The 44,736-nt window shown below is 72.4% G+C and carries 38 protein-coding genes, 1 tRNA gene and 1 pseudogene; 27 read left to right on the forward strand and 13 right to left on the reverse strand.

What is annotated here, in order from left to right; all coding sequences use genetic code 11:
- The 5 genes from ACI379_RS05935 to ACI379_RS05955 form a co-directional block, all read left to right on the forward strand.
- Window positions 1–3,365: ATP-binding cassette domain-containing protein (locus ACI379_RS05935; RefSeq protein ID WP_439791154.1), on the forward strand; the 3,365-nt coding region annotated here is incomplete at its 5' end.
- 99 nt (window positions 3,366–3,464) lie between these two features.
- A complete protein-coding gene (locus ACI379_RS05940) occupies window positions 3,465–3,962 on the forward strand; it encodes a putative immunity protein (protein WP_439791155.1) in 498 nt (165 codons plus the stop codon).
- Between the two features lie 41 nt (window positions 3,963–4,003).
- Window positions 4,004–4,636, forward strand: a complete 633-nt coding sequence (locus ACI379_RS05945; protein ID WP_439791156.1) for a hypothetical protein — start codon at window positions 4,004–4,006, stop codon at window positions 4,634–4,636.
- 135 nt (window positions 4,637–4,771) lie between these two features.
- Window positions 4,772–5,311, forward strand: a complete 540-nt coding sequence (locus ACI379_RS05950) for a type II toxin-antitoxin system PemK/MazF family toxin (RefSeq protein WP_439791157.1) — start codon at window positions 4,772–4,774, stop codon at window positions 5,309–5,311.
- A gap of 34 nt (window positions 5,312–5,345) precedes the next feature.
- On the forward strand, window positions 5,346–6,728 hold the full coding sequence (locus ACI379_RS05955) for an ABC transporter substrate-binding protein (protein WP_439791158.1): 1,383 nt from the start codon (window positions 5,346–5,348) through the stop codon (window positions 6,726–6,728).
- Window positions 6,729–6,785: 57 nt separating this feature from the next.
- Here ACI379_RS05955 and ACI379_RS05960 read toward each other — a convergent pair whose 3' ends face one another.
- Both ACI379_RS05960 and ACI379_RS05965 read right to left on the reverse strand, forming a co-directional pair.
- Window positions 6,786–8,036, reverse strand: coding sequence for an HRDC domain-containing protein (locus ACI379_RS05960; protein WP_439791159.1), 1,251 nt, complete (start codon window positions 8,034–8,036; stop codon window positions 6,786–6,788).
- A 2-nt stretch (window positions 8,037–8,038) separates the two neighbouring features.
- Window positions 8,039–8,653 (reverse strand): DUF3000 domain-containing protein, encoded by a 615-nt coding sequence (locus ACI379_RS05965; protein ID WP_439791160.1) that lies wholly within the window; start codon window positions 8,651–8,653, stop codon window positions 8,039–8,041.
- Window positions 8,654–8,724: 71 nt separating this feature from the next.
- On the opposite strand from ACI379_RS05965, the gene hemE reads away from it, so the two are divergent.
- Window positions 8,725–9,765, forward strand: coding sequence for a uroporphyrinogen decarboxylase (hemE, locus tag ACI379_RS05970; protein WP_439791161.1), 1,041 nt, complete (start codon window positions 8,725–8,727; stop codon window positions 9,763–9,765).
- Between the two features lie 12 nt (window positions 9,766–9,777).
- On the opposite strand, the gene ACI379_RS05975 is transcribed toward hemE, so the two are convergent.
- On the reverse strand, window positions 9,778–10,743 hold the full coding sequence (locus ACI379_RS05975; RefSeq protein ID WP_439791162.1) for a LysR family transcriptional regulator: 966 nt from the start codon (window positions 10,741–10,743) through the stop codon (window positions 9,778–9,780).
- A 259-nt stretch (window positions 10,744–11,002) separates the two neighbouring features.
- On the opposite strand from ACI379_RS05975, the gene ACI379_RS05980 reads away from it, so the two are divergent.
- Genes ACI379_RS05980 through hemG form a run of 5 tightly spaced genes read left to right on the forward strand, consistent with a single transcriptional unit; the run spans window position 11,003 to window position 15,975 of the window.
- Entirely contained in the window at window positions 11,003–12,277 is a 1,275-nt protein-coding gene (locus ACI379_RS05980) for an SfnB family sulfur acquisition oxidoreductase (RefSeq protein ID WP_439791163.1), read from the forward strand.
- A gap of 14 nt (window positions 12,278–12,291) precedes the next feature.
- The gene (locus ACI379_RS05985) at window positions 12,292–13,455 is read left to right on the forward strand and encodes an LLM class flavin-dependent oxidoreductase (protein ID WP_439791164.1); all 1,164 of its coding nucleotides are present in this window, start codon (window positions 12,292–12,294) and stop codon (window positions 13,453–13,455) included.
- A complete protein-coding gene (locus tag ACI379_RS05990; RefSeq protein ID WP_439791165.1) occupies window positions 13,452–14,042 on the forward strand; it encodes an NADPH-dependent FMN reductase in 591 nt (196 codons plus the stop codon). The genes ACI379_RS05985 and ACI379_RS05990 overlap by 4 nt, the downstream gene beginning before the upstream one ends.
- The gene (locus tag ACI379_RS05995; RefSeq protein ID WP_439791166.1) at window positions 13,996–14,595 is read left to right on the forward strand and encodes a flavin reductase family protein; all 600 of its coding nucleotides are present in this window, start codon (window positions 13,996–13,998) and stop codon (window positions 14,593–14,595) included. Before ACI379_RS05990 ends, ACI379_RS05995 begins: the two co-directional genes overlap by 47 nt.
- Before the next feature lie 33 nt (window positions 14,596–14,628).
- Window positions 14,629–15,975 (forward strand): protoporphyrinogen oxidase, encoded by a 1,347-nt coding sequence (gene hemG, locus ACI379_RS06000; RefSeq protein ID WP_439791167.1) that lies wholly within the window; start codon window positions 14,629–14,631, stop codon window positions 15,973–15,975.
- Window positions 15,976–15,984: 9 nt separating this feature from the next.
- Here the strand turns inward: hemG and ACI379_RS06005 are convergent, their stop codons facing one another.
- The gene (locus ACI379_RS06005; protein ID WP_439791168.1) at window positions 15,985–16,845 is read right to left on the reverse strand and encodes an AraC family transcriptional regulator; all 861 of its coding nucleotides are present in this window, start codon (window positions 16,843–16,845) and stop codon (window positions 15,985–15,987) included.
- A 119-nt stretch (window positions 16,846–16,964) separates the two neighbouring features.
- Between ACI379_RS06005 and hemQ the strand changes: the two genes are divergently transcribed.
- Window positions 16,965–17,663, forward strand: coding sequence for a hydrogen peroxide-dependent heme synthase (gene hemQ / locus ACI379_RS06010; protein ID WP_439791169.1), 699 nt, complete (start codon window positions 16,965–16,967; stop codon window positions 17,661–17,663).
- Window positions 17,664–17,788: 125 nt separating this feature from the next.
- Window positions 17,789–20,305, forward strand: a complete 2,517-nt coding sequence (locus ACI379_RS06015) for a M4 family metallopeptidase (protein ID WP_439791170.1) — start codon at window positions 17,789–17,791, stop codon at window positions 20,303–20,305.
- Window positions 20,306–20,428: 123 nt separating this feature from the next.
- Here ACI379_RS06015 and ACI379_RS06020 read toward each other — a convergent pair whose 3' ends face one another.
- The 4 genes from ACI379_RS06020 to ACI379_RS06035 all read right to left on the reverse strand — a co-directional run bounded on the left by ACI379_RS06020 (window position 20,429) and on the right by ACI379_RS06035 (window position 24,026).
- On the reverse strand, window positions 20,429–20,965 hold the full coding sequence (locus tag ACI379_RS06020) for a TetR/AcrR family transcriptional regulator (RefSeq protein WP_439791171.1): 537 nt from the start codon (window positions 20,963–20,965) through the stop codon (window positions 20,429–20,431).
- Window positions 20,962–22,134: a cytochrome P450 gene (locus ACI379_RS06025; RefSeq protein ID WP_439791172.1), complete on the reverse strand. Its 1,173-nt coding sequence runs from the start codon at window positions 22,132–22,134 to the stop codon at window positions 20,962–20,964. Before ACI379_RS06025 ends, ACI379_RS06020 begins: the two co-directional genes overlap by 4 nt.
- 64 nt (window positions 22,135–22,198) lie before the next feature.
- The gene (msrB, locus tag ACI379_RS06030; protein ID WP_439791173.1) at window positions 22,199–22,594 is read right to left on the reverse strand and encodes a peptide-methionine (R)-S-oxide reductase MsrB; all 396 of its coding nucleotides are present in this window, start codon (window positions 22,592–22,594) and stop codon (window positions 22,199–22,201) included.
- Between the two features lie 121 nt (window positions 22,595–22,715).
- Window positions 22,716–24,026: a hypothetical protein gene (locus ACI379_RS06035; protein WP_439791174.1), complete on the reverse strand. Its 1,311-nt coding sequence runs from the start codon at window positions 24,024–24,026 to the stop codon at window positions 22,716–22,718.
- 64 nt (window positions 24,027–24,090) lie between these two features.
- Here ACI379_RS06035 and ACI379_RS06040 point away from each other — a divergent pair, with 64 nt between their 5' ends.
- From ACI379_RS06040 to ACI379_RS06060, 5 genes are all read left to right on the forward strand, one after another.
- Window positions 24,091–25,173: a DNA polymerase domain-containing protein gene (locus ACI379_RS06040; protein WP_439791175.1), complete on the forward strand. Its 1,083-nt coding sequence runs from the start codon at window positions 24,091–24,093 to the stop codon at window positions 25,171–25,173.
- A gap of 14 nt (window positions 25,174–25,187) precedes the next feature.
- Window positions 25,188–25,328 (forward strand): hypothetical protein, encoded by a 141-nt coding sequence (locus ACI379_RS06045; RefSeq protein ID WP_439791176.1) that lies wholly within the window; start codon window positions 25,188–25,190, stop codon window positions 25,326–25,328.
- A gap of 292 nt (window positions 25,329–25,620) precedes the next feature.
- Window positions 25,621–26,052 (forward strand): adenylyltransferase/cytidyltransferase family protein, encoded by a 432-nt coding sequence (locus tag ACI379_RS06050; RefSeq protein ID WP_439791177.1) that lies wholly within the window; start codon window positions 25,621–25,623, stop codon window positions 26,050–26,052.
- Window positions 26,049–27,638 (forward strand): class I SAM-dependent methyltransferase, encoded by a 1,590-nt coding sequence (locus ACI379_RS06055; protein WP_439791178.1) that lies wholly within the window; start codon window positions 26,049–26,051, stop codon window positions 27,636–27,638. The genes ACI379_RS06050 and ACI379_RS06055 overlap by 4 nt, the downstream gene beginning before the upstream one ends.
- Complete coding sequence (locus tag ACI379_RS06060) at window positions 27,635–27,883, forward strand: DUF6752 domain-containing protein (protein WP_439791179.1); 249 nt, start codon at window positions 27,635–27,637, stop codon at window positions 27,881–27,883. The genes ACI379_RS06055 and ACI379_RS06060 overlap by 4 nt, the downstream gene beginning before the upstream one ends.
- 51 nt (window positions 27,884–27,934) lie before the next feature.
- On the opposite strand, the gene ACI379_RS06065 is transcribed toward ACI379_RS06060, so the two are convergent.
- The 3 genes from ACI379_RS06065 to ACI379_RS06075 all read right to left on the reverse strand — a co-directional run bounded on the left by ACI379_RS06065 (window position 27,935) and on the right by ACI379_RS06075 (window position 32,314).
- Window positions 27,935–30,478 carry a stealth conserved region 3 domain-containing protein gene (locus tag ACI379_RS06065; RefSeq protein WP_439791180.1) on the reverse strand — a complete coding sequence of 848 codons (2,544 nt, stop codon included), beginning with the start codon at window positions 30,476–30,478 and terminating at the stop codon, window positions 27,935–27,937.
- 104 nt (window positions 30,479–30,582) lie between these two features.
- Complete coding sequence (locus tag ACI379_RS06070) at window positions 30,583–31,170, reverse strand: hypothetical protein (RefSeq protein ID WP_439791181.1); 588 nt, start codon at window positions 31,168–31,170, stop codon at window positions 30,583–30,585.
- Window positions 31,163–32,314, reverse strand: coding sequence for an ATP-dependent DNA ligase (locus ACI379_RS06075; protein WP_439791182.1), 1,152 nt, complete (start codon window positions 32,312–32,314; stop codon window positions 31,163–31,165). The genes ACI379_RS06070 and ACI379_RS06075 overlap by 8 nt, the downstream gene beginning before the upstream one ends.
- Window positions 32,315–32,367: 53 nt before the next feature.
- Here ACI379_RS06075 and ACI379_RS06080 point away from each other — a divergent pair.
- The 4 genes from ACI379_RS06080 (at window position 32,368) to ACI379_RS06095 (ending at window position 36,123) form a co-directional block, all read left to right on the forward strand.
- A tRNA-Gln gene (locus tag ACI379_RS06080) sits at window positions 32,368–32,449 on the forward strand.
- A gap of 222 nt (window positions 32,450–32,671) precedes the next feature.
- Window positions 32,672–33,325, forward strand: a complete 654-nt coding sequence (locus ACI379_RS06085; RefSeq protein ID WP_439791183.1) for a hypothetical protein — start codon at window positions 32,672–32,674, stop codon at window positions 33,323–33,325.
- A gap of 245 nt (window positions 33,326–33,570) precedes the next feature.
- A complete protein-coding gene (glmU, locus tag ACI379_RS06090; protein WP_439791184.1) occupies window positions 33,571–35,028 on the forward strand; it encodes a bifunctional UDP-N-acetylglucosamine diphosphorylase/glucosamine-1-phosphate N-acetyltransferase GlmU in 1,458 nt (485 codons plus the stop codon).
- Window positions 35,029–35,142: 114 nt separating this feature from the next.
- On the forward strand, window positions 35,143–36,123 hold the full coding sequence (locus ACI379_RS06095; protein WP_439791185.1) for a ribose-phosphate diphosphokinase: 981 nt from the start codon (window positions 35,143–35,145) through the stop codon (window positions 36,121–36,123).
- A 289-nt stretch (window positions 36,124–36,412) separates the two neighbouring features.
- On the opposite strand, the gene ACI379_RS06100 is transcribed toward ACI379_RS06095, so the two are convergent.
- Together ACI379_RS06100 and pepN are read right to left on the reverse strand one after the other, a co-directional pair.
- Window positions 36,413–37,084: a hypothetical protein gene (locus ACI379_RS06100; protein WP_439791186.1), complete on the reverse strand. Its 672-nt coding sequence runs from the start codon at window positions 37,082–37,084 to the stop codon at window positions 36,413–36,415.
- An 81-nt stretch (window positions 37,085–37,165) separates the two neighbouring features.
- A complete protein-coding gene (gene pepN / locus ACI379_RS06105) occupies window positions 37,166–39,595 on the reverse strand; it encodes an aminopeptidase N (protein ID WP_439791187.1) in 2,430 nt (809 codons plus the stop codon).
- A 277-nt stretch (window positions 39,596–39,872) separates the two neighbouring features.
- Between pepN and ACI379_RS06110 the strand changes: the two genes are divergently transcribed.
- The 5 genes and pseudogenes from ACI379_RS06110 to ACI379_RS06130 form a co-directional block, all read left to right on the forward strand.
- Window positions 39,873–40,517 (forward strand): 50S ribosomal protein L25/general stress protein Ctc, encoded by a 645-nt coding sequence (locus ACI379_RS06110; RefSeq protein ID WP_439791188.1) that lies wholly within the window; start codon window positions 39,873–39,875, stop codon window positions 40,515–40,517.
- A 113-nt stretch (window positions 40,518–40,630) separates the two neighbouring features.
- Window positions 40,631–41,221, forward strand: coding sequence for an aminoacyl-tRNA hydrolase (pth, locus tag ACI379_RS06115; protein WP_439791189.1), 591 nt, complete (start codon window positions 40,631–40,633; stop codon window positions 41,219–41,221).
- 467 nt (window positions 41,222–41,688) lie between these two features.
- Entirely contained in the window at window positions 41,689–42,555 is an 867-nt protein-coding gene (locus tag ACI379_RS06120) for a glycosyltransferase (protein ID WP_439791190.1), read from the forward strand.
- Entirely contained in the window at window positions 42,552–43,523 is a 972-nt protein-coding gene (locus tag ACI379_RS06125) for a glycosyltransferase (protein WP_439791191.1), read from the forward strand. The genes ACI379_RS06120 and ACI379_RS06125 overlap by 4 nt, the downstream gene beginning before the upstream one ends.
- A gap of 516 nt (window positions 43,524–44,039) precedes the next feature.
- Window positions 44,040–44,736: pseudogene (locus ACI379_RS06130) on the forward strand (hypothetical protein); the annotation flags it as partial.

Consider the following 44,736-nt stretch of genomic DNA (forward strand, 5'->3'; position numbering starts at 1 on the left):
TGGTGTGGCTGCTGGCCCTGTGCGTGGTCGGGGCGTCCTTGATCGACACCGCCGGCAAAGTGGTGTGGGTGGGCGTCTCCGACGTCGCAGAGGGGCGCCTGCGTGAGGACCTGCTCGACGCCGCCCTGTCACAGCCGCTCGGGGCCCTCAACGAGCTCGCGGTCGGCGAGATCCTGGACCGGGTCGACGACGACACGCACGAGGTCGGCAACCTGGTGCGGTGGCAGCTGTGGATGCTCGCCCGCACGGTCTTCGGCGTCGTGCCGATGTGGATCGTGGCCGGTCTGACCTGGTCGCCGGCGTGGGTGCTGTTCCCGGCGCTGGGTGGGCTCACCTACCTCGCCGTACGCCGGCTGCTGGGGGAGATCTCCCGGCGCAAGGTGGTCGAGGAGATGGCCTGGACCGACCACGCCGCCGCCCTCGAGGAGGGCATCGCCGGTCGTGACGACCTGCGTACGAGTCTGGGCCAGGCTCACGTCGTGGCTCGTCTGACCCGGCTGTCGGCCGCCGTCCACGCGAAGTTCCGCGACGTCGTGGTGGTCGAGGCCCGCCTGGGCCGACGTGCTGGCGTCCTGCTGCACGCCCTGCTGGCCGGGATCGGCGTCGCCGGCGTGGCGCTGGCGGTCTCCGACGACCTGTCGGTGGCCAGCCTCGTCACCCTGTTCCTGGTCTCCTCCACGTTCGTCGGCCAGGTGTCGATGCTCGCCAACCACCTGCCTGACCTGCAGGCCGGGCTGGGGGCCGTCATCCGCCTGCGCCAGATGCTGGCGGTGGCTCCCGAGCCCGTGGGCGGCGAGACCCTGCCCGCGGACGGGGCCGTCGACCTGGACGTGCGCCACCTGGACTTCTCGTACGCCGAGGGGACCTTCGCGCTCAGCGACGTCTCCCTCCACGTGCCCGCCGGGGAGACCATCGCCCTCGTCGGGCGGACCGGGTCGGGCAAGTCCACGCTCGCCTCGCTGCTCTCCCGGGCGGTCGAGCCGCCGCGCGGCTCCGTGCTCATCGGTGGCCAGGACGTCCGTGACCTCGACCTGCAGGCCCTGCGTGCCGCGGTGGGCGTGGTCACCCAGCGCACCGAGATCGTGGCCGGCACGCTCGCCGAGAACATCACCCTGTTCGGGGAGCAGGGGGTGGAGGAGGTCAGCGCCGCCCTGGACCAGCTCGGCCTGGGCGGCTGGGTCTCCGGCCTGCCTGACGGCGTCGAGACGCTCCTGGGCCCCGGCGGCACCACCCTGTCGGCCGGCGAGGAGCAGCTCGTGGCGTTCGCCCGGCTGCTGATCCGCGACGTCAAGGTCGTCGTGCTCGACGAGGCGACCGCCCGCATGGACCCCCTCACCGAGCGACGCGTGGTGGCCGCCGCCGACCGGCTGCTGGTCGGCCGTACGGGCGTCCTCATCGCGCACCGCCTCTCCACGATCGAGCGGGCCCCGCTGGTCGCGGTGCTCGACCACGGGCACGTCGTCCAGTTCGGTCGCCGTACGGAGCTGGCCGCGGCCGCCGGGCCGTTCCGCGACCTCCTGGTGGCCAGCCGGATCGACGCCCGCGAGCCGGACGCCGTCGTGGACGGGGAGGCCGCGGCCGAGCCCGAGGCTGCGCACTCCACCCTCGACGCCGTCGTCGACGGGGCCGGTGTCGGCGGTCGCCGCCGCTCCGGTCCGCCCCCCGAGCAGGTCGAGGTGGGCTCCGGCCCGTCCCTGGCCGCCGGGATCCGGCACGTGCTGTCCGTGCGACCGGCGTGGGGCCTGCTCGGCGCCGCGCTCTTCCTGGGCGCCTCCCTGACCGGCGCCCAGGGTGCGGTCACCGGTCTGGTCTGGGGTCACATCGTGGAGGACCTCGCCGGTGGCGGCGTGCCTCGCTGGCTGGTGGTGGCCCTGGTGCTCTCGCTGCTGTCGGCGCCGCTGATGCTGGCCGACGCGTTCTACCGCTACCCGCGGTGGTGGGTGGAGATCCTGCTGCGTACGCGCATGTCGGTGCTCCACGGCCAGACCGCCCAGCACCGTCTGCCGCGCACCCCGCCCGGCGAGGTGGTGGCGCGCGCGATGGACGCCGACCGGTACGTCCGTTACGCCGACCGGTGGGTCGACTTCCTCAACGGCATCGTGATCGCCGCGGTGACGGCGCTGCTGGCCGGGACCTGGCTGGCCGGGGCCGTCCTGGTGGCCGTCCTGGTCACCTCCGCCCTGGCCTCCGCGGTGGGTCGCCCCATCGCCGGGCGCTCGGCGGCCGCCGCCTCGGCGGCCCGTGCCCGGTTCGGCCGCGCGCTCGTCTCGGTCCTCGAGTCCGCCCGTACGGTCAAGCTGGCCGCCGCGACCTCGCAGGTCCGCGCGCACCTGCACCACGTCGACTCCGGCCGGGTCGCCGCCGCGGTGCGCGAGCACCGCGTCCAGGGCGTCCTCGACGGCGTGCCGATGATCATGGTGCAGCTCGGCGTCGTGGCCGCCTGGGGCGTCCACGTCGGTGGCGGCTGGGGCCTGGGCACGACGCTGCTGGTCGCCAACGCCGTGAGCGGCTTCGACTGGTTCGGGCGGGTCGCCGGCATGGTCGTCACCGAGGCGCCCGGCACCCGTGCCTGGCAGGCCGAGACCAGCCGCTTCGCCGGCGGCGCCGACCTGATGGACCTTCCCGAGGGCGTCGACCTCATCGCCGGTACGGCTCCCGAGCCCCCCGCCGTCGACCGGGTCCCGCTGGTGGACGTCACCCTGCGCGACTTCTCGGCCGTCCACGACGACGGCACGATCGGCGTGCAGGGCGTCGACCTGACCGTGCACGCCGGCGAGCAGGTGCTCCTCGTCGGGCAGGTCGGTTCGGGCAAGTCCAGCCTGCTCGCCGCGATGGCGGGTCTGGTCGCGCACCGCGGCTCCATCTCCTGGAACGGATCGGAGGTCGACGACGAGCAGGTCTTCCTGCGCCCTGGGCAGGTCGCCCACGTCGCGCAGGTGCCGCGCGTGCTGTCCGGCTCCTTCAACGACAACGTGCGGCTGGGCCACGACCGGCGCTTCGACGACCCGGTGGCCGCGGCCCGGCTCGGTGCCGACGTGGCGGACGCCGGCGGACGCGACGCGCTCGTCGGGCACCGCGGCGTACGGCTCTCGGGCGGGCAGGTGCAGCGTCTGGCGCTGGCACGGGCCCTGGCCACCGACGCCGAGCTGCTGCTGGCCGACGACGTGTCGAGCGCGCTGGACGCGACGACCGAGGCGGAGCTGTGGAAGGCGCTGCGGGAGCGGGGGACCACCGTGATCGGGTCCACCGCCAAGCGGTCGGCGCTGGCCGCGGCAGACCGGGTGGTCGTGCTGGTCAACGGCAGGGTCGCCGAGGTGGGGCCGTGGGCCGAGCTGTCCGCCCGGTGGGGCCACCTGGCGGGCTGAGGCTGCGCCTCGCGCTGTGACGTGAGGCTCGCCACCTTTCGCGACGCGCCCGCGGACCCGACCCCGCACCGGGGCGGGTCCGCGAGGCACACTGGAGGGGTGGGTGCTGTGGATTTCGACCTGAGTCTCGACGAGATCAGGGAGGTCACCGCCTGGGCAGCCGACCGGGCCGCCGACGTGCTGGCCACCTACGAGCGCGCCGTACCGGGTGACCGCCGGCCCGCCACCGCCATCGCGGCCGCCCGCGCCTTCGCCGATGGCGGTCCGCGCCTGCACGTGCTGCGCAAGATCGCGATGGACGCGCACCGCGCCGGCATGGCCGCGGTCGTGCCCGAGGCCGGGCACGCCGCGCTGTCGGCGAGCCAGGCGGCCGCCGCCGCGTTCCTGCACCCGCTGCCCAAGGCGCACCAGGTCAAGCACCTGCTCGGCTCCGCCGCGTACGCCGTCCTGGCCCGTGGCGAGGCCGAGCGTGACCTCGTGCTGCACGGCACCCCGGCGGTGGTCCGGCACGTGCTGGCCCGCTACCCGCTGGCTCCCGAGGGTGGCGGTGCCGTCGGTGCCGTGATCCGGGACCTCGACGCTGCGCTGCGGCGCTGACGTACGCCGGGCTGCGCCCGGGCCGGCCGTAGGCTGGAGCCATGTCGGACCGCCCCCACCACCGTCCGCTGCGCCGCAGCAACGAGTTCTTCGCCGACCTCGACACCGGGGGTGACCCGGCCCTGCTGCGCGAGGCGGGGGACCTGGCCGCGACCCTGCTGGTGCGCGGAGCCCACGAGGGCCACGACGCCGCCACGGCCGAGCGCGTGCTGCACCTGGCCGACACCGAGGGTCTGGAGGTCCTGGCCGAGGTCTGGGCCGGGGCGCCTGCCGACACGCTGGCCGGCTGCCTGTGGCGGCTGTACGCGCTGCGGGCGTGGGTGCACGCCGACCCCGACCGGGCCGCGGCCGAGTTCGAGGCCGGGCGCGCCGGTGCCAACGTGGCCACGGTGCTCGCCGGCGTCGCCGACCCGCCGGGTCCCGACGAGCTGCGGGCGATGATCGACGAGGTGCTGCGCGGCATCGGGGGCGACTTCGCGGTGACCCTGTTCCGGGCCTCGGCGTTCGCCCGGATCGTGGCGACCGGCCGCGCCCGTACGGGCGGGAGCGATCACCTCGACGACCGGTTGGACGAGTGGGGCCACGGTGACGCCCGCCTGAGCGTGAGGATGCTCTCACTCGCCGAGCAGCTCGAGGCGGCGGGCCACCAGGAACTCCGCGGATCGTTGGCCTGAGGCGTACGCTGTCCCACGGAGCACGCCGGGCCGCGGCAGCCCCGGGTCCCACAATTAGCCGCTACGAGCGGCCACGCGCCGTGAGGCGCTCCCGGTCCGGTGTGCTCCTCCGACCGGGATGGCTAGGCTCGGCCCATGAGCGCCGGACCTTCCCGCCTGAACCGTCTGCTGCGTCGCCTCGTGCCGGGTCGCCCCGCACCGGGCGGACAGCCGCGTGGCTTCGCCGGTACGGGGACCGTGCCCGTCCCGACGCCGCCGCCCAGCGCCCCGGCCCCGAGCGCCCCGGCCGCGAGCGGCCCGACGGTGGCGTACGCCCCGGACATCGACGGCGAGCCCGACCCCGGCGAGGTGGTCTGGGCGTGGGTGCCGTACGAGGACGACCCGAGCCAGGGCAAGGACCGGCCGGTGCTGGTGCTGGCCGAGCACGGCGACGGGTGGGTCGGGTTGATGTTGTCCAGCAAGGACCACGACCTCGACGCCGCCGACGAGGCGCGTCACGGGCGCTACTGGATGGACGTCGGCACGGGCGGCTGGGACTCCCAGGGGCGTCCCAGCGAGGTGCGCCTCGACCGGCTGGTCCCGCTGACCCGGGACGCGGTGCGCCGCGAGGGCGCGGCTCTCGAGCAGGGACTCTTCGAGGCGGTCGTCAAGGCCGCGCGTGGAGTGCCCCGATAGTCTGGGGCCGCCGCTGACCACGACAGGTCGCGGGGTGGACGACACGCTGGACAGCAGGAGGACGCAGTCGATGCTGCGACGTACGGGGATGGTCGCGGGCGCGCTCGCGTTGGCGCTGATGGTGGCCGGGTGCACCGACGGTGGCACCGCCGCACCGGAGCCGAGCCCGACCCACACGCCCGTCGAGACCGTCGAGATCACCTTCGGCGCGTACGGGAGCAAGGCGGAGCTGAAGGCGATGCAGGAGGTCGTCGACAGCTTCAACGCCGAGGCTGAGAACCGTCGTGTCGACCTGGTGACGTGGAAGAACCACGACGAGGCGCTCGCCGCCGTGCTGGCGGGCGAGGGCCCCGACGTCTTCATGAGCTCGCGCAGCGACGTGGGCCGCCTGGCCGGGGACGACCTGATCCGGCCGATGTCGCTGCTGCTCGACGAGCGCGGCGTCGACTTCGGTGACCGCTACTCGCGTGACGCCCTGGACGCCTTCGCGCTCGACGACGAGCTGCAGTGCATGGCGTACTCGATCTCGCCGATGGTCATCTACTACAACACCGACCTGATCGACTTCGACGCGATGAAGGCCGAGGGCATGTCGGTGCCCGGCGGCTCCCGCGAGCGCTGGACCCTGACCCACTTCGCCCAGGCCGCCGAGTACGCCTCGCGCCAGCCCGGCGTGAAGGGCGTGTGGATCGAGCCAACCCTCGAGGGCCTGACGCCCTTCATCGCCTCCGGCGGCGGTTCGGTCTTCGACTCCGACGAGCCGACCTCGCTCAACTTCTCCGACGACGCGACCCTGTCCGCGCTCGACCGGAGCCTCGCAGTGCTGCGCGACCCGCTGATCACGCCCAGCGCGAAGGCGATCAACCGGATGTCCGCCCTGGACCGTTTCAAGGCCGGCAAGCTCGGCATGGTCGCCGGCTACCGCGACCTCGTCCCGGAGCTGCGCAAGACGCCCGGACTGTCGTTCGACGTGATCGCGATGCCGATCCTCGACGACGCGCACACGGTCGGCGACATCCACGGCCTGTGCATCTCCGAGCAGACCGAGTCGGTCAACACGGCGGCCGACTTCGTCGCGTACGCCGTCTCCGACGAGGCGCTCGAGACGGTCACCAACTCCGGCTACATCGTGCCGGCCAACACCTACGTCGCGGGCTCGGACCTGTTCCTGGCGCCCGACCAGGAGCCGTACCGCGCCCGCGTGTTCACCGGGGCGATCCGCGGCATGGTCGTGCCGCCGTTCATCGAGAACCGTGCCGAGCTCAACGAGGCCATCGCTCCGCTGCTCGCCAAGATGCTCACCGGCCCCGGCGTGCTCGACCTCGAGGAGGTGGCCGCCAAGATCGACGAGGCGTCCCGCAAGGTCCTCGACCCGGAGTGGGAGCCGCCGACCGAGGACGACACCTCCAGCAACTGAGGACGGGGGGCCCGGGGAGGTTCCCCGAGGCCCTGCCGCCCGGACCGGTGGTCCGGCTCAGCTGTCCGAGATCAGGATGGCGCCGGTCAGCGCGCCGGTGACCAGCCCGATCTGCCACGGCCGGGCGCCGTACCCGCGCAGCTGCTCGCGCACGGCGTCGGCCAGTGCGGCCGGCTCGCGGGTCGCGGGCGGCTCCCACGCGAGGCGGCGTACGTGCTCGGGCGTGAGGAGGTTCTCCACCGGGAGGTCGTGCGCCTCGGCGAGGGTGAGCATCGACTCGCGGGCGGCCTTGAAGCGGCGGTCGGCCTCGGGGTACCGGTCGGCCCAGGTGCGCGGGTGGGGCGGGCCGTCACCGCGCGCCGGCTTGCCGGGCAGCAGCTGCTCGTCCATGGTCCGGGCCTCGTCGATGGCCTCCATCCACGTGCTGGAGTAGCGGTCGGCGCCGCGCCCGTGGAAGCCGGGCGTCCGCAGCAGGGCACGCCGGTCGGTGGGCATCGCACCCGCGGCGGCGACGAGGGCCGCGTCGGGGATGATCCGCCCGGGCGTGACGTCGCGCTCGCGGGCGATCTGGTCCCGGGCCTCCCAGAGGAGCTTGGCCGCGGCCACGTGCCGCCGGCCGCGGAGCTTGTGCACGCCCGACGTACGGCGCCAGGCGTCGACGCGTACGGCGGGCTCGAAGCCCAGCAGGTGCTGGAACTCCTCGCGCGCCCACTCCTGCTTGCCGGCCTCGCGGAGCTCGTCGATCATCAGTCGGCGCAGCTCCACGAGCGGCTCGACGTCGAGGGCGGCGTACTCCAGCCAGGGGGCGGGGAGCGGACGGGTGGACCAGTCGGCGGCGCTGTGCTCCTTGCGCATGCGCTGCCCGAGCTCGGTCTCCACCAGGCTGGCCAGCCCCACGCGGGGGTGGTTGAGCAGACGTCCGGCCAGCTCGGTGTCGAACAGGGACGTGGGCAGCAGTCCGACCTCACGCAGGCACGGCAGGTCCTGGGTCGCGGCGTGCAGGATCCACTCGGCGTCGCCCAGGGCCTCCTGCACGGGGCGCAGGTCCTCGAACCCGGTGGGGTCGATCAGCCAGGTGCCGGAACCCTCGCGGCGCAGCTGGATCAGGTAGGCGCGCTGGGAGTACCGGTAACCCGACGCACGCTCGGCGTCGATCGCGACGGGGCCGGACGCCGAGCCGAGGGCATCGACCGCGCGTGACAGGCCCGCCACGTCGTCGATCACCGGGGGCAGGCCCTCGCTGAGCTCGAGCAGGGGCGCCACCGGGGCCGGGGGACCGGCGGGGGAGTCGGGGGTGGTGTCGCTCATCGTCAGAGGCCGCGCTGCCCTCGGCGGCTCGGCATCGCCGTGACCCCTTCGGGGACGGGCGGCAGTCCGACCGCGGTGCACAGCAGCTCTCCCCACGCCTCCACGTGCGGGGCCATGGCGGGGCCGGCGCCCACCTCGTGCGCGGGAGTCCACGAGGCGCGGATCTCGACCTGCGCGGTGCTGGGTTCCTCGCTCATGTGTCCGAAGCTCTCGGTCGTCACCTTGGTGACGGTACCGGAGGCGGAGTGGTGCTCGGCACCGTGTGCGGTCAGGGCCTCGGTCAGCCACGACCACCCGACCTCGCCGAGCATGGGGTCGGCGCCCAGCTCGGGGTCGATGTCGGCCCGGGCGTACGCGACGCAGCGGAAGGTGCCGCCCCAGGCGTCGTTGCCGTCCGGGTCGTGCAGCAGGATCAGGCGGCCGGTGCCCGGCTCGTCGTCGTCGATGATGACGTCCGCGCTGAGCGCGGCGGACCACGGCGCGATGCGCTGGGGTGCCGGCATCTCCTCGCAGTGGATCTCGGGGCGCAGCGCAGCACCACGCATCGACGCGACCGCCGACCGGAACTCCTCCGGACCTTCGTTCGTGCGCTCGGGGGTGCGCTGATGGGCGACCATGGGCTCACAGTAGGCCAGCGGGCTGGCTCGGCGATGTGTCGCCACGCCGCCTGACCTGCGAAGATCGCGGGGTGACTCTCGCGCATCCGGGCCTGGCAGACAGTTCGTTCCTCCGTGCGGCACGGGGCGAGGAGCCGGACCACACGCCGGTGTGGTTCATGCGGCAGGCGGGGCGCTCGCTGCCGGAGTACCTCGCCATCCGCGAGGGCGTCACCATGCTGGACTCCTGCATGGACCCCGCGATGGTCACCGAGATCACCCTCCAGCCCGTGCGCCGCTACGGCGTCGACGCAGCGATCTTCTTCTCCGACATCGTGCTGCCGCTCAAGGCGGTCGGCGTGGACCTCGACATCGTTCCCGGCGTGGGTCCCGTGGTGGCCAACCCGGTCCGTACGCTCGATGACGTCGCGGCGATCGAGGACCTGACCCCCGAGCACGTCGGTTTCGTCACCGAGGCCGTGAGTTCGTTGGTGGGGGAGCTGGGCGCGACGCCGCTGATCGGCTTCGCCGGGGCCCCGTTCACGGTCGCCTCGTACCTCGTCGAGGGCGGCCCGTCCAAGGAGCACGCCAAGACCAAGGCGATGATGTTCGGCGCCCCCGACGTCTGGGACGCGCTGATGCGCAAGATCGCCGACCAGGCGGCGACGTACCTCAAGGTGCAGGTCGACGCCGGCGCCTCCGCCGTCCAGCTCTTCGACTCGTGGGCGGGCGCGCTCACGCCCGACGACTACCGCACGCTGGTGATGCCGCACTCGGCCCGGGTCCTCGCGGCCGCCGGCGAGCTCGGCGTGCCCCGTATCCACTTCGGGGTCGGCACCTCCAACCTGCTCGACCTGATGGGCGAGGCGGGCGCCGACGTCGTGGGCGTCGACTGGAGGACGCCGCTGGACCGCGCGATCGCGACGGTGGGCGACCGGGCGGTGCAGGGCAACCTGGACCCGACGCTGGTGTTCGCCCCGACCGAGGTGATGACCGAGCGGGCCGCCCAGGTCATCGAGGCCGGCAAACGGGCCAAGGGGCACATCTTCAACCTCGGCCACGGCGTCATCCCGTCGACCGACCCCGACCAGCTGGCGCGGCTCACGGAGTTCGTGCAGTCGTACCCCCGCTGAACCGGGGGCCGCTCAGCCGGTGACGGGCAGCGGCTCGGTGTGGCGCGCCGCGGACATCTCGAGTCCCTCGCGGGCGCCCAGCCGGGCCCGTCGCGCCGCCTGGCTGAGCAGGTGGTTCTGCAGGTCGCGCACCCGCAGTGGCGGCTGCTGGCGGCGGTGCTGCAGCACCAGGGTCACCGTCGTGCGGTCGCCCGCGATCGGGCGCGCGGTGATCAGGCCGGCCGTGTGCAGCGGGTCGCCCACCACGCTGTAGTCGGGAAGCATCGTCACCCCGAGCCCGTCGGCCACCATCAGCTTGCCCAGCTCGGCGCCGTCGGTGCTGTGCACGTCGCCGGGGAGCACGTTCCCGAACAGGCGGTGGGCCAGCCGGTGCATCAGGAAGCCGGAGCGCATCAGGATGACCCGCTCGGCGCGCAGGTCGTCGAGGGTGACCTCGTCCTTGGCGGCCAGCGGGTGTCCGGCGGGCAGCACGGCCACGGGGCGGCCGTGCATGAGGTCGGTGGAGACCAGGTCCGGCGGGGCGTCGTCGCCGTCGAGCACGTTGACCAGGCCCAGGTCGAGGCTGCCCTCCAGGAGCGCCGACTGGATCTCGTCCTGCTGCATCGGCATCACCTCGACGCTGGCGCCCGGGTGCTGCTCGCCGAACGACTTGATCGCGGGGATCAGGACGGTCGAGGTGGCGCCCATGACGGTACCCAGGCGCAGCACGCGGGCGGTCACGGTCTGGTCGCCGGCGGAGACACGCAGCCGCTTCACCGACTCGAGCACCTCCACCATGTTGGGCAGGAGCTCGCGACCCTGGCGGCTGATCCGGCTGCCGGAGCGGCGGCGGTCCAGCAGGATCACGCCGAGCTCGCGCTCCAGCTTGCCCACGGCCTCGCTCAGGGCGGGCTGGGAGATGTGGAGGCGTTCGCTCGCCTTGCGCAGGGAGCCGTACTGGGTCACCGCGACCACGTACTCCAGCTGTTCGATCCGCACCCGGGTTCCTCTCGTACGGGCCGGCGCGTGCCGTCCCGGCGGGTCGGGCGCCACCCCTGGGGGGAGATTCGCTCCGACTGGTTAGTCGATCAAATTGCGTGACTAAAGTCAGAATGATACCCCAGTCCGTCGCCCGGGGTGGCGCTCCCGGGGGTGAGAGGCAGGGGCTGTCACCCCGGTGGATGGTCCTGCCGTCCGGAGGGTGGGATCTGCTTGCACCGATCTAAGTATAGTGTTTCGATATATAAACAGTTGATCGGTGAGTGAGGTGACCATGTCGGACCAGGCCCGCGGGAGCGGTGGCCGCGTGCTGGAGCCACAGGCTTCGGTGGTCGCCCTGTCGACCACGAGGGTGCCGGTGCTCGACGCCGGGACCGCCCTTGCCGAGGCCGAGCGGCTGCGCGACGAGTTCGCCCGCGGGGCCGCGCACCGTGACGCGGAGCGGGTGCTGCCGCACGCCGAGGTCGCCGAGCTGGCCGCCTCCGGGCTGCTGGCGATCACGGTGCCCGCCGAGCACGGCGGTGCCGACCTGTCGACCGAGGTGGTGGCCGAGGTGTTCCGCCTGCTGGCCGCCGGGGACCCGAACCTCGCCCAGATCCCGCAGAGCCACTTCGTCTACGTCAACGCGCTGCGCCTCATGGCGGACGCGGACCTGCAGGCGCTCCTCTTCGCCGAGGTGCTCGCCGGCAAGTTCTTCGGCAACGCCCAGTCCGAGCTGGGCACCAAGCACGTGCGCGACTTCCGCGCGACCCTGCGCCCCGACGGCCCCGGCAGCTGGCTGCTGAGCGGCGAGAAGGCCTACTGCACCGGCGCCCTCTTCGCGGACTGGGTGCTGGTCCTCGCGCACCTCGACGTGGACGGCCCGCTGCACGTGGCCTGGGTCGAGCGCGGTGCACCCGGCCTGACCGTCACCGACACCTGGGACGGGCTGGGCCAGCGGACCACCGCCAGCGGGCAGGTCAGCCTCGTCGACGTGGTCGTCGACGCCTCGCGCACGATGCCCTACCACGACGTGTTCGACGGGCGGCCGCAGACGTACGGCTCCTTCGCCCAGACCCTGCACGCGGCCATCGACACCGGCATCGCGCGGGCGGCCCTGGCCGAGGCGGCCGACTTCGTGACGACGAAGTCCCGCCCGTACCCCGACGCCGGGGTGGAGCGGCACGCCGACGACCCGCTGGTCGTGCAGACCTTCGGTCAGCTGGAGGTCGCCGTACGCGCCGCGGAGGCGCTGCTGGCCGAGGCGGCGCGCGCGGTCGACCGGGCCAACGCCGACCTCACCGCTCAGAGCGCCGGGGCGGCCAGCCTCGCCCTGGCGGCCGCCCGGGCCGCGAGCACGACCGCCAGCGTCGAGGCCGGCAGCCGGCTCTTCGAGGTCGCCGGCACCCGCTCCGCCCTGGCCAGCCTCAACCTCGACCGGCACTGGCGCAACGCCCTTACGCACACCCTGCACGACCCCGCGGCGTGGAAGGTCCAGCACCTGGGCCGCCACGCCCTGGACGGCACCCTTCCCCCCAGCCACGGACAGATCTGACGGAGATGACACCCATGAGCAAGCTGACGTTCCACTGGTTCCTGCCCACCAACGGCGGCGACAGCCGCGCCATCGTGGGCGGTGGCCACGGCGTCGAGGCGACCGCGGCCAGCCGGCCGGCCGACGTGCCGTACCTGGGCCAGATCGCCCGCTCGGCCGAGCAGCTCGGCTTCGAGGCGGCGCTGACCCCGACCGGGGCCTGGTGCGAGGACGCGTGGGTCACCACGGCGATGCTCTCCTCGGTCTCGGAGCGGCTGAAGTTCCTCGTCGCCTTCCGCCCCGGCCTGGTCGCGCCCTTCCTGGCCGCCCAGATGGCGGGCACCTTCTCCAACTTGTCCAACGGGCGCCTGCTGCTCAACGTCGTGGTCGGGGGAGAGGACCACGAGCAGCGCATGTTCGGGGACTTCTCCACCAAGGACGAGCGGTACGCCTCGGCCGGTGAGTTCCTGCACATCGTCCGCTCCCTGTGGGCCGGCGAGACCGTGACGTACGAGGGCGAGCACCACCGCGTCGAGAACGCCACGCTCGCGCAGGTCCCGCGCGAGACGCCCGAGATCTACTTCGGCGGCTCCTCCCCGGCCGCCGGCGACGTCGCGGCGAAGTACTGCGACGTCTACCTGACCTGGGGCGAGCCGCCGGCAGCGGTCAAGGAGAAGATCGAGTGGATCCGCGGCCTGGCCGCGGCCCAGGGGCGCGAGCTGCGCTACGGCATCCGGCTGCACTCGATCGCCCGCGACACCTCCGCGGAGGCGTGGGCGGTCGCCAACCGGATGCTCGACGGCATCTCGTCCGAGCAGATCGCCACCATCCAGGCGGGCCTGCGGCGCAGCGCCTCGGTGGGCCAGCAGCGCATGCTCGACCTCAACGCCGGCAGCAAGGACGGCCTCGAGGTGCACCCCAACCTGTGGGCGGGCGTGGGCCTGGTCCGCGGCGGTGCCGGCACCGCGATGGTCGGCTCGCACAGCGAGATCGCCGACCTGGTCGAGCAGTACGCCGAGGTCGGGATCAGCGAGTTCGTGATGAGCGGCTACCCGCACCTGGAGGAGTCGTACCACTTCGGCGAGGGCGTGCTGCCCGAGCTGGCCCGCCGCGGCCTGTGGAGCCACCCGGCCCCCGCGGCGCACCCCACGACCTCGGTGCCGTTCGGTGCCGCCCCGGTCAAGGCGGCCGCGTCGTGAGCACGACCGAGCCGCGGGGTGCGCGGGTGGTGGTCCTGGTGGGCAACCCCAAGCCCGCCTCACGTACCCTCGACGCCGCGGTCCACCTGGCGACCGAGCTGGCTGGCGCCGTCGACCTGGTCGTCGACCTCGCCGAGTACGGCCCCCGGCTGCTCGACTGGTCCGACGAGGAGCCCGCCGACCTCGTGCGTCAGGTCGGCGGGGCCCGCCTGCTGGTCGTGGCCAGCCCGACGTACAAGGCGTCGTTCACCGGCCTCCTCAAGCTCTTCCTCGACCGGATCCCCGGCGACGGGCTCGTCGGCACGGTCGCCGTCCCGCTCATGCTCGCGGCCGGACCGGGACACGCGATGGCGCCCGAGGTCTTCCTGCGCCCCGTGCTCACCGAGCTCGGTGCCACCGTCCCACCACCGGTCTCAGCGTCCTGGACCGCGACCACGACGACCCGGCCGCCTACAAGGCGTGGCTCGACGTGGCCGGCCCGGTCGTCCGCGCCCTCGTGGCCTGAGCCGCCTCCCCCGAACCCCGAACGGAGTCCTTCCCGTGTCTGCACCCACCACCGACGTCACCGACGAGCGCGCCCTGCGTGACGCCTTCGGCACCTTCCCCAGCGGCGTGGTCGCCGTGGCCGCCCGTGTTGGTGGCCAGCTGGTCGGCATCGCCGCCAGCTCGTTCACCTCGGTCAGCGTCGAGCCCGCCCTCGTCTCGTTCTCCGTGGCCCGGTCGTCCAGCACCTGGCCGCTGCTGCGCACGGCCGGCGAGATCGGCGTCAGCGTCCTCGCGGACTCCCACGACGTGCTGTGCCGCCAGCTCGCCGGTCCGGCCGAGCGTCGCTTCGAGGGGCTGAGCCTGCGCACCAGCGCCGAGGGAGCCGTCCTCCTGGAGGAGGGCGTCAGCACGTTCACCACCCGCGTGCACGCCGAGGTGGAGGCCGGCGACCACTGGATCGTCGTCCTGGAGGTGCTGGCGGTCAGCGCCGACCCGGAGCGTGAGCCGCTGGTCTTCCACCGCAGCGGGTTCCACCGCCTGCACCGTGACGACCTCGACCCCGCGCGCCTGGACGGGCGCATCAACGGCGGGCCGGTCGAGGGCGGGACCGAGACGGGCGCCACGGCGACGGACGGGTCCGAGCAGGCGGCCTGACCGCCCGCCCGGCGTGGGTGGCAGGCTGTGCCCATGCCTGACGTCGTTGTCGTGGGAGGCGGGATCGCCGGCCTCGCCGCTGCCCGGGACCTGGCCCTGACAGGCCGTGAGGTGCTGCTCCTGGAGGCGTCGCCCCGGCCGGGCGGCAAGTTGCTCACCGCGCAGGTCGCCGGCCTGGGCGTGGACGTGGGGGCGGAGGCGATGCTCAACCGCCGGCCCGAGGGCGTCGCGCTGGCGGGCGAGATGGGTCTCGACCTGGTGCACCCGACCGGGGCCTCCTCCCGGATCCTCAGCCGCGGGGTGCTCCGCCGGATGCCGCGGACCCTGATGGGCGTCCCGTTCGACGTGGACGACGTCGAGTCCAGCGCGATCCTCTCGGCCGAGGGGATGGCCAGGCTGCGCGCTGAGGTCGTCCCCGCGGACCCACCGGGGGAGGACGTCTCCATCGGGGACCTGCTGTCCGAACGGTTCGGTGAGGAGGTCGTGCAACGCCTCACCGAGCCTCTGCTCGGCGGGGTGTACGCCGGCCACGCCCACGACCTCTCCACCGCCGCGTCGGTGCCTGCGCTGGTGCCGATGCTGGCCCGCGGCGGCAGCCTGCTCGACCAGGTCGCGGCCCTGCCCACCAGCGCGGCCCCGGTCTTCGCGAGCCTGGTCGGCGGGATGGGATCGTGGCCCGAGCGGTTCGCCGCGGAGGGCCTCGTCGAGATCCGTACGTCCGCGACGGTGCGGGAGCTGCGCCGCGACGGTGCCCGCTGGGCGCTGACCGTCGGGCCGACGACCGCGGCGTACACGGTCCACGCCGACCAGGTCGTGCTCGCGGCGCCCGCGGCCCCGACCGCCCGGCTCCTGGCCGAGGTGGCCCCCGAGGCGTCAGCGGCGCTGGCGCGCACGGAGGTCGCGAGCGTCGGCGTGCTCACCTTCGCCTTCCGGGCCGCCGACCTGCCCGACTGGGCCGAGGACGTCTCGGGCTTCCTGGTCCCGCCCGTGGAGGGCCGCGCGATCAAGGCGTCGACCTTCTCCTTCGCCAAGTGGGCGTGGGTCAAGGCCCTCGACCCCGACCTGCGCGTGCTGCGCACCTCGGTGGGGCGGCACGGTGACGTCGGTGCCCTGCAGCGCACCGACGCCGACCTGCTGGCCGAGTCGCGGGCCGAGCTGGCCGACCTCGTCGGCATCACCGGCGCCCCCGTCGACACGCACGTGCAGCGGTGGGGCGGCGGACTTCCCCAGTACCCGGTCGGTCACCTGGAACGGGTCGCCGCCGCCCGCGCCGCGCTGCCGGCGGGTCTCGCGGTCTGCGGGGCGTCGTACGACGGGGTCGGCATCCCGGCGGTGATCGGTGCCGCCCGGCGCGCGGCCGCTGCCCTCGCCGGGCGCTGAGGGGAACGCTCAGTCCGGCTCGACGGGCAGCCAGAGCTCGCAGGTGGCGGTGGAGAAGTCCTCGGCACGCTCCAGCACGGCCACGATCTCGGGGCCGGGGCGCAGCCGCCACGGCTGCGCCGGGAACCACTCGGTCGCGGTGGCCGCCCACGTGGACTGCAGCGCGTCCGGGTACGCCCCGCTGCTGCGGAAGACGGCCCAGGTGCCCTGCGGCACGTCGATCGTGTCGAGGTCGTCGGCCTCGGCGCTGCTGACGACCCCGTGCAGGTACGTCAGCTCGCTGCCCTCGGTGCGGTCGGGGTCGAGGTCGGTCGAGACCTGCAGGAGGCCGGCGGGCTCTGCGTCGTTGAGCTCCTTGAGCCGCTGGTGGGCGCTGGCCGGCAGCGAGGCCACGAACGACTGGATGTGCGGGTTGGCGCCCTGGTGGACCAGGGGGACCCGGGTGGAGTGCCCCACCAGTCGCAGGGCGGGCAGGTCGACGATACGGGTGTGCATGGGGGTGGTTCCTTCCACGGTGAGTCGGAACCGCAGGGGAGCCTGCGGTCGTACGGGGCCGCCGTCGCGCCGCACGTCGGCCGGCGAGGCGCCGTGCACCGAGCGGAAGGCCCGGTTGAACGCCTCGGTCGAGCCGTACCCGTGGGCCACGGCGACGGTGAGCAGGTCGGCGTCGGTGGTGAGCAGCGCGGTGGCCGCCACCGTCATCCGGCGCCGACGGACGTACTCGGAGATCCCGGTCCCGGCGAGCGCGGCGAACATGCGGCGCAGGTGGTACTCGGTGGTGCCCCGACGGGCGGCGAACCCGGCCACGTCGAGCTCGGCGCCGGGGTCGGCCTCGATCTCGTCGAGGAGGTTGTTGAGATCTCCGATCATGTCTCCACGCTAGGGCGCGCCACGGGGCCCGGCCCGACCATCGGTGCCCGGTCCGGTCGGGTCGGCTGCGGCGTGGACCGGGTGTGCGCGGGCATGGGGCGGGTCGGCACAATGACGGCATGACCTCGAACGCTGCCCGCACCCGCGAACTCAACGACACGATCCGCTACGCGATGTGGTCGGTGTTCAAGCTGCGCGACGTCGTCGGTGCGGCCGACCGGGCAGCCGAGGCCGCGGAGGTCGAGGCGTTCCTCGCCGAGCTCGCCGAGCAGGACGTGGTGGTGCGCGGTCTGTACGACGTCTCGGGCCTGCGCGCGGACGCCGACGTGATGGTCTGGTGGCACGCCGCGGACTCGGTGGCCCTGCAGAAGGCGTACGGCCGGTTCCGCCGCACCGCGTTCGGCAGCCGGCTCGAGCCCGTGTGGTCGCAGATGGCCCTGCACCGCCCGGCCGAGTTCAACAAGTCGCACATCCCGGCGTTCCTGGCCGACGAGGAGCCGCGTGCGCACATCTGCGTCTACCCCTTCGTGCGCTCGTACGAGTGGTACCTGCTCGACGACGGCGAGCGCCGCCAGATGCTCGCCGAGCACGGCAAGATGGGCCGCGACTACGCCGACGTGCGCGCCAACACCGTCGCCTCCTTCGCGCTCGGCGACTACGAGTGGATCCTCGCCTTCGAGGCCGACGAGCTGCACCGCATCGTCGACCTGATGCGTCACCTGCGCGCCTCCGAGGCGCGGCGCCACGTCCGCGAGGAGATCCCGTTCTACACCGGCTCGCGGGTGACCGCGGCCGAGCTGCTCGACCGCCTGCCCTGAGGCAACCCCCGGTACCCCCGTCCGGGGAAAACGGCGGGGGTTCCTTGGCATGAACCGGGGTGGCTGTGGCAGGGTCGGGGAGCGGCGCGACTGGCGCGCCGCCATGTCTTCGGGGGAGATAGTCCATGACACGTGCCTCGTCCTCGGTCCTGCGACGTGCGGCGCTGCCGCTCGTCGCTGTGGGCCTCGCAGTGAGCGGCATGGCCGTGCTGGCGCCTGCTGGTGCCCAGCCGGCCGCGTCTGACAAGGGATTCGGCTCGGCCACGGTCGAGAAGAACGACGACACCGGCGTGGTCGGTTTCGTCGGGGCCAAGCCCGGCCAGGCGCTCGCCTCGGGTGCCGCCAAGGGAGCGTCGGCCAGGACGGCCGCCCGCACCTTCGTCACCGACCGTGCGACCCAGTTCGGGCTCCGCGCCGAGGGCACCACGGTCGAGGTGACCGGGTCCCAGGCCCAGGCCGGCGGCGGCGACGTCGTACGGCTCCAGCAGGAGATCGGTGGCCTGCCCGTCTTCGGTGGCCAGTTCGTGGTGAGCCTCGACGAGTCCGGCGACGTCCAGTCGGTGGCCGGTGAGGCCACCCCCGAGACCGACGTCGAGACCACCGCCGCCGTGAGCAAGGCCGACGCGAGCGCCACGGCCGTCGCGGCGGTCGCCAAGTACAACGGCGTGAAGAAGTCCGGACTGCGCGTCACCGGCGCCAGCCTCGAGGTCTTCGACCCGCGCCTGGTCGGTGCCACCGACCCCTTCGGCGTCCGCCCGGCCTGGGTGGTCGACGTGCGCGGCACCCTCGACGTGGGCCGCAAGGTCGTCGTCGACGCCCGCACAGGGACCGTGGCCCTGGCCTTCGACCTCGTGCACGCCGCCAAGAACCGGATCGTGTGCGACGCCAACAACGCCGACGCGCACTACCCGTGCACCTCGCCGGTCTGGACCGAGTCGAGCCAGCCGGCCAACGGTGACCTCGACGTCCAGCGCGCCTTCGCCTACGCGGGTCACACGTACGACTTCTTCAAGAACCGCTTCAACCGCGACAGCCTCAACGGCGCCGGCATGCAGCTGAAGTCCACCGTCGACTACTGCCCGGCCGGCGAGGCCTGCCCGTACCCCAACGCCTTCTGGGACGGCGCGCAGATGGTCTACGGCGACGGCTTCGCCACCGCTGACGACGTGGTCGGCCACGAGCTCGCGCACGGCTTCACGACCTTCAGCTCGAACCTCTTCTACTACGCCCAGTCGGGCGCGATCAACGAGTCGCTCTCCGACGTCTTCGGTGAGCTGATCGACCAGTCCAACGGCGCCGGCAACGACGCTGCCAGCCAGAAGTGGCTGCTCGGTGAGGACCTGCCGTCCTCGGTCGGCGTGATCCGCAACATGAAGAACCCCGGGCAGTTCGGCGACCCCGACCGGATGCACAGCCCGCGCTACTGGAAGCGCTACGAGGACGGCGAGGGCGTCCACATCAACAGCGGCGTCGGCAACAAGGCCGCCTTCCTCATCACCGACGGCGGTTCCTTCAACGGCCAGAGCGTCACGGGCCTGGGCCTGACCAAGACCGCGCGCCTCTACTACACGGTCAACACGACGATGCTGACCTCGGGCAGCAACTACTCCGACCTGGCCAAGGGCCTGCGCCAGGCGTGCGCCAACCTGGTCTCCGGCGGCGTCGACGGCTTCGTGGCCGGCGACTGCACGCAGGTCGACAAGGCCGTCAAGGCCACCGAGATGGACAAGGCGCCCCTCGGCGCCGCCGCCCCGCGCTCCGCGTCGGTGTGCCCCACGGGCCGCTCCGTCGCGGCGACCACCTGGTCGGACGACCTGGAGACCCAGGCCGGTCAGTTCACCAAGCAGAACATCTCGGGCTCCAACGGCTGGTACTGGCCGCAGAACAGCCACCCGTTCACCGGGCTGGACGTCTCCTGGGCCTCCTCGGGCAAGACCAACGCGTGGGGCTACAACCAGGCCACGATCACCGACTCGGCGCTGCGGATGACCAACCCGGTCACGGTGCCCGCCAACGCGTACATGCACTTCCGCCACGCGTACCTGTTCGAGTTCAACCCGGCCAACGGCGGCACCTTCGACGGTGGCGTCCTGGAGTACTCGACGGCCGGCGCGAGCGGGCCGTGGAAGGACGCCAAGGCGCTGATGGTCTCGCCCGGCGGTGGTGGCACCTACAACGGCACCGTCTACGACCGGTACGGCAACCCGCTCGGCGGCCGTTCGGCCTTCGTGGGCTCCAGCCACGGCTACGGCTCCACCCGGGTCGACCTGGGCAGCCTGGCCGGCAAGAGCGTGATGTTCCGTTGGCGCGTGGGCTCGGACAACGAGCTCGACGCGTACGGCTGGTTCGTCGACGACCCCAAGATCGTCGACTGCGGCAAGGACACCACCGCCTCGGACACCAAGCTGGTCAAGAAGCCCAAGAAGACCACCAAGCTCCGCACGGCCGTCTTCACCTACCGGGCCACCGAGATCGGCTCGACCTTCCAGTGCAAGATCGACAAGAAGGCCTGGAAGAAGTGTGGCTCCAAGACCACGCTGAAGAACCTCAAGAAGGGCAAGCACACCTTCCAGGTGCGCGCCGTGGACCGGGCGAAGAACAAGGACAAGACGCCCGCGAAGTGGACGTGGACCATCAAGTGACGCCTCGCTGAGACGTGACGCACGACGGGCGTCGGGGACCTCACGGTCCTCGGCGCCCGTCGTACGTCCGGGCTGGTCGCGCAGGCACGCGACCGAGCGCTGCGACGGACCGGGAGCGGCCGGTCAGGTCAGCAGTGGCGCCACGAAGCGACGCACCAGTCGCCGCTCGGCGTCGGCGTCCGGACCGGGGCAGGCCAGGATCCCCATGATCGAGCGCAGCACCCAGGTGATGACCTCGCGATCTGCTCCGGGAGCCACCAGCGCGGACGTCCACGGCGCCGACGACAGCAGGTCGAGCAGGTAGGGCTGCTGGTCGGGTGTGGTCCAGGCGTCGAGGGTGGAGCGGGACCGCACCTCCGCGAGGACCTGCACGACCGTCTCGCACGCACGCTCCGTGGGGTCGTCGATCTCACGAGCGCTGGCGGTGGCGGACCGGACGATCTCGTACGCCTCGCGTCCCGCGAACGCGACCTGGAGGGCGAGCCGGTTCTCGAAGTGGCGGTACAGGGTGGCGCGTGAGCAGCCGGCCGCGGTGGCCACCTGGGCCATCGACACCTTCGACGGCCCGTGCTGGGAGAAGAGCTCCCCGGCAGCGGTCAGGATGGTCTCGAGGGAGGCATCGCTGCGCTGGGCTGCCCAGGTCCGTCCGGCGTCGTTCATGGTGTGAGCAGGATACGGGTGGGTCGGCGCACGTAGCCGCCGTCCGCCCATGTCACCGAGGCGTGGTCGACGGTGAAGTCGGGCACCCGGGTGAGCAGCTCGGTGAGCGCGACGCGCGCGGTCATCCGGGTCACGGCGGCGCCCAGGCAGTGGTGGGCCCCGTGGCTGAACGTGAGGATCTGCCGGGGACGGCGGCTGACGTCCAGCTCGTCCGCGTCGGCCCCGAAGGCCTCGGGGTCACGGTTCGCGGAGCCGTAGCACATCAGGACCTTACGTCCCTCCGGGATGACGCGCCCGCCCACCTCGACGTCGCGGGTGGTGGTGCGCGCGAGCCCCTGGACGGGGGAGGTCAGCCGCAGGAGCTCCTCGACCGCCGCGGCGGGGTCGGCGAGCGCCCGCTGGCGCTGGTCGCGGTACCGGTCGAGCAGGATCGCGCTGCCGCCGAGGAGGCCCGTGGTCGTGTCGTTGCCCCCGGTGACCATGGTGAAGGTGAAGGCGAGGATCCTCGCCAGCCCGGCGGCGTCGTCGCCCACGCCGGCTGCCACCAGGTGCGAGACCGTGTCGTCCCCGGGGTGGGCGCGACGGTGCTCGACGAGCTCGGTGAAGTAGGTCAGCATCGACCCGACGGCCTCGGCGGCGTTGCCGTACTCGCCTCCTGAGTTGGCCGTGACCACGGCGTCGGTCCAGGCGTCGAACCGCTCCCGGTCGGCCGGGGGGACCCCCAGGTAGTGGGCGACGACCATGCTCGGCAACGGCTTGAAGAGGCGCTCGACGACGTCCCCGCCGCCGTCCGCGACGAGCGCGTCCAGCCGCTCGGCGACGAAGGTGCGCACCTCCGGTTCGAGGCTCTCGACCTGGCGGGGGGTGAAGCCACGGGACACCAGGCGCCTGAACTCGGTGTGCGTGGGCGGGTCGGTCATCACGAACGGGGGGTTGTCGGCCATCCCGATCCGCTCGAGCTCGTCGGTCGCGACGGTCAGTCCTCCGGCCGAGGAGAAGGTCTCGTGGTCGCGCACGGCGGCGTACACGTCGCGGTGGCGGAACAGCACCCAGTAGTCGCGCCCGTCGGGGAGATCCACGTGGTGGACGGGGTCGTGGGTGCGCCACGCGCGGTAGAGGTCGAAGGGGTCTGCCCACGTGTCGGCACCGAAGAGCCGAAAATCGGGCATGCGAGACAAAGTGGCGCTCATGTCTCAAGATTGAGACAAAGATGCCACTTTGTCCAGCGCCTGTTCACTCCTCCGTGAGCTTGAGGCTGACCGAGTTGATGCAGTAGCGGTCGCCGGTCGGGGTTCCGTACCCGTCGGGGAACACGTGTCCGAGGTGGGAGCCGCAGCGCGCGCACCGCACCTCCACGCGCTTCATGCCGTGGGTGGTGTCCTCGAGGTACTCGATGGTGTCGGTGATCGGCTGGAAGAAGCTGGGCCAGCCGCAGCCGGAGTGGAACTTGGTGTCCGAGGTGAACAGCTCGGCGTCGCACGCCCGGCAGTGGTACGTCCCGGTCGCCTCGGTGTCGGTGTACTCGCCCGTGAAGGGACGTTCGGTGCCGGCCTGCCGGAGGACGTCGTACTCCTGGGGGGACAGCTGCTCGCGCCACTCGGCGTCGGACTTCTCGACCTCGTAACCCATGTCTCCACCGTAACGCCGTACGCGCGGGTGGGCCGCCGGGTCACGACTCTCCGGACACGAGGGCGCGCCCGCCGGGGCGGAGAAGCCGGCGGGCGCGCGGTTCGGGGTGGTGCGGGAGGACTCAGTGCGAGTGCTCGTCCTCCCACGCCGGGACGCCGTCGGTGACGGTGAGCTCGACGGTGCCGGTCGGTACGGGGACGCGGTTGACGACCTCGCCCTGCTCGAGGTCGACCACCACCAGCTCGTCGCTGGCGGGGTCGGTGACGTACGCGGTGGAGTCGACGACCTTGAGCACCGGCCCGGGCTGCTGCCAGTCGTCGGGCTCGCTCCACGCGCCGATCGTCGCGATGCGGGAGGTCTGCTTGCCGGTGGTGGGGTCGATGACGCGCAGGCTGCCGTCGTAGGTGAGGACCACGGCCTCGCCGTGGGGGCCGCGAGCCAGGGACCGGAACCAGTACGCGCTGCCGAGCTCGACCGTGCGCAGGGTGTCGGTGCGCGTGTCGGTCAACGACACCCGGGTGGGACGCTCGAGCTCGGCGTCCGGGTCGACCTTGTAGTCGCCGAGGACGACGGGGGAGTCGTGGTGCCCGGCGAGGTTGCCCACGCGGGCGTAGTCGTCGGCGACGTCGACCTTGTGGAAGCGTCCGTTGCGGTAGACGACGGGTCCGTCCTCGCAGCCGAGCACGACGACGTCGCCCTTCGCGGTGGGGCTGGCGGTCGTCTCGCCGTGGACGCCCGGGCACTCGTCGGTCTCGGCGACCACCTCGGCGCCGTCGCGCACCTCGACCCGGTGGCGCTCATCCTCGGTGCCCTGCGTCGTGAGCAGAGTGTCGTCGGAGAGCTGGAGGGCGACCCCGTGGTGGGCCTCGCCGGCGGAGTGGCGCGTCACGGGTGCGCCGGGCTCGGCGACCCGGCCCGACTCGACCACCTGGATGTCGCCGGTGCCGTCCGAGAACAGGGTGGTGAGCCGCTCGTGCACCACCACGTGGCCGGCGGTGGGTGCCTCGTACGACACGTCGGTCAGTCCGGCGGGGGAGACGTAGTAGTGGGCGTGGTCGCCGTGGGCCTCGGCCCTGATCCCGGTGTCGTAGACGCGGAAGAGGTCCCCGTCGGTGACCATCACGTGGCGGCCGTCCCCGGCGTCGTTGAGCCGCAGGAAGCCGTCGCGCTCCTCCTCGTCGAGGACCTCGCCGGTCTCGGTGTCGATGAGGGTGAGACCGGCCGGGTGGGCCACGAGGGCGCGCGGAGCCAGGTGCGACGCCTCCTGCTCGCCGGCGGGCGCCTCCTGGTCGGAGGTGGTCCCCGAGGAGTCGGGGTCCGTGGGCGCCGGGTCGGTGCCGCAGGCCGCCAGTGTCGTGATGAGGGCGGCGACGGCCAGGGCGGCGGCGCGGTGCAGTGGGCGTCGGAGCGGGGTGGTCGTGGGATCAGTCATGGCACGGGACCGTACTTGAGAATGAGAATCATTTTCAAGTCTGTCTCGACTAGAGTCTCGAACCATGGCGAAGGCGAGCGAGGCGTACGTGCAGGCCGGCGACCGTGAGGTGCGCGTCTCCTCGCCCGAGCGGGTCGTGTACGAGGCCACGGACCGCACGCCCGAGGTCACCAAGCTGATGGTCGCTCAGTACTTCGCCGACGTCGGCGACGGACTGATGCGGGCGCTGCGCGACCGCCCCACGGCGATGGAGCGCTGGCCCTCGGGGTGGCGGCCGGGGATGAAGCTCGCTGCGGGGCCGTTCGACAAGGACGCCGACGGCTTCTACCAGAAGCGGGTCCCCAAAGGGGCGCCCGACTACCTCGAGACGGTACGGATCACCTTCCCCTCGGGGCGCACGGCCGAGGAGATGTGCCCGACGGAGATCGCGGTGCCGGTCTGGGCCGCCCACATGGGCACGCTCACCTTCCATCCCTGGCCGGTGCGGCGCGACGACGTGGACCGGCCCGACGAGCTCCGGATCGACCTCGACCCCCAGCCCGGCACCACCTTCTCCGACGCGGTACGGGTGGCCGGCGTCGCGCGCGAGCTCAGCGAGGACCTCGGCATGCGGGCGTTCGTGAAGACCTCGGGCAACCGCGGCGTGCACGTCTTCGTACGGATCGAGCCGCACTGGGAGTTCGCCGACGTCCGGCACGCGGCCATCGCCTTCGGCCGGGAGCTGGAGAAGCGCGACGACCAGGTGACCACGGCGTGGTGGAAGGAGGAGCGCGGCGAGCGGATCTTCGTGGATTTCAACCAGAACACGCGCGACAGGACGATCGCCAGCGCCTACTCGCTGCGCCCGCAGTCCGGCGCGCCGGTCTCGACGCCGCTGGCGTGGGCCGAGCTCGCCGAGCTGGGCGACCCGTCCGAGCTCAACCTGTTCACCGTGCCGGAGCGCCTCGCCGACGGTGACCCGTGGGCCGAGATCGACGACGTGCACCACTCGCTCCAGCCGCTGCTCGACCTGTGGGAGGCGCATCCCGTCGAGCTGAACTTCCCGCCGGACCACCCCAAGATGCCCGGCGAGCCGCCGCGGGTGCAGCCCAGCAAGAAGGTCGAGGCGCACTGGGACGAGGAGGGCAACCGGGTCGAGGGCGCCTGACGCTTGCCATCACGGTGGCCAACGCGGTCGGTCTCGTCGGCCTGGTCCTGATCCAGCTCGTCGAGGTGCGCTGGGCGCTCATCCCACTCGCCCTCGGCGCGGACCTCTTCTACGCCGCCGGTTGCCTGTCGCACGCGCGGAGCACCCGCCGGTGAGCGGCGACCTGGATCCCGTCATCCACCCGACGCACCGCCTGCGGATCTGCGCCGTGCTCGCGCAAGGTCTGGCTCTCCCTGACCCGGCCCGGGGCTGCGGCGTACCGGTCGCACGTGGCCGCGCTGCAGGAGATCGTGTCGGGCTCCTTTGCTCCCGATCCGGCCGGCGCCGGGCCCGGGGGCGACTGAGTCCGGAAATCCGCCCGAGCGGCGGCGCGCTTTCGTCATCTGGTTCACTGTCTCGGTAAAGTCGAGTTACTTAGTCCAAAAACACCGTTGAAGGAAGTGCTCCATGGGCCCAGTGATCGGGTACGTCCCGGGCGTGTACGACCTGTTCCACGTCGGACACCTCAACATGCTCCGCCAGGCGCGGGAGCGGTGCGACGTCCTCGTCGCCGGGGTCGTGGCCGACGAGGTCTGCGAGGCCACGAAGGGGATCCGCCCGACGGTGCCGCTGGGGGAGCGGATCGAGATCGTCGACGCCATCGGCATCGTCGACGCCACGTACGTCGAGGCGACGACCGACAAGACCGACTCGTGGCGCGACGTCGGCTTCCACCGGCTCTTCAAGGGCGACGACTGGCGCAACACGGCCAAGGGTCGCGCGCTGGAGACCCTCATGGGCGGCCTCGGGGTCGAGCTCGTCTACTTCCCGTACACCATGCAGACCTCGAGCACCGCGCTGCGCCGCGCCCTCGCGGTACGGACGGAGCAGGTGTCGTGAGCGCAGTCCTCTCCGAGGCCGGCGCGTTCGAGGTCGACGACGCCGGGGTCGTGGTGGGCGGCGACCACGGTCCGCTGGTGCTGAGTGTCGACGGCCAGTACGTCTGGTCGTTCACCCCGGCCCGCGACGGGCAGGTGCACCGCCGCGGCGTCCTCGTGGAGTGGCCGGTCGTGCTGCGCCGGTTCCTCGACGGTCGCGGCACCGTCACGATCGCCGAGGCCGCCAGCGGCGAGGTGCTGTACGAGGCCGAGGTCGCGCTGGGTGACGGCGTCGGGCCACTGCGGATCGTGGACGGCTCCGGCCACCCGCTGTCCGTCGACAAGGTCGGGCACCTGACCCGTTCGTTCGCCGACACCGACGAGTCGGTCCGCCTGGAGATCCTGCGCGGCACCCAGCGCGCGCTCAGCGACCTGCGCGAGGGCTGCGGCGTGGAGGCGTACCTCAACTACGGCGCCCTGCTCGGCGCGGTCCGCGACGGCGCCATGATCGCCCACGACTCCGACACCGACGTCTGCTACGTCAGCGACACCGAGTCGCCGGCCGACCTGATCGCCGAGTCGTACCGCATCGAGCGCGAGATGCTGCGTCGCGGCTGGAAGCTGATCCGCATGTCGGGCGGCGACATCAAGCTGCTGCTCCCGCTCTCGGACGGGCGCCAGTGCCACATCGACATCTTCGTCGCCTTCTGGCAGTTCGGGGTCTTCTACCAGCTCGGCAACCGCAGCGGGCACCTCCCGCGGGAGGCGGTGCTGCCGGTCTCCACGATCGAGCTGCACGGGCACGAGTTCCCCGCGCCCGCCGACCCGGAGGCGATGCTCGCCTTCATCTACGGCGAGGGCTGGCGCGTCCCCGACCCGTCGTTCACCTACCGCGACCCGCGCGACGGTGTGCGCCGCCTCGACGGCTGGCTGCGAGGGTTCCGTACGCACATGGGCCGCTGGTCCGAGTTCCATAGCGGGCCGGGGCGCCAGCACCGCAAGCGGCGCAGCGACTTCGCCCGCTGGGTGCGCGACCAGATCGGACCGGACACCCCCATCGCCGACATCGGTGCCGGGGCTGGCAAGGACGCCTCGTGGTGGGCCCGCCAGGGGCACACGGTGCGGGCGTACGAGTTCTCGCTGGCCGGCCGGGCGCGGATCACGCGCCTCGCCGCGCGGGAGGGCATCGACCTGGGGCCGTACAAGCTCACCCTCGGGGAGACGAGGTCGGTGCTCGCCAATGGGGCCGACCTGGCCCGCAACCCGCACCACCTCACCGCCCGGCTGCTCCTGGGCTGTCTCGACGACGCCGAGCGCGCCAACTTCTGGCGGTTGGCGCGGCTGTCGCTGCGCGGCACCGGGCGGGCGCTGTTCCTCGAGTTCAGCGCCCGAGGGACGGGGCTCGTGCCCCGCGAGCAGCTCCACGACCCGCAGCCGTCGCACCTGGTACGGCGCCTCGACGTGCGCCACGTACGGCGTGAGATCGAGGAAGCCGGAGGTCGCATCGAGCACATCGAGGTCGGGCCCGGAACCGACGTCACCGACACCCCCGACCCGTCCGTGTGCCGGATGCGCGTCACCTGGACCACCGAGAGGAACACCCCATGAGCATCGTCCGTCGTCTGCTGGCCGTCGTGGCCGTCCTGAGGAACAAGCTGCGCGGAGTGCGGGCCGAACGCTTCGGCGTCCTGTCGCGCATCCGTGCGCTGGAGGCGGAGGCGCAGGAGGCGCGCCAGCTCAACCGCCGCATCGCCGAGCTCACCGACGTGGTCGAGGAGCTCCTCGTCCCGCTGGCCGCGGAGCGGCGGCAGCAGGCACCCGAGGTGCTGGAGCGGTACCGCACCGCCCTCTGACCGCGTCCGTCGCCTGCCCGGTCCGCGCCCGCGGGCCGGGCAGCGGTGCGTTCAGTCCTCCCAGGGAGCGTGCACGGGGAAGTACGCCTCGCAGAACTCCGGCAGCACGCGGGCGGTCAGCTCGACGTCGTTGTCGGCGTGGTCGCCCAGGCAGAAGAAGTCCTGGTCGCGGCGCATCAGCCGCTTGAGGCGTCGCTCCACGTTGGCCGCGCCCATGGTGACGAAGGACCACTCGGCCTCCGCCACGTGCGCCCTGCCGGTCGCGAGCCCGTAGTGCTGGGCCAGGTTGGACAGCAGGGACACGTCGGTGCCCGAGCGGAAGGGAGCCCGCGCCGTCGCGGCCAGCTCCGCCGGGAAGCGCTCCTCGATCTCGCGCAGCACCGACACGCGGTGCGGGTACGGCGTGTGCCCGACCATCGGTCCGGTGGTGACGCCGAACGCGTCGGTGAGCAGCCGGCGGTTGTTGGCGGCGGCCAGCTCGTACGGCATGACGGCCGCGCCGGGAACCCCCAGCAGGGACGAGGGGGAGAGGAAGACGGCCGGTGAGCCGCCGGGCCCGAAGAACGTCTCGGGGGCCAGCGGCCGCCCGAGCATGATGTCGTCGTTGAAGTAGATGAAGTGCTCGGCAAGCCCGTCGATGCGGTGCAGGGCGGTCTCGATGGCGTGCGAGTTGAACGTCGGCAGCGCGTCGGCCGGCAGGATGTCGCGGTGGTCGACCAGGCGGACCTTCGGGTGGTCGCGCAGCCACGCGGGGCGCTGTCCCGCGGTGACGACGTGGATCTGGCGGACCCAGGGCGCGAACAGGTGCAGGCTGCGCAGCGAGTACCGCAGCTCGTCGAAGTTGCGGTACCGCAGGTCGCCGGACGGGGTGGGGGCCTCGTCGTCACCGCGTCGCTGGCGCCGGGCGGCGTCCCAGACGGGGTCGGAGCCGTCGACCCACGTGTAGACCACGTCGACGGGAGCGGGCGCGTCGGTGCTCGTGGGCAGCGACGTCCACGCCAGCGTGGGCACCTCGACCCCGGCGACCTCGAGCGTGCCGCGCGGGGTGCCCGGCGGGACGGTCCGGGTCCAGGCGTTCCAGTCCGGGGCCACCAGGGAGCCGTCGAGGGCGGTGTCCCAGAACTCGACGGCCACGCCCGCGCCGGCGCTCAGGTGCGTACGCCGTCCCGCGTGCCGCGGCCAGGGCTCGACCAGGAGCCGGCCGGGTGCGGTGTTGCGCAGCGTCGTGGCCATGCGCGCCACGGTGTCGCGACGCTCGGCCCACCCGTTCTGGCCCGGGTCGAGGATGCTGAGATGGGCCGGCGCCTGCTCGGCCAGGTGGTCCAGCAGCGCCCCCTGCCGCTCGTGCGGCACCACCACGAGGGGTGCCTCCGCGGCGGGCAGCACGAAGGCCTCGTCGCCGGCCCCGGCCAGCACGAGGCGCAGGACCTCGGCGCGCACGTCCTGCGGGGTGCCGTCGGCCACCGGACCGCCGGCGCGGCTGAACGCCCGGCGGGGCTTCGGGGGCTCTCCGCCCAGGGCCGCCCGGGTGAGGATGCGCTCCCAGCGCTGCGCGATCTCGTCCGCGTCGTACGCCGCCGAGGCCGCCAGTGCCCCGGCGCCCAGCCGGGCGCGCAGCTCGTCGTCGGAGCCGACGCGCAGCATGGCCGAGGCCATCGAGTCGATCGACTGGGGAGTGACGAGCAGGCCGGACTCCTCGTGGGTGACCAGCTCGCGCGGCCCCGAGGGGCAGTCGTAGCTGATCACCGGGACGCCCGCCGACATCGCCTCCTGCACCACCAGAGGCAGTCCCTCGGTACGGCTGGACAGCAGGCACACGCCGGCCGCCGCCCACTCGGGGCGCATGTCGTCGACGGCGCCGGCCAGCTCGATGCGGTCCGCGTACGGGCTGCGTCGCACGACCTCGGCGAGCTCGGCCGCCGCAGGGCCGTCGCCGAGGATCCGCAGCCTCCACTCGGGGAGCCGCTCGGCGACCTGCGTGAACGCCGCCACGAGGTGGTGGAACTGCTTCTCGCCGGCCACCCGTCCGGCCGCCACGAAACTCCGCGCCGACGGGTCGGCGGGCGGCTGCGGGGCCAGGGGCAGCGCGTTGGGGACGACCACGATCTCCGGGGCCAGCGGGCCGAGCTGCGCGGCGAGCCAGTCGGCCTGGACGCGGGTCAGCATCGCCACGGTGGCGACCCGTGGCGCGTAGGCGAGCAGGGGCGTCAGGCCGCCCGCGCGGTCGGCGGAGCTGCGGTGCTCCTGGTGCACCACCCGGACCGTCGGCGGGCACCACTGCACGGCCAGCGCCATCAGGGCAGGGGTGACGGTGACCAGGACATCGACGTCGAGGGTCGGCAGGTACGCCGCCACGGCGGCGTCGGTGTGGGCGCTGTACTGCCAGTCCCACGAGTGCGGCACCAGGCGGGAGGGCTCGGAGTGCGCGGCCGGTTCGTCGCGCACGTCGGCGAGGTGGTCGACCCGGATCCCGGCGTCGATCGCGTAGTGGGGCGTCTCGGCCTGACGGGTGACCGAGACGAGCCGTACGTCGACGTTGCCCCGCCGGGCCAGGGCGTTGGCCTGGGTGATGACGGACCGCGAGGTGCCGCCCATGCTGTCGAGGTCGAGGACCAGGAAGCCGACACTCAGGCGCCGTCCACCCGGTCCGGGCGGCCCGCCGTCGCTGGGGTCGCGAGACGGCCGCCGGCCGAAAGGCCTCACAGCCCGGAGACGCCCTCTCCGGAGCCGGCCTGCTCGTCGAAGGTCTCCGCCTCGACGAGGTGGAGGACCGGTACGCCGAGCTGGCGCCGTGCCCGGGAGGTCCAGTCGACGTGGAAGAACTCGGCCACCACGTGCGGGCGGGTCATCACGATCGCCTCGCGGGCGTCGATGTCACGCACCTTGGCCACGAGCGCCTCCACCGGGGGCAGAGTGATCGTGGAGCCGATCGCCTGGCCGCCGGCCGCCACGAGGGCGTCGATGCTGCGGCCGAGCTGGTCCTCGGCGTCGTCCTGGCACTCGGCGCGCACCTGGGCGAGGTCGATCTCGGTGAGCGCGAGCGCGGGGGAGGCCATCACGTCGCCGGCGCCGAGGCTGCCCAGCGACGCCTCGATCCGTCCGGCGGCGTCCTCCACGGGCAGCAGCACGTGGTACACGACCTGGTCGGTGATCGCCTCGTGCAGGGAGCGCACCTGAGCCGCGTCCTTGGCGCTCAGTGCCTGCTCGACGAGCAGGACCACCGGGTAGGTGCCCACGCCGTCGAAGATGTCGTCGGGGTTGACCCCCGAGGTGCTCGCGTCACTCACGGTGCTCTCCCTGGTGGTGGCTGGAGGCGGCCTGCCGGGTCGGCTGGTCGTCACCCAAGATTCTAGTGAGGTCGTAGCTGCTGGCCTCATCCAACTGGCCGTAGTCGCACGAGGTCGGCTCGCGGTCGGTGCGCCAGCGCTTGAACTGGGCGGTGTGCCGGAAGCGGCGGCCCTCCATGTGGTCGTACTTGACCTCCAGGACCCGCTCGGGGCGCAGCGGCACGAAGCTGAGGTCCTTGCCCGCGCTCCAGCGGCTCTGGGTGCCCGGGGTGCGGTCGGGGTTGGCGATCGCCCACTCCTGCCAGGCGCCCCACGGGTGCTCGTCGAAGGCGCACACCAGGGGCGCGAGCTCCTCGACCAGCTCCGCGCGCCGGGCGGCGGTGAACGAGGCGGCCACGCCGACGTGGTTCAGGTCGTCCCCGTCGTACAGGCCCAGCAGCAGCGAGCCGAGCAGCGGCTGCTCGGGGGTGGAGTTCTTGTGGTGGCGGTACCCGGCGACGACCACGTCCGCGGTGCGCTCGTGCTTGACCTTGAGCATGAGGCGCTTGTTGGGCTCGTACGGCGCGTCGAGGGGCTTGGCCATCACACCGTCGAGCCCGGCGCCCTCGAACTCGTGGAACCAGCGCTCGGCCTCGGCGGGGTCCTCGGTCGTACGGGTGACGTGGAACGGCCCGCTGTCGGGCAGCCCGGCCAGCGCCGAGGTGAGCGCGGCGCGGCGCTCGGTGAGCGGGCGGTCGACGTACGAGATGTCGCCCAGGGCGAGCAGGTCGAAGGCGACGAAGCCGGCCGGCGTCGTCTCGGAGAGCAGCTTCACCCGCGAGGCGGCCGGGTGGATGCGTTCCTGGAGCGTCTCGAACTCCAGGCGTGACCCGCCGTCGGGAGTGGTCAGGGCGACGAAGATCTCCCCGTCGAGCACGATCCGCTCGGGCAGTTGCTCGCGCGCGGCGGCGACGACCTCGGGGAAGTAGCGGGTCAACGGCTTGGTGTTGCGACTGGTCAGCTCGACCTCGTCGCCGTCCTTGAAAACCAGGCAGCGGAAGCCGTCCCACTTGGGCTCGAAGGAGTACCTGCCGACCTCGCTGGGCACGCGGGGAGCGGCCTTGGCGAGCATCGGCAGGACCGGGGGCATCACGGGCAGGTCCACGCAGCAACCGTAGTCCCGCTGCGGCTAGAGTGGCGCCGTCCCGCACGGGACGTTCCCCGGTTGGTCTGCCGGCAGGGCCCGCCTGACTTTGAATCAGGACTAGCGACGTAGGTTCGACTCCTACCCGGGGAGCCAGCCTCGCCGTCATACGTTGGTGCTGTCTCGGGCTCCGTGTCAGGCGTTGCGCTCTCGCGGGGCCCAACGTCATACGGTCCGCTCTCGCGGGGGCTCCCTGTCATACGGATCCGTACCTATAGGTGCGGGTCTGGATGACGTACGGCCGGGGCGGGCCGCCTGTGGATGACGTACGCCAGCGATCTGCTCCGCGGCACGGTCGCGCCGTGGTTCCCTAGCACGGTGACGATCAGGAGCGACGTCCCACCAGTCATCCGGATCGCCGGGGCGCTCGGCCTGTTCGCCGTGGCCCTCGGCCTCCTCGCCGCGGGACACTTCATCCAGTTCGACGACGTCGAGGGGTACGGCAGCGATCGGTGGGTGAGGCCGTTGGGGTACCTCTCCGCCCTGACGCTGGTCGTCAGCGTTGCCGTCGCGTGGCGCGACGACCTGGCCCGACGCCTGCTCGGCCTCAGCATCGGCGGGCTCCTCATCCTCGTCGGGTGGCAGCACGCCAGCAACGACGGGTTCCGTTTCGTCTGGACCGCGGACGAAGAACTGGTCCTGCTCGAGGTCGTCCTGGTCCTGATCGCGCTGATCCTGGTCGCCACCAGCATCCGTGCGACCGGTCCGGCCGAAGTGGGAGGGCGCTGGTACGTGCGAGCCGTCGGCTACCTGGCCGCCACCGTGGTGCTGATGTTCGTCGCGCTCATGCTGGGCTTCAGCTACTGCGAGTCAGCCCGCGGGGAGGCCAGCGGCAACTGCGGAGTACCTGAGGCGACGGCCCTGACGTGGGCGGCCGGCGCGCTCGGCCTCTGCCTCGTCGGCGTCATCGTCACCGAGCTGGTGCTGCGCAGGAGGAACCGGGCCTCGCGTGTCGCACCCGCTCACGGGTAGCACCGGTTCTGCGTCATACGTCCCCGCGCTGACGGCGTACCCGTCATCCGTCTGCGCTCTCGGGCGTCGCTGCGTCAGGCGTAACCGCACCAATAGGTACGGGTCCGCATGACGTACGCGGAACGCATGACGCACGCGGGACGCATGACGGACCGCTCGGGCGTGCGCGGCGGGTGCCGCGTGGATGAGGATGCCGTGCGCCACACCTGACCCGGGCCGCACCCGGGGCGGTTAGCCTTTCGGGCATGGAGAACCTCACCGTCATCGTCCTGGCCGCCGGCGGCGGCACGCGCATGAAGTCGAAGACCATGAAGGTGCTCCACCCCGTCGCCGGGCGCAGCATGATCGGTCACGTCCTGCACGCCGTGCAGGCCGTCGAGCCGACCCAGGTCGTCGCCGTCGTCGGCCACCAGCGCGAGCAGGTCGCCCCGCACATCACCAGCCTGGTCCCGGACGCGCTGCTCGCCGTCCAGGAGACCCAGGACGGCACGGGCCACGCCGTACGCATCGCCATGGAGGCCGCCTCCAGCGCCGGTGCCACGCACGGGACCGTGCTCGTGGCCGCCGGCGACACCCCCATGCTGACCGGCGACAGCCTGCGCGCCTTCGCCGCCGAGCACGAGGCCGCTCAGCGGGCCGTCAGCATCCTCACCGGTCGCGTGCCCAACCCGTTCGGGTACGGCCGCATCGTCCGCAACGAGGAGGGCGACGTCGAGGCGATCGTGGAGGAGAAGGACGCCACCCCGCTGCAGCGCGACATCGACGAGATCAACTCCGGCATCCTCGCGTTCGACACCGAGTTCCTGCTCAGCGCGCTGCCGCGGCTGACCAACGACAACGCCAACGGCGAGTACTACCTCACCGACACCGTCAAGATCGCCCGCGAGGACGGACTCACCGTCGGCGCACACCTGATCGACGACGTCGCCCAGACCGAGGGCGCCAACGACCGCGCCCAGCTCGCCGCGCTGGGCCGCGAGATGAACCGCCGCATCGTCACGCAGTGGATGAAGGACGGCGTCACCGTCATGGACCCGGCCACCACCTGGATCGAGGCCGACGTGGTGCTCGAGCCCGACGTCACGATCCTGCCCGGCACCCAGCTGCTCGGGGCGACCGTCATCCACGAGGACGCCGTGGTCGGCCCCGACTGCACCCTCAAGGACTGCGAGGTCGGCGCCGGCGCCCGCGTGGTGCGTACGCACGCCGAGCTGGCCGTGGTCGGGGACGGCGCCAGCGTCGGTCCGTTCGCGTACCTGCGCCCGGGCGCCCAGGTGGGCATCAAGGGCAAGATCGGCACGTTCGTGGAGGTCAAGAACTCCCAGATCGGGGACGGCGCCAAGGTGCCGCACCTCTCGTACGTGGGGGACACCGAGATCGGCGAGGGCACCAACATCGGCGCCGGCACGATCTTCGCCAACTACGACGGCGTCGCCAAGCACCGCACGGTCGTCGGCAAGTACGCCCGCACCGGCTCCAACAACACCTTCGTCGCCCCGGTCACCGTCGGCGACGGAGCTGGTACTGCCGGCGGGACCGTGGTCCGCAAGGACGTCCCGGCCGGAGCGCTGGCGCTGACCCGTGGCGAGCAGCGCAACCTGGAGGGCTGGACCGAGTCCCGCCGCCCGGGGACCGCCCAGGCCGCCGCGGCAGCGGCTGCGCGGGAGGCGGCCGAGATGGGGGAGAACCCGCCCTCGGCGTGACCTCGCCCACCTCTGTGCGTCCACGTGCGGGGTCGGGGTTGGGGATGCGGCGGAGTGTGCGCCAGAATCGCCGAGGTAACTCCAACGCCGTCCCCGAATCAGGAGTCACAGCCCGTGAGCGGTAAGAAGCGGACCACCGAGAAGAATCTGATGGTCTTCAGCGGACGGGCGCACCCCGCTCTCGCTGAGCAGGTCGCGGACCTGCTGGAGACCGGTCTGGTGCCGCAGAGCGCCTACGCCTTCGCCAACGGCGAGCTGTACGTCCGGTTCGAGGAGTCCGTGCGCGGCTGCGACGCGTTCGTGATCCAGAGCCACACCGCTCCGATCAACGAGTGGATCATGGAGCACCTGATCATGGTCGACGCGCTCAAGCGCGCCTCGGCCAAGCGGATCACCGTGGTCATGCCGTTCTACGGCTACGGCCGCCAGGACAAGAAGCACCGCGGCCGCGAGCCGATCTCGGCCCGCCTGGTCGCCGACCTGTTCAAGACCGCCGGCGCCGACCGCCTCATCACGGTCGACCTGCACGCCGACCAGACCCAGGGCTTCTTCGACGGTCCCGTCGACCACCTGATGGCGCTGCCGCTGCTGGCCGACTACGTCAAGGAGAAGTACGGCACGGAGGACCTCGCCGTCGTCTCCCCGGACGCCGGTCGGATCAAGGTCGCCGAGAAGTGGTCCGCCCGCCTCGGCGGCGCCCCGCTGGCGTTCATCCACAAGACCCGGCGTACGGACGTCGCCAACGAGGTCGTCGCCAACCGCGTCGTCGGTGAGGTCGCCGGCAAGATCTGCGTGCTGACCGACGACATGATCGACACCGGCGGCACCATCGTGAAGGCCGCCGAGGCGTGCATGGCCGACGGCGCCAAGGGCGTCGTCATCGTCGCCACCCACGCGATCCTCTCCGACCCCGCCGTCGAGCGCCTCAAGGGTTCGACCGCCGTCGAGGTCGTCGTCACCGACACGCTGCCGATCCCCGAGGACAAGCAGTTCGACAAGCTCACCGTGCTGTCGATCGCGCCGCTGATCTCGCGGGCCATCCACGAGGTCTTCTCCGACGGTTCCGTCACCACCATGTTCGACGGCATGGCCTGACCCACGCCGTACGACAAGAGCCCCCGGCGCTGCCGGGGGCTCTTGCTGTTGTGCCGTGCGCCGGGCACCCGCCCGGGGGCGGGGCGTCATACGAACCGGCGCGCAACGGGGATGCGTCATGCGACTCCCTTGCTGGACACTGCGCCGTCATGCGAACCGGGACCTATAGGTACGGGTTCGTATGACGCAGGGGCTCCCGGGGGCGGGTGCGTAGGACGCAGGGCTCTTAGAGGCGGGTTCGTACGACGGCCGCCCGCCCAGGTACGGGCCACGAGCAGTCGGAGCAGCCTCAGTCCGAGCTGCGCGCGGCGAGCCTGCGTGCCGCGTGCTGGACCAAGGCGAGCTCCTCGGGGTCGGTGGCCAGGCGCTCGGGCACGTCGCCGCCGAGCAGGGCGGCGGGCAGGGCGAGCCAGCCCCACACGGCCCAGGCGTCCAGGGGGCTGGCACCGAGCACGGCGAGGATCTCGGCGAGCTCGGGGCGTACGTCACCGGCGGGGGTGAGCTGGAACGCGGGGACGACCGTACGCTCGGCCTCGCCCTCCTGCACGGGGACCACGAGCAGCTCGTGCTTCGGCGCCGACTTGTGCACCCAGAAGCGGGTCCCCTCCACGCTGGTCCCACGCAGCGCGGCGAGCGACTCGTACGTGTGGGTGGGCGTCTCCATCAGCTGCTGGCGGACCTGGGCGCGCCGCGCGAGCTGCAGCAGCGCCACCGGCACCGCGTGGGCGGGCTCGTCGCCCTCCTGGTGGAGCAGCGCGTCGAGCTCGAGGAGCTGCTCGCGGGTGAGGGTGTCGCCGGTGGCGGGGTCGCGCCACACGGCCTCGCCCGAACAGTTGCGCTGCACGGTGGGCAGCCCCGCCTCGGCCAAGTGCCCCAGCAGGCCGAGCCCGTCGAGCCAGTCGGCCAACCGGTCACCCAGGGTGTCGAGGCCGGAGAAGTCGCGCTCGTCGGACGTGCTCATGGGTCCAAGCCTGCCTCCTCCGCGAGTCGCACGTCGCGGCAGGGTCGTGCCGTGGCGTGCGCCGGAGCCCCGCCACGACGGTCACGGCTGCTCGCGCAGCACCAGGTCGAGGTCGTCGAGGTGGTCGGCCAGGCCACGGCCGATGACCACCGGCACGTCGGGCTCCGCCAGGGCAGCCGCCAGTCGGTCGCGCAGCTCGTGCCGCAGGGCCGAGGGCAGCGGCAGCCACGGGAAAGACTTGCTCAGGACGTCGCCCATGCCCTGCCCGGAACGCCGCGCCAGGTCGACGAGGAGCGCGGGCGCCTCCACGAGCCAGGGTGCGAGCAGGTCCGCCTGCTCGGCGCGCCACAGCCCCGCGCTCAGCGCGGTGACCTCCCGGTTGGACAGGGCGCCGGAGGCCAGCTGCTCCCACGCCGCCTGCTTGGCGGTCCGGTTCGGCTCCGCCGCCGTCGCCGTCAACGCCCGAAGCTCGCCCGCGCGGGACGGGTCGCGGAGGCTCTCGGCCTCCACGTGCTCGGGGTGGCCGAGCGACGACAACCGGGTGACGATGCTCCAACGCACCGTCTGGTCCGCCTCGGGGAGGTCTGCGTCGCCGGCGAGCCACGTCGTGAGCAGCCCGACGTCGTGGCTGTACCCCGCGAGCAGGCGGCTCGCCGCGCCCCGGCGCTCCGCGTCGCCGGCCTCGAGGACGCGCGCCGCGAGACTGGCGAGGGCGTCGGCCAGCAGCGGGGCCTCGACGTCGCTGGACTGGCGCTGCGCCACCCGCTCGACCAGACCGAGGGCCCCCTCGAACACGGTGGGATCCGCCTCGGTGGCCAGGTGGCGCACCGCGAGGCCGACCAGGTCGGTGGGCGTGAGCTCGCCGGTCTCGGCGCGCATCGTGGCCGTGGCCCACAGGACGGCCCGGTGCCGCGGCGAGGCCAGCTGTCCCAGACCGGAGGTGAAGGCGTCCCACGACGCGGGGTCGAGGGTGATCTCCGCGTACGCCTCGTCGCCGGCGTTGGGGAGCACCGTCAGGTCTGCCAGGTCGGGGAGCGGCAGCGGCTCGTCGTCGAGGTCGACCAGCACCTCGCGGACCAGGGACAGGTCGGCGTCGAACCCCGCGACCGTGAAGCGGTGGGGACGGGACCCGTGGCGGGTCAGCACCGGGACGTCGCCGTCGCGGCTCACCTCGACCCGGTCGAAGCCGGTGGTGCGCAGGTACGACTCGGCCCACGCGCGCACGTCGCGGTCGCCGGCGCCGTCGAGGGCGTCGAGGAAGTCGGCGAGGGTGGCGTTGCCGAACGGGTGGGCCGAGAGGTGCCGGTTGACGCCGGCCAGGAACGCGTCCTCGCCGAGCCACACCACGAGCTGGCGCAGCAGGGCGTTGCCCTTGGCGTACGTGATCATGTCGAAGTTGGCGAAGGCGGTGTCGACGTCGACCAGGTTCTCCGCGTCCTCGGCCACCGGGTGCGTGGAGCGGCGCCGGTCGGCCCGGTACGCCGTGGGCTTGCGGACCAGGGCGGCGGCGGTCCACGCGTCGGTGCCGGTGGCGCGGCCGGACACCTCGTAGCCCATGAAGTCGGCGAACGACTCGTTGAGCCAGGAGTCCTCCCACCAGGTGAAGGTGACCAGGTCGCCGAACCACATGTGCGCCATCTCGTGGGCGATCACCGACGAGCGGGCGTGCGCCTGCATCGCGGTCGGCGGGTCGGGGGTGAGGTACTCGTCGCGGAACGAGACGCAGCCGGGGAACTCCATCGCTCCCCAGTTGAGGCCCGGGGAGAAGACCTGCTGGTAGTCCTCGAACGGGTACGGCTCGTCGAAGACCGAGGTGTAGTGGGCGAAGCAGGCCGACGTGGTGGCACGCAGCGTCTCGGCGTCCCGCTCCAGCTGCGCGCGCTGGCTTGCCCGGGCGTGCCAGCCGAAGGGCAGGGTGCCGCCGGGTGCGTGGGCGTACGGCTCGTCCCACGTGATCGAGGTCCACGGCCCGCCGCAGACGAAGAACAGGTACGAGGCGATCGGCGGGGTGGGACGGAAGAGCCACACGTCGCCCTCGCGCCCGGCGAGGCGACCGTTGGCCAGGACGGTCCAGTGCGTCGGCGCCGTCACGGAGACCTCGAAGGTGCTCTTGAGGTCGGGCTGGTCGAAGCAGGGCAGCACCTTCTGGGCGACGTCCATCGCGGTGAACGAGCTGACGTACCGCTCACCGTCGACCGGGTCGAGGGTGGTGTGCATGCCGTCGCCGTCGCTCACGTAGTCGAGGGTGGCCCGCACGGTCACCTCGTTGCGCTCCGCCAGTCCCGTCATCGCGATCCGACCGTCGGCGTACGTCGCCTCGACGCCGCTGACCACCACGTCCCGGGCGCCCGCCAGCTCCAGGAACGTGCCGGCGCCGGGCTCACGCACGGAGAACGACACGACGGCCTCGACGGTGTACGCAGCGGGGTCGGTCAGGTCGAGGTGGACCCGCGTGCTGACGTCGTGGACGAGGGCGGCGCGGGCACGGGCTTCGGCGAGTTGGAGGGACACCCCAAGGACGGTAGCCGGTGCCGGGGACACTCCGGCGCGGCGGTGCTGACCGCCCCACCGACGAAGCGCGGAGGCGGCCTCGATTTCGTCGGGCGGGCCCGACCCCCCTATCCTTGTCAGGTTGCCCCGGCGAGGGAGCTCGACTCCGTGATCGACGTGGCAGGTATGACTTCACGCCGTGCCTGACCCATGTCGTCAGCGCGGCGTTCTTCGTCCCGGGGTGCCGACAGCCCGGCCGCGGAGAGCGGCCACCACCGCCGCTATCCCAGGAGACGCCATGTCCGCCGAGAAGATCACCGCCGAGGGCCGCACCGAGTTCGGCAAGGGCGCCGCCCGCCGCATCCGCCGCGACAACAAGATCCCCGCCGTCCTCTACGGCCACGGCAACGAGCCCACCCACCTGACCCTCCCGGGCCACGTCACCATGATGGCCCTGCGCCACGGTGGCGCCAACGCGCTCCTCGAGCTCGACATCGACGGCACCGAGAAGCTCGCCCTGGTCAAGGACGTCCAGGTCGACCCGATCCGTCGCGTCATCGAGCACGTCGACCTTTTCGAGGTCAAGCGTGGCGAGAAGGTCACCGTCGACGTCCCCGTGCACGTCGTCGGCGAGGCCGGCCCCGACACCCTGGTCGTCACCGACGTGACCACGGTCCAGATCGAGGCCGAGGCCACCCACGTGCCCGAGTTCATCGAGGTCGACGTCGCGGGCGCCGAGGCCGGCACCCAGATCCACGCCTCCGACCTCACGCTGCCCGAGGGCTCCACGCTGGTCGTGGACGGCGACACCCTGGTCGTCAACGTGACCGCCCAGGTCTCCGCCGAGGCCCTCGAGGCCGAGCTCGCCGAGTCCGAGGCCGAGGCCGGCATCGAGAAGGACGAGCCCGAGGCTGCCGCCGAGGAGTCCTCCGACTCCGAGTGACCTCGCTGTCACACCTGCTTCACAAGGCCCGCCCGGTCCTCCGGGCGGGCCTTGGGCTTGCCCGGGCCCCAGGCGCCGAGCGGCCCGCACGCGCACTACGAGAGGATGCGGTCATGAGCGACGAGGTCTGGCTGGTGGTCGGCCTGGGCAACCCCGGCCCGGGCTACGCGGGGCACCGCCACAACATCGGGTACATGGTCGTCGACGAGCTGGCCGCGCGCATGCGCTCGCCCTTCCGCGCCCACAAGTCGGGCCGCGCCGACGTCGTCGAGGGTCGTCTCGGGGCGCCGGGTACGCCGGGACCGCGGGTCGTGCTGGCCAAGTCGCGCACGTACATGAACGAGCTGGGCGGGCCGGTCAAGGCGCTGGCGACCTTCTACAAGGTCCCGCCGGAGCGCGTCGTCGCGATCCACGACGAGCTCGACATCCCGTACTCCGCCATCCGCGTCAAGCTGGGCGGCGGGGACAACGGCCACAACGGGCTGCGCTCGATGCGTTCGTCGCTGGGCACCGGAGACTTCCACCGCGTCCGGGCGGGCATCGGGAGGCCGCCGGGGCGTCAGGACGTGGCGGACTTCGTGCTGTCCAACTACTCCTCGACCGAGCGCAAGGAACTTCCTCTGCACGTGGTCGAGGCTGCTGACGCCGTGGAGTCGCTCGTGACCGACGGCCTGGAGAAGACGCAGCAGAACTTCAACCGCTGAGGCTCCGTCCGGACCCAGTCACCCAATATTGGGCATGCGCCCAAGTTCTCCGCGGACCTAGCGTCGGTCTCGGCAGGAGTGGGACCACCCTTTCGTGGTGGTCAGTGCCGGGGGAGGGGTGCGCAACATGGGCGCTGTGTTGGTGCTCGGCGGAGGACGACTCTCTCGTCGAGAGTGGTCACTGCCTGCGTTCCTCGCGCAACCGAACCTCGGGACCGGTGTGCTGGGCACACCCCTGCAAGATGTGCCCGCTCGGTCGACCTCCCCCCAAACGGCCTGTGGGCACCGCCGTCACGTCGCGCGCGCGGGTCCCAATCCCCTCCGCTCCCGCGGCGTGGCGGCATCCAGCGCCTGAGGGTCACCAATTTGTGGGAAGTCCGGGTCGGTCGAGTCTCCGCACGGCGGACCCGGGTGACCATGGGTGACCGGGCGGTGGGGGCCGTCCGTACGACGCGTGGGGGTTGACGATGGCAGTGGCGAGCGTGGTGGTGCCTGCGCACAACGAGGCGACGTCGATCTCGCACAACCTCGCCTCGCTGCGCTCCGGATCGGGTCCGGGCGCGCTCGACGTCGTCGTGGTCGCCAACGGGTGCACCGACGACACCGCGCGCCGTGCCCGCGAGGCCGACCGGGACGCGCGCGTCATCGAGATCGCGCGACCGTCCAAGGTGGAGGCCGTACGGGTCGGGAACGCCGCCACGCAGGTCTTTCCCCGTATCCACCTCGACGCCGACATCGAGCTGGCCGGCGAGCACGCGCTGCTCCTGCTGGAGCCACTCCTCGAGGGCCGCGCGCTGGCCGCCGCCCCTCGGCGTGACGTCCCGCGCACGGGCTGCTCGTGGCCGGTGCGCTGGTACTACGCCGTGTGGGAGCGGTTGCCGCAGGTCGGCACGGGACTGTTCGGTCGCGGCGTCGTCGCCGTCACCGAGGAGGGGCAGCGCCGGTTGGACGCCCTGCCCCGGCTGATGGGCGACGACCTGGCCATGTCGGACGCCTTCGCGGCTGACGAGCGTTGCATCGTCGAGGAGGCGGTGGCCGTGGTCCGCCCGCCCCGGACGCTGCCCGACCTCGTGCGGCGTCGGATCCGGATCGTGACGGGCAACCGGCAGGCGGACGCGGCGTCGGTGCGCCGCGCTGACTCCCGTACGACGCCGGTGACCCTGGTGGGGCTGGTGCGGGCCGAGCCGCGGCTCGTGGGACCGGTGGTCGTGTTCGCGGCGGTCCACGTGGTCGCCACCCTGGGAGCGCGGCGGGCGCTGCGTACGGGGGACTTCTCCACGTGGCGCCGTGACGAGAGCTCACGGGTCGCCCCCGTGGTGCGGGGGCAGCGGTGACCGCGCTCCTGGTGGCCAACGACGGCGGCCACATCATGCAGCTGCACACGCTGCGTCCGCGGCTGGGTGTCGACGACGTGGTCTGGGTGACCCCGCGGACCCCCCAGACCGAGTCGCTGCTGGCCGGGGAGACCGTGCACTGGGTCGAGCCGTCCCCGCCGCGCGACATGGGAGCGGTGATGCGGAACGCGGCCGCGTGCCGGGTCCTGTTCGAGCGGCACGCGGTCTCCCTGGTGGTGAGCACGGGGGCAGCACTGGCCCTCTCGGTGCTCCCGCTGGCGCGGATGCGCAACGTGGAGGCCGTGTACATCGAGTCCGCGACACGGCTGGACAGCCCCTCCCTGTCGGGACGGGTGCTGTCGATGCTCCCGGGGGTGCGGACCTTCAGTCAGTCGACCGCGCTGGCCGGCCGACGGTGGACCTACCTCGCCTCACCGTGGGACCTGTACGACTCCCGTGTCGTGGCGCCGCGCCCGATCAGGCGGATGGTGGTCAGTCTCGGCACCCAGGAGGGGTACGGCTTCCGGCGCCTCGTGGAGCGGCTCGCGCCACTGGTGCCGTCCGGCGCGGAGGTTCTCTGGCAGACGGGGTCGACCGACGTGACGGGGCTGGGCGTCGAGGGACGTGTCCAGGTGCCGTCGGCGGAGATGTCGGCCGCCGTGTCGGCCGCGGACGTCGTGGTGGCGCACGCCGGGACGGGGATAGCGCTGATGGCGCTTGAGAACGGCAAGTTCCCGGTGCTCGTTCCGCGTCGGGCCCTGCACGGGGAGCACGTCGACGACCACCAGCTCACGATCGCGTTGGAGCTGAGCCTGCGTGACCTGTGTGTGTCGCGGGACGCCGACAGCCTGAAGGTTGCAGACCTGGAGCACGCGGCTGCACGACGGGTGGACAAGGTCGTCCAGCCGTCGCCGCTCGACCTCGTGCCTCGTCAGCGCCGGGGGGCCGACGCGCCCGCGCCCAGGTGATCCCACTCACTCTTTCTCGCCATATGAAACAAATGGCGAGAATTTGCAATACCCCATATTAGGTATAAATCAGCAAAGGCTAGTGCAGGGGTTCGGGGATTGGTAATGCGGTGCATTGCATCACCAATCTGGGGCAGAGCCAAGCGTAATTCGTGACGCATATCGACCCAGGCCGTGGGGCTCGTGTGGCGGACGTGGACTGCGAGGGTGGGTCGGGGGATACCAAATGGGGTACCCCGAGCGTCAAACCGGGCGCGAAGTCTGCTATCGGATGGGTTTTGCGCGGATAACAGGCTCTGTTAGTTTCCCGTCCATCGTTCGCTCAGCGGTCTAGACGGGGTTGTGCATAACCCGCCGGAGTATTCCGCGGCGATCGCTAGCGGATCGGGCCGGCATACAGATCTTCATGGTCGGCAGCGTTCTTTCCGCAGGTCCAGCCAAGAAGGTTGGGTCTCGAAGCCCGAGGTGCTCGTCCCTGGTGGACGGGCCCTAACCCCCCCGAGCGGAGAACCCTCAGTGTTCAGCAGTTTCACCCAGACCATCACCCGACGACCCAAGCGAGCCCTGGCCATCGGCGCCGTGGCCGCCGTGACGGTCGCCGGTGTCCAGACGGCAGCGCTGGCGCAGATCACCCAGGAGCTGGCCCAGCCGGCCCGTGCCGCGCTGACCCCCACCAAAAGCCTGACGATCACCAAGGACGGCACCGTCGTCGACGGAGCACTCGTCTCCGGTTCGATCGCCGTCAAGGCCGACAACGTCACCATCAAGAACTCGAAGGTCCAGTTCGGCGGCTACCACAGCATCCGGATCTACCCGGGCGCCAGCGGCACGCGGATCCTCGACACGACGGTCGACTGCCAGAAGGCCCGCACCAACGGCGTCGTCTTCGGCAACTACCGCGCCGAGCGGGTCCACCTGAACGGCTGCCGCAACGACTTCATGAGCAGCGACGCCATGCCGGCCACCGTCGTGGACAGCTGGATCGACGGCAAGGCGTTCAGCCTCAACGTCGGCGGCTCCAACTCCACGCCGACCACGCCGTCGCCCACGACGCCGTCGCCGACCACGCCTGCGCCCACGACGCCTGCGCCCATGGACTTCCCCTCGGACTTCCCTTCCGACTTCCCGACGGAGTTCCCGAGCGACTTCCCCTCGGGCTTCCCCACGGAACTCCCGAGCGACTTCCCGACCGAGGCGCTGCCCTCGGACTGGC

It is taken from the genome of Nocardioides sp. (assembly GCF_051876515.1).
Taxonomy (GTDB): domain Bacteria; phylum Actinomycetota; class Actinomycetes; order Propionibacteriales; family Nocardioidaceae; genus Nocardioides.

Bases quoted from the DNA above. Each gene is read 5' to 3' on its own strand.
- ACI379_RS05945 (WP_439791156.1), top strand. From the start codon at position 4,004: ATGTCGGACCGCCCCCACCACCGTCCGCTGCGCCGCAGCAACGAGTTC.
- ACI379_RS05950 (WP_439791157.1), top strand. From the start codon at position 4,772: ATGAGCGCCGGACCTTCCCGCCTGAACCGTCTGCTGCGTCGCCTCGTG.
- ACI379_RS05960 (WP_439791159.1), bottom strand. From the start codon at position 8,036: ATGAGCGACACCACCCCCGACTCCCCCGCCGGTCCCCCGGCCCCGGTG.
- ACI379_RS05965 (WP_439791160.1), bottom strand. From the start codon at position 8,653: ATGGTCGCCCATCAGCGCACCCCCGAGCGCACGAACGAAGGTCCGGAG.
- ACI379_RS05985 (WP_439791164.1), top strand. From the start codon at position 12,292: ATGAGCAAGCTGACGTTCCACTGGTTCCTGCCCACCAACGGCGGCGAC.
- hemG (WP_439791167.1), top strand. From the start codon at position 14,629: ATGCCTGACGTCGTTGTCGTGGGAGGCGGGATCGCCGGCCTCGCCGCT.
- ACI379_RS06005 (WP_439791168.1), bottom strand. From the start codon at position 16,845: ATGATCGGAGATCTCAACAACCTCCTCGACGAGATCGAGGCCGACCCC.
- hemQ (WP_439791169.1), top strand. From the start codon at position 16,965: ATGACCTCGAACGCTGCCCGCACCCGCGAACTCAACGACACGATCCGC.
- ACI379_RS06015 (WP_439791170.1), top strand. From the start codon at position 17,789: ATGACACGTGCCTCGTCCTCGGTCCTGCGACGTGCGGCGCTGCCGCTC.
- ACI379_RS06020 (WP_439791171.1), bottom strand. From the start codon at position 20,965: ATGAACGACGCCGGACGGACCTGGGCAGCCCAGCGCAGCGATGCCTCC.
- ACI379_RS06025 (WP_439791172.1), bottom strand. From the start codon at position 22,134: ATGCCCGATTTTCGGCTCTTCGGTGCCGACACGTGGGCAGACCCCTTC.
- msrB (WP_439791173.1), bottom strand. From the start codon at position 22,594: ATGGGTTACGAGGTCGAGAAGTCCGACGCCGAGTGGCGCGAGCAGCTG.
- ACI379_RS06035 (WP_439791174.1), bottom strand. From the start codon at position 24,026: ATGACTGATCCCACGACCACCCCGCTCCGACGCCCACTGCACCGCGCC.
- ACI379_RS06040 (WP_439791175.1), top strand. From the start codon at position 24,091: ATGGCGAAGGCGAGCGAGGCGTACGTGCAGGCCGGCGACCGTGAGGTG.
- ACI379_RS06050 (WP_439791177.1), top strand. From the start codon at position 25,621: ATGGGCCCAGTGATCGGGTACGTCCCGGGCGTGTACGACCTGTTCCAC.
- ACI379_RS06060 (WP_439791179.1), top strand. From the start codon at position 27,635: ATGAGCATCGTCCGTCGTCTGCTGGCCGTCGTGGCCGTCCTGAGGAAC.
- ACI379_RS06065 (WP_439791180.1), bottom strand. From the start codon at position 30,478: ATGGGCGGCACCTCGCGGTCCGTCATCACCCAGGCCAACGCCCTGGCC.
- glmU (WP_439791184.1), top strand. From the start codon at position 33,571: ATGGAGAACCTCACCGTCATCGTCCTGGCCGCCGGCGGCGGCACGCGC.
- ACI379_RS06100 (WP_439791186.1), bottom strand. From the start codon at position 37,084: ATGAGCACGTCCGACGAGCGCGACTTCTCCGGCCTCGACACCCTGGGT.
- ACI379_RS06110 (WP_439791188.1), top strand. From the start codon at position 39,873: ATGTCCGCCGAGAAGATCACCGCCGAGGGCCGCACCGAGTTCGGCAAG.
- pth (WP_439791189.1), top strand. From the start codon at position 40,631: ATGAGCGACGAGGTCTGGCTGGTGGTCGGCCTGGGCAACCCCGGCCCG.
- ACI379_RS06120 (WP_439791190.1), top strand. From the start codon at position 41,689: ATGGCAGTGGCGAGCGTGGTGGTGCCTGCGCACAACGAGGCGACGTCG.